We start from the raw sequence: 57,377 nt of genomic DNA on the forward strand, positions 1-57,377 counted from the left end.
GTGGTCGCCGATTCTGCCATCGACGGTGCCGCCCATCGGATAGACCATCAGGCCGCGCTTCATCGCTTCGCTCTTGATGTGCGCGTGCAGCTTGTGCTTCGGATCGAACGGCGTCTTGCTGGCGCGATCCTGCACGAGTTCGACGCCGGTGAAGAGGCCGCGCCCGCGCACATCGCCGATGAACGGATGATTCGCGTGACGCTCGCGCAATGCCGCGCGCAGTTGCTCGCCGCGCGCCTTCACATTGTCGAGCAGGTTGTCTTCGGCGATGACCTTTTGCACTTCGAGCGCCGCCGCGCACGCCGTCGCGTGACCGATATACGTATGACCGTGCTGGAAGAAGCCCGAGCCGCCGACGATCGTATCGAAGATCTCGTTGCTGACGAGCGTCGCGCCGATCGGCTGATAGCCCGCGCCGAGGCCCTTTGCGATCGCGAGAATGTCGGGCGACACGCCGTCCTCCTCGCACGCGAACAGATAGCCGGTGCGGCCCATGCCCGACATCACTTCGTCGAGGATCAGCAGCACGCCGTACTTGTTGCAGACCGCGCGGATCTTGCGGAAGTATTCGCGCACTGGCGGCACCGCGCCCGCCGTCGCGCCGACGACCGTTTCCGCGACGAACGCCGCCACCGATTCCGGCCCGAGTTCGAGAATCTTCGCTTCGAGTTCGTCGGCGAGGCGTTGCGCGAACGCTGCGTCGGTTTCGCCTGCCTGCTGCTCGCGATACGCGAAGCACGGCGTGACGTGATGCGCTTCGATCAGAATCGGCAGGAACGGCTCGCGCCGCCACGCGTTGCCGCCGATCGCGAGCGCGCCGAGCGTGTTGCCGTGATAGCTCTGTCGACGCGCGATGAAGTGCCGCCGCGCCGCTTGCCCTTTCTCGACGAAATATTGGCGCGCGAGCTTGAGCGCCGCTTCCATCGCTTCCGATCCGCCCGACACGAAATACACGTGACCGAGATTTTTGGGCGCGGTTTCGATGAGCCGGTCGGCGAGTTCCTCGGCCGGCTCGGTCGTGAAGAAGGACGTGTGCGCGTAGGGCAACTGCTGCACCTGGCGCTGAATGGCTTCGATCACGCGCGGATGGCTATGGCCGAGACACGAGACCGCCGCGCCGCCGCATGCGTCGATATAGCGTTTGCCGTTCGAATCGACGATCTCGATGCCGTCGCCGCGTACGGCGACGGGAAGCCTGGCGCGCGGCGCGCGATGAAATACCGTGGTCATGGTGCCTGCCTTCGAATGCGCGTACAACACGCGATGCGTAATTCTAACTCTAAAACAACATATGTTGTCAATGGCGAGCGTGCTATCCGCGGTGTTGCGAACGACGCGCCCGGCTAGTTTGCGGCGTAGGCGCCTTGCGAGTGGAGCGCGGCTTCGGCCTGTTCGAGATTGGCGATCGCGTCCTTTCCTTCGAGCGCGAGCAATTGCGCGACGAGCATCTCCGCGAGCGCCGATGCCGCGACGAGCGACGGAAAGAACGACGGCGATTCGTGCGCGAAGATCAGCGTGTGATCCGCGTTCAATGCAATGGGCGACACGGCGCTGTCGGTGAGCGCGATGAGCTTCGCGCCGCGCTCGATCGCCGCCTGCGCGACGCGCACCGCTTCGACCGAATACGGCGCGAAGCTGACAACGACCGCCGCATGCCGCTTCTCGATGCCGCGCAACTGCATTTCGAGCGTGCCGGCTTCACCGTTCACGAGGCTCACCGATGGGCGGAACAGGCGATAACCGTAGAGCAGACCGAACGCGACGGGATAGCACGACCGAAAGCCCGCGACGTGCACGTGCGACGCTTTCTTCAAGGTCTTCGCCGCGTCGATGACGCTGTCGGCGTTTTGCGCCAGCGTGAGTTCGAGATTGTGCGATTGCGCTTGTGCGAGATCGCGGCCCAGATGAGTGTCGGCGCCGCCTTTGACTAGCGAGCGGGCGCGTGTCGTCAGTGGTTCGGGGCGCGTGCGCACGCGGCTCACGAAGATTTCGCGCAACTCGTTCCAGCCGGGGAAGCCGAGCTGTTGCGAGAGACGGACCATCGCGGCGGGCTGGACCTTCGCGCGTTCGGCGACCTTGCGCATCGAGAGGACGGCGACTTCGTCGGGATAGTCGAGCAGGAAGGCGGCGCCGGCCTGGAATTGCGGGCTCAGGTCGGGGAAACGGTCGCGGATGGTCGCGGCGAGTTGGTCGAAGGTGGGCACGTTGATGTTTGATGAGGCGAACGTGCTATTTAAGCATGAGCGCGACGCGGGGCAGGCGGTCGCGTGAGCGCAAAGCAAAAAGCCGCTGTCCCTGTGGGACAGCGGCTTTTTCTTGAAACTGGTGGCGAATCAGGGATTCGAACCCCGGACCTGCGGATTATGATTCCGTCGCTCTAACCGACTGAGCTAATTCGCCGAAAGAAACGAGATTATGGCGAGGGGCGATCGCACTGTCAACCCCTCCTCTACGATTTCTTAAGAGCGGCCAGCATCAATCCTCGTGATACACGTTCGACTTGCGCGTGTCCTTCACGAACAGCATGCCGATCACGAACGTCGCCAGCGCGATCACGATCGGATACCACAGCCCCGAGTAGATATCGCCCTTGGCCGCGACGATCGCGAAGGCCGTCGCCGGCAGGAAGCCGCCGAACCAGCCATTGCCGATGTGATACGGCAGCGACATCGACGTATAGCGGATCCGCGCCGGGAACATCTCGACCAGCATCGCCGCGATCGGCCCATACACCATCGTCACGAAGATCACGAGGATCGTCAGGATCACGATCGCCATGGGCCAGTTGATCAGCGCCGGATCGGCCTTCGCCGGATAGCCCGCGCTCTTCAGCGTGCCGGCGAGCGTCTTGTCGAACGCCGCACCTTGCGCCTTCGCATCGCCGGCCTTGCCGTCGTAGGTGTTCACCACGGTCTCGCCGACCTTGATCTGCGCCTGCGTGCCCGCCGGCGCCGCCACGTTCTCATAGTTCAGACCCGCCTTCGACAGCGCGCTCTTCGCGATATCGCAGGAGCTCGTGAACTTCGCCGTGCCCACCGGATTGAACTGGAACGAGCACTCGTCCGGATTGGCGATCACGACGATCGGCGACTTCTGCGTCGCGGCTTCGAGCGTCGGGTTGGTGTAGTGCGCGAGCGCCTTGAAGAGCGGGAAGAAGGAGAGCGCGGCGATCAGGCAGCCCGCCATGATGATCGGCTTGCGCCCGATACGATCCGACAGCGACCCGAAGAACACGAAGAACGGCGTGCCGATCAAGAGCGCGACGGCCACCATGATGTTCGCGCTGGTGCCATCGACCTTCAGCGTCTGCGTGAGGAAGAAGAGGGAGTAGAACTGGCCCGTGTACCACACGACGGCCTGACCCGCCGTCAGGCCGAACAGCGCGAGCAGCACGATCTTCAGGTTCTTCCACTCGCCGAACGCTTCCGTGAGCGGCGCCTTCGAGGTCTTGCCCTCGGCCTTGATGCGCTCGAACACGGGCGACTCGTGCAGCTTCATGCGGATCCACACCGAGATCGCGAGCAGCAGGATCGATACGAGGAACGGGATGCGCCAGCCCCACGCGCCGAACTGCTCCTCGCCCATGATCGTGCGAACCGCGAGAATCACGATCAGCGAGATGAACAGGCCGAGCGTCGCCGTGGTCTGGATCCACGCCGTCCACGCGCCGCGCTTGTTCGAAGGCGCATGTTCCGCGACATACGTCGCCGCGCCGCCGTATTCGCCGCCGAGCGCGAGACCCTGCAACAGCCGCATCGCGATGAAGATCACTGGCGCCGCGATGCCGATCGTCGCGTATCCGGGCAGGAAGCCGATCAGGAACGTCGACAGACCCATGATGACGATCGTCACGAGGAACGTGTACTTGCGTCCGACCATGTCGCCGAGCCGCCCGAACACGATCGCGCCGAACGGCCGCACCGCGAAGCCCGCCGCGAAACCCAGCAAGGTGAAGATGAAGCCCGCTGTCGGATTGACGCCGGAGAAAAAGGTCTTGCTGATGTAGACGGCGAGCGAGCCCGCCAGATAGAAGTCATACCATTCGAACACCGTGCCGAGCGACGAGGCGAAGATGACTTTCTTCTCCTCCGCCGTCATCGGTGCGTGTGACACGCGCCCCTCAACCGTAGCCATATCGTCTCCTGATTTGATATTCGAATATGTCGGTCCGCGACTAGGCGGCTCCGGTGCAACGATTATTGGAACGAAAACTTACGGCGTTCTGACGCGGACTCGGAAGTCCGGGCGCTCGAAGAAATTCCTAATTGCGCGGATTTGTCGCGCATCCGTTTAGAACGATCGTTTAAATTCGCCTAATGTCGTTCTTCTCGCGTGTCTACAGCAATTTCTCGATCCTGACGCTCAGGGTTTGTCCCGGGCAGGAAAAACCCGCTGCAGGCTGACGCGCACGAGGGTTCCGGCGCGACGCGGGCTCTCCTGATAGACGTGATCCTCGATAGCAAGCGCGCCGCCGTGCATCGCCGCGATCTCCTTGACGATCGCAAGGCCGAGGCCGCTGCCGTCGCCTTCACGTCCGAGGATGCGGTAGAACCGCTCGACCACGCGTTCGCGCTCCGCCGCAGGAATCCCGAGTCCCGTGTCTTCCACTTCGAGATACACGAGATCGAGATCGCTGTCGTCGGTCCGCACGCGCACGGTGATGCGCCCGCCCGCCGGCGTGTATCGGATCGCGTTGTCGATCAGGTTCGACAGCATCTCGCGCAGCATCACGACATTGCCTTCCACCTCGACCGGGAACGGCGGCTCTTCATAACCGAGGTCCATGCGCTTGGCGAGCGCGGCTTGCACCCAGTCGCGCACGGCGAGCCGCGCGAGGTCGGTCAGCACGATGCGCGTGAAGATCTGCCCGGTCGCCCGATTCTCGGCTCGCGCGAGCGCGAGCAATTGCGTGACGAGGCGCGCCGCGTGCTCGGAGCTGGTCGCGATCTGTTCGAGCGAACGCTGCACTTCCGCCGATACATCCTGGCGCATCGCCAGTTCGGCCTGCATGCGCAGGCCCGCAAGCGGCGTCTTCATCTGATGCGCGGCATCGGCGATAAAGCGCTTCTGGAACTCCATGTTCTGTTCGAGGCGCGTCAGCAGATCGTTGAACGACGCGACGAGCGGCGCGATCTCCGGCGGCGCGCTGCCGGCCTGGAGCGGCGAGAGATCGTCGGGACGGCGCGCGCGGATGTTCGATTGCAGCGCATGCAGCGGCGCGAGCCCCCGCGAGAGCCCGAACCACACGAGGATGATCGCGAGCGGCAGGATCACGAACTGCGGAAGGATCACGCCCTTGATGATGTCGTTGGCGAGCTGGCTGCGCTTGTCGAGCGTTTCGGCCACCTGCACGAGCACCGGCTGCGTGCTGTCCGGATCGCGTCCGGGAGCGAGTTGCGGCAGATCGACGGTCGTATAGGCGACGCGGATGTCGTTGCCGCGCAGCACGTCGTCGCGAAACTCGACGATGCCGGGCTGCGGACGGTCGTCGTCGTGCGGCAAGGGCATGTCGCGGTCGCCGCCGACCAGCTCGCCGCGCGTGCCGAGGACCTGGAAGAACACGCTGTCGACGTTGTCGGCGCGCAGGAAATCGCGCGTCGCATCGGGAAGCCGCAATTCGGCGACGCCGTTGACGGGCTGGATCTGGCGCGCGAGCACATAGGCATCGGCTTCGAGCGCGCGGTCGAACGGGCCGTTCGCGATCGACTTCGCGACGAGATACGTCACCGCGATGCTCATCGGCCAGAGCAGCAGAAGCGGCGCGAGCATCCAGTCGAGAATCTCGCCGAACAGCGAGCGCGGATGCGTTTCGTCGTCGGGCTCGAGTTCGTCGGGCGGCGCGAACGGGTTGGCGTAGCGCGCGTCGCGCTCGGCGTCGGAATCGGCGGCGCCCGCTTCGGCGTGGATTTTCGACTCGTGCGATTCGGTGGAAGCGGGCGACGCCATGCGGCTTACTTATAGTGCTGGCTGGCGGTTTCGCCCGATGGCGGCGGGCTCGCGCCGTGTGCGCCGTTCGCCGTGACACCCGCCTTCTCCAGCGTGTAGCCGAGACCGCGCACGGTGATGATCTTCGCGCCGCTCGGCTCGATCTTCTTGCGCAGCCGATGCACGTAGACCTCGATCGCGTTGTTGCTGACTTCCTCGCCCCACTCGCACAGATGATTGACGAGCTGTTCTTTCGATACGAGCCGGCCGGTTCTTTGCAGCAGCACTTCGAGCACGCCGAGCTCGCGCGCGGAGAGATCGATCACCTGATCGCCGATCGTCGCGATGCGTCCCACCTGATCGAACGTGAGCGAACCGTGTTTCACGACCGTCGGGCCGCCGCCCGCGCCGCGCCGGGTCAACGCCCGCACGCGCGCTTCGAGTTCGTTGAGCGCGAAGGGTTTCGCCATATAGTCGTCCGCGCCGAGATCGAGGCCTTTCACGCGTTCGTCGACGCTGTCGGCGGCGGTGAGGATCAGCACGGGCATCTGTGAATTGCGCGCGCGCAGGCGTCGCAGCACTTCGAGACCGGGCATGAGCGGCAGGCCGAGATCGAGGATCAGCAGGTCGAAAGTCTGAAGGGAAAGCGCGGTGTCCGCCTCGACGCCATGCCTGACATGGTCTACGGCGTATCCCGATTGGCGGAGTGATCGGACGAGGCCGTCCGCGAGTATGCTGTCGTCTTCGGCAATGAGGATTCGCATCGTCGTGTGCGCCTTTGTACGCCATGCCTCGCGCGATGAAGCGCATCGGCATTGCCGGCACGGTTCGTCGCCCGGCGCGGCGGTCTCCAGTGTGTCGTGGTTTTTGCGCGGGTCGCGCGACGTGGAAAAAAAGCTGCGCCACGCGCATCCATGCTTGCAAAAACTACTGTTTTTTTATACAGTGTCTGCGTGAGTGAGAAAGGCGGTTTCGTATGCTTGTGTTAGCTGCGAAAAGAGCCCGTGAACACTGCCTCAGACGCCGTTCATCATAGCAAAGGACGATTCATGGAAGAAAGCAAGAAAGGCCCGGCTGGAATGACTGCGGACAAGAGCAAAGCCCTGGCCGCCGCGCTCTCGCAGATCGAAAAGCAATTCGGCAAAGGGTCGATCATGCGGCTCGGCGCAGGTGAGGCGGTCGAAGACATTCAGGTGGTGTCCACCGGTTCGCTCGGACTGGACATCGCGCTCGGCGTCGGCGGTCTGCCGCGCGGGCGTGTCGTGGAAATCTACGGTCCCGAGTCGTCGGGCAAGACCACGCTCACGCTGCAGGTGATCGCCGAGATGCAGAAGCTCGGCGGCACGGCGGCGTTCATCGACGCGGAACACGCGCTCGACGTGCAATACGCGGGCAAGCTCGGCGTGAACGTGCAGGAACTGCTGATCTCGCAGCCGGACACGGGCGAGCAGGCGCTGGAAATCACGGACGCGCTGGTGCGCTCCGGTTCCATCGACATGATCGTCATCGACTCGGTCGCGGCGCTCGTGCCGAAAGCGGAAATCGAAGGCGAAATGGGCGACTCGCTGCCGGGTCTGCAGGCGCGTCTGATGTCGCAGGCGCTGCGCAAGCTCACCGGCTCGATCAAGCGCACGAACTGCCTCGTCATCTTCATCAACCAGATCCGCATGAAGATCGGCGTGATGTTCGGCAACCCGGAAACCACCACGGGCGGCAACGCGCTCAAGTTCTATTCGTCGGTGCGTCTGGATATCCGCCGTATCGGTTCGATCAAGAAGAACGACGAAGTCATCGGCAACGAGACGCGCGTGAAGGTCGTGAAGAACAAGGTGTCGCCGCCGTTCCGCGAGGCCATCTTCGACATCCTTTATGGCGAAGGCATCTCGCGTCAGGGCGAAATCATCGATCTGGGCGTGCAGGCGAAGCTGGTCGACAAGGCGGGCGCCTGGTACAGCTACAACGGTGATCGCATCGGTCAGGGCAAGGACAACGCGCGCGAATTCCTGCGCGAGAATCCGGACATCGCACGCGAGATCGAGAACAAGATCCGCGAATCGCTGGGCGTGGCCGCGATGGGTGAAGCCGTCGTCGCGGGTGCGGACGCCGCCGACGCCGAGTAAGCATCGGGCCTGAAGGACGATGCGCAAGCGCCCGTTCGGATCGAAGACTGACGCGGCGGATGAAGCAACCGGCGACGGTTCCGAATCCGCCGGTCGCTACGAGCGGAGCAGTGAGCGGCGCCCTGCATCGACCAAGTCGAGCGGATTCACGCGCAAGACCAGAGAACGCGCCGCGCGTCTGGAGCAAGCGCGCACTTTGCTGAAGCAGGCGGCCGAGCAGCCGAAGGCACGTCCCGCTGATCGCGCACCGCATGCCGAGCCTGCGCGCAAACCCGCCGAGCCCGACTCCACTCCCTTCAGCGACCCATTCGAAGACGCAGATCCCTTCGAGCCCTTCGAACAATGCGCGCCCGTTGAACCGGCGCGCGCCGAATCGGGTGAATCGGTCTACAGCCGTTCCAGCCAACGCGTTCGCAAGACTTCGGCAAGCGAACTCAACGATCCCAAACGTCCGCAACGCTCGTTGAAGGCGCGCGCGCTCGGCTTTCTTTCGCGGCGCGAATACAGCCGCGCGGAGTTGTCGCGAAAGCTGCGTCCGTATGCGGAAGAAGCCGATCCGCTCGAAACATTGCTCGACAGTCTCGAACGTGATGGCTGGCTGTCGAACGAGCGCTTCGTCGAAAGCGTCGTGCATCGGCGGGCGCCGCGCATGGGTGGCAGCAGAATCATCAGCGAACTGAAGCGCCACGCCGTCGGCGACACGCTCATCAGCGAAACCGCGGACAAGCTCGCGCAATCCGAAACCGCACGCGCTCAGGCCGTGTGGGAGAAGAAGTACGGCGTGCTGCCCGAAACGCCCGCCGAGCGCGCGAGACAAGCGCGCTTTCTGGCCGCGCGCGGGTTTTCTGGCGGCACCATTGGGAAGATTCTCAAGGGCGGCGACGAAGACTGGACCGACGAGCCCGTCGACGACTGAGCGCCGCACCCGCCCAGCCCGATTCGCACGCACGTTCCAATCGTCAGGCGCATGCCCGGCCCGGAATACCCAATATGCTAAAATTGCACGGTTTTCCCCGTACCGGCTCACTCCAGCATGCCTCTCTCGCCTCCCGCTCCCCGACAATTGCGCCATCGTCGCGTGATTCGGCTGGAAGCGTTCGAGCGTGACGACGGCCTGTGGGACATCGAAGCCTGTCTAACCGATGAGAAGCCGCGCGACTTTCGCCTCGCGACGGGCGTCCGGTCACACGGCCTGCCGATCCATGAACTCTGGCTGCGCATTACCATCGACCGCAAGCTCACCATCGTCGACGTCGAAGCGTCGTCGGACTGGTCGCCTTATGGCGGTCTGTGCGCGGAGTCCAATCCGGTCTATCGCAAGCTCATCGGGCTCAATCTGTTGCAAAGTTTTCGCCGCGAAGCCAACAAGGTGCTGCGCGGCGCGGCCGGCTGCACGCATCTCACCGAGTTGTGCGGTGTCTTGCCGACGGCCGCCATTCAGGCATTCGCCGGCGACGTCTGGAAGATCGAAGACGGCAATCCGTTCAAGCAAGCCGATGCATCGGACCCCGCGACTGCAGCGCACGACGAGCCGCCGTTCCAGCTCGGCCGTTGCCACGCATTGCGTTTTGACGGGCCCGCGGTCAGGGAGTATTACCCGCGGTGGTTCGGCTACACGCCGGCCGACGCATCCGAATCCGCAACGACGGTACAGGACAAGGCGGAGACGAAATCCGCCTCGTAGGGCGCAGGCAGCGCTTGCGCGCACGCACGGAATTCAAAGAAGAATCGAAAAATCAGCGGTTCAAGCACATAGAAGTTCACTCCAACTCTCAGACTGAAGGAATCACGCATGAAGATTCACGAGTACCAGGGTAAGGAAATCCTGCGGAAATTCGGCGTCGCGGTCCCGCGCGGCACACCCGTGTTCTCGGTGGATGATGCGGTCAAGGCCGCGCAAGAGCTGGGCGGTCCGGTTTGGGTCGTCAAGGCGCAGATTCACGCTGGCGGCCGCGGCAAGGGCGGCGGCGTGAAGGTCGCGAAGTCGATCGAACAGGTCCGCGAGTACGCGAACCAGATCCTCGGCATGCAGCTCGTCACGCACCAGACCGGTCCCGAAGGCCAGAAGGTGAATCGCCTGCTGATCGAAGAAGGCGCGGACATCAAGAAGGAACTGTACGTCGGCCTCGTGCTCGATCGCGTTTCGCAGAAGATCGTCGTGATGGCGTCGAGCGAAGGCGGCATGGACATCGAAGAAGTCGCGGAAAAGACGCCCGAGCTGCTGCACAAGCTGCCCGTCGATCCCGCCACGGGCCTGAAGGATGCGGAAGCGGACGACCTGGCCCGCAAGATCGGCATCCCCGACGCATCGGTGCCGCAAGCGCGCGCGATCCTGCAAGGCCTGTACAAGGCTTTCTTCGACACCGACGCATCGCTCGCCGAAATCAACCCGCTGATCCTGACCGGCGACGGCAAGGTGATCGCGCTCGACGCCAAGTTCAACTTCGATGCGAACGCGCTGTTCCGTCATCCGGAAATCGTCGCGTACCGCGATCTGGACGAAGAAGATCCGGCTGAAGTCGAAGCATCGAAGTTCGACCTCGCCTACATCTCGCTCGATGGCAACATCGGCTGTCTGGTGAACGGCGCGGGCCTCGCGATGGCGACGATGGACACCATCAAGCTGTTCGGCGGCGAGCCGGCCAACTTCCTCGACGTCGGCGGCGGCGCGACCACCGAAAAGGTGACCGAAGCCTTCAAGCTGATGCTGAAGAACCCGAACCTGAAGGCGATCCTCGTCAACATCTTCGGCGGCATCATGCGCTGCGACGTGATCGCGGAAGGCGTGATCGTGGCGTCGAAGGCGGTGGATCTGAAGGTGCCGCTCGTCGTGCGCATGAAGGGCACGAACGAAGACCTCGGCAAGAAGATGCTGGCGGATTCGGGCTTGCCGATCATCTCGGCCGACAGCATGGAAGAAGCCGCGCAGAAGGTCGTCGCGGCTGCCGAAGGCAAGTAAGCGCGTCTGCTTACCGAGCCTAAGAGAGCGTTCCACCAGATACGAATGGCGGCGCGTGCGTGAGCATCGCGACGCCAAACGAACAGAGGTCACTACATGTCGATTCTGATCAACAAAGACACGAAGGTCATCACGCAGGGCATCACCGGCAAGACTGGCCAGTTCCACACGCGCGCCTGCCGCGAATACGCGAACGGCCGTGAAGCCTATGTCGCGGGCGTGAATCCGAAGAAGGCCGGCGAAGACTTCGAAGGCATTCCGATCTACGCGTCCGTGAAGGAAGCGAAGGCGGAAACCGGCGCGACCGTTTCGGTCATCTACGTGCCGCCCGCGGGCGCGGCCGCAGCGATCTGGGAAGCCGTCGAGGCCGATCTCGATCTCGCGATCTGCATCACGGAAGGCATTCCGGTTCGCGACATGCTGGAAATCAAGGACCGCATGCGCCGCGAAAACCGCAAGACGCTGCTGCTCGGACCGAACTGCCCCGGCACGATCACGCCGGACGAGCTGAAAATCGGCATCATGCCGGGTCACATCCACAAGAAGGGCCGCATCGGCGTGGTGTCGCGCTCGGGCACGCTGACGTACGAAGCGGTCGGCCAGCTGACGGCGCTGGGCCTCGGCCAGTCCTCGGCGGTCGGTATCGGCGGCGATCCGATCAACGGTCTGAAGCACATCGACGTGATGAAGATGTTCAACGACGATCCGGACACGGACGCCGTCATCATGATCGGCGAGATCGGCGGTCCGGACGAAGCGAACGCCGCTTACTGGATCAAGGACAACATGAAGAAGCCGGTCGTCGGCTTCATCGCGGGCGTGACGGCGCCTCCGGGCAAGCGCATGGGCCACGCAGGCGCGCTGATCTCGGGCGGCGCGGACACGGCGGACGCCAAGCTCGAAATCATGGACGCGTGCGGCATCAAGGTGACGAAGAACCCGTCGGAGATGGCTCGTCTGTTGAAGTCGGTGCTGTAACGAAGCGGGCAGAATGCGGCGGGGTTTGGTACTCTTACTGATTCCTTTCGCAAAACTCTGAAAACCGCCCGATGAAAAGCGAGGGAGCGTTGCTTCCTCGCTTTTTTATTTTGGCGACAGATTCTCAATCTGCTCCATGCTCGAATTCTTTTCTACGCTCCATTGGGGCGCGGTCGTTCAGATCATCGTGATCGACATCCTGCTCGGCGGCGACAACGCCGTCGTGATCGCGCTCGCCTGCCGCAATCTGCCCGATCGGCAGCGCACCCGCGGCATCGTGCTCGGCACGCTGGGCGCGATCCTCTTGCGCGTGGTGCTGATTGCGTTCGCGGTGATGCTGCTCGACATTCCGTTCCTCAAGTTCGTCGGCGGCGTGCTGCTGCTGTGGATCGGCGTGAAGCTGATGCAGCCGGATCACGACGAGCATCAGATCAACGCGTCGGACCGGCTGTGGGCGGCAGTGAAAACGATCGTCATCGCGGACGCGGTGATGAGTCTCGACAACGTGATCGCGATCGCGGGCGCGGCAGAGGCCGCCGATCCGCAGCATCGGCTTGCGCTGGTGATCTTCGGGCTCATCGTCAGCATTCCGCTCATCGTGTGGGGCAGCACGCTGGTGCTGAAACTGCTCGATCGCTTCCCGGCGGTCGTGCTGGTCGGCGCGGGCCTGCTCGGGTGGATCGCGGGCGGCCTCATCATCGACGATCCGTTCATCGACCGCTGGCCCGCGCTCAATACAGAACTCGTGGGCTATGCGGCGCGCGTCGGCGGCGCGCTGTTCGTCGTCGCCGTGGGATGGCTGCTCAAGCGCCGCGCGCTCGCCGACGTCAATCGCGCGGCGGGCTGATGCGCTAGCGTCGGCGCACATGCCTAGGCCGTTCGGCCGACTGTTGCACGTTGCATGCACTGAATACGATCGAAGCGTCCGTCCGCATTGCGCGGCGGGCGCTTTTCGTACTTCTGGGAGCAGCAATGACGACGATGGTTTGTGGTTTCAGCGCACCGCGCGGACGGCGCGTATTGAGCTGGATGTGTCGCGCCAAAGAGGCGGCGGCGCGAGGCTTCACCTTGATCGAATTGATGATCGTGCTCGCGATCGTCGGCGTGATCGCGGCCTACGCGATACCCGCATATCAGGACTATCTGGCGCGAAGCCGCGTAGGCGAGGGCATGGCGCTCGCGGCGCCGGCGCGGCTCGCGGTGGCGGAGAACGCGGCGAACGGCGTCGATTTCGCGGGTGGCTTCGTGGCGCCGCCGGGCACGCGCAACATCGAGTCCATTCGCGTCGACAGCGACAATGGCCAGATCACGATCGCCTACACGACGCGCGTCGCGCCCGATGGCTCGAACACGCTCGTGCTCGTGCCCTCGACGCCCGACAACGCCGAGACCCCGACCGCGCGCGTCGCGCTCAGCCGTGGGGCGGTGCAGGCAGGATCGTTGACGTGGGAGTGTTTCGCGGGCGCGAAGACGCAATCGTCGCTGCCCGCGCCGGGTGCGGGCCCGATGCCGGCGCAGGCGCCGACCTTGCCGGCCAACCTCGCACCGCCCGAGTGCCGCACGTAAGCGGTGCGAGAGAGCTGGGCGCGGCGGCAGCATTTACAGCGCCGCCGCGCATCCCCGGCGTCGTTTTTGCGCGAAAGGCAGCGATTTCGTAGCAAATCCAGCCGTTCGCCGGACAGCGCGGGCAAAGTTTTGTATAGTGCGCCGGTTGCCGACGTTCCCTGTCCCTCATGCCTTCCCAATACGCGCGCTTTCTCTGCTTTGCCGTCCTGTGTCTTGCGTTGACGATTCCTTTCGGGGTCGTCAACCACACGTATCCGATTCCGACTTTCTACGCCGAATACAGCGCGCTTGCGCTTTATCTGGCGCTCGGCGCGACGGTCGCGCTGCTCGTGCGGGTATCGGAGCCGAAGGTGCCGTTCGCGTCGCCGGTCGTCGCGCTGATGCCGCTCGCGTTCGGCGTGTTGCTGGTCGCGCAGACGGTGTTGCTGCCGGTCGCGCAACCATCGATGAACTGGCTCGGCGGCGCGTATCTGCTCGCATCGTTCGTCGCCGTGCATACGGGCTTCGGCTTCGTGCGCGCGGGACTTGCGGAGAAGACGCTGCGCATCGGCGCGGCGGCGCTGATGGTCGGCGGCCTGTTCGCCGTCTTCTGCCAGATCGTGCAGTTGCTGCATCTCGAAGTGAAGTTCACGCCCTTCGTGGTGGCGTACAACGTGATGGTCGAGCGGCGTCCGTTCGGCAACATGGCGCAGGCGAATCACCTGGCGACTGTCATCGCGTTCGCGCTGGCCGGTGCGCTGTATTTCGTGCAGACGCGGCGCTTGCCCATCGTGCTGTGGCTGATCCTGTCGGCGGTGTATTCGCTCGGGCTCGCGCTTACGGTATCGCGCGGGCCGTGGCTGCAGACGGCGGTGATCGTCGTCGCCGGTTTCTGGATGGCCTTCGTGCTGGGCCGGCCGGTCGCGTCGGAAGGCTTCGACGGTCCGGGCCGGCGCGACGCACGCGCGTGGCTCGTCCCGGTTCTGCTCGCGATCGTGTTTTTCGCGGTGAATGCGGCGGTGCGCTGGGCGAACCTGCGCTACGACTTCGGGCTTGCCCAATCGGCGGCGGAGCGCATGCAGGAAGCGAGTCAGATCGCGCCGCGTCTCGCGCTCTGGAAGTACGGCTGGACGATGTTCAAGACGCATCCGCTGCTGGGCGTCGGCTGGGGCGAGTTTCCGCGCTATCAGTTCGATCTCGTGCGCGATCTGGGCGGCGTCGAGATTGCGAACAATGCACACGATATTTTCATCGATCTGCTGGCGAAAACAGGCGCGCTCGGCGTGGCGATTCTGGTCGCGGGCGTCGTGTTCTGGCTGATTCGCGTATTGCGCGCGCCGCAGACGCCGGCGCGCATTTTCGGGCTCTCGCTGCTCGGCGTGCTGATGATGCACGCGCTCGTCGAATATCCGCAGCAGTACATGTTCTTCCTGATGCCCGCGATGCTCGTCATCGGTTTGCTGGAGACGCGTCCGTTGCGGCTCGTCGCGCGGCCGCTGTCGTATGGCGTCTATGTCGTGCTCGTGCTCGGCGGCCTCGCGGCGCTGTATCCGACGATGCGCGATTACAACCGCGCCGAAGTGCTGTACTACGGCTCGCGGCCGGCTGAGCAGTATCGCGACAATCCGTCGTTCCTGTTCACGGCGTGGGGCGAATACGGCGCGGCGACGCTGTTGCCGATCAACGCGCAGAACGTCGAAGAGAAGCTGGCCGCGCACCGCAAGGCGATTGCGCTGTTACCCGGCGAGACCGTGTTGCGGCGATATGCGGTGCTGCAGGCGCTCGCCGGGCAACGCGACGAGGCGCTCGACACGATGGCGCGTCTCAAGATCTTCGCGACGCAACTGCACGACTGGCCGAAGCAGCTGTTGGCCGTCTACGATCTGGCCGACGAAGCGGGCAAGCCGCTGGCGTCGTTCAAGGCGGATCTGGTGAAGCGCTATGGCGTGCCGTTGCCGGATCAGGCGCCGTCGGCGGACGATGATGAGGAGGAGTGAGGTCAGGGTGCCGGCGATGCGTGATCTTCCGCCACCCAATCCCCCGACTTTCCCCCATGCTTCTCCATCACCTTCACATTGGTGATGGTCATCCCCCGATCCACCGCCTTGCACATGTCATAGATCGTCAGCAATCCGACCTGCACCGCGGTCAGCGCTTCCATCTCCACACCCGTGCGCCCGACTGTCTCCACGCGCACTTCGCAATGCACGCCGGGCAGCGTTTCATCGATCGAAAAATCCACCGCGACGCGCGTGAGCGCCAGCGGATGACACAGCGGAATCAGATCGGCCGTGCGCTTCGCGCCCTGAATCGCGGCGATGCGCGCGACGCCGAGCACGTCGCCTTTTTTCGCGCGGCCTTCGCGGATCAGGGCGAGCGTGCCTTCGAGCATCGCGATCGAGCCGCGCGCCACGGCGACTCGCCGCGTTTCGTTCTTCGCGCCGACATCGACCATGTGCGCCTCGCCGGCGGCGTCGAAATGGGTGAGTCCGGACATAGCGTCTCCTTCGAATGGGCGCCTATCATACCAGCGTGAATTCGCGCGATTTTTCGCGAAACGTCGCGGGCCGGGGCAACGCACGGCCGGCACGCGACGTCCCACGCGCAACACTTGATACGATAAGCTCGTTCAAGTTTTCGAGCCGAACATCGTTCGCCGCGCCGGTTTCGCGCCATGCATTCGACACGTCCGAGCCGTGTGCTCGTCTTCCTGCTGAGCGTCACCCTCGCCATGCCGCCCGCGGCGCTGGCGCAATCGAGCTCGCCCTCCGCAAGCTCGACCGGCACGCTTGCCGCCTCGCAACTGCGCTCGTCGCAGGAAAAAGCGGGCGGCGAACTGCCCGCTAACGTCGCGGAAGGCGTGTTCGGCGTCTATGGCGGCGCCGAAAGCCGCTTCGCGAACCGCCCCGGCACGATGTCCGGCCTGCGCGCGCCGCTCGCGTCGATGCAGCTTCCGGAACTCGGCGACGGCTCCGGCGGCTCGCTCACGCCGCAAGCCGAACGCAAAATCGGCGAGCGGATGATGCGCGAAGTGCGCGCCGATCCCGACTATCTCGACGACTGGCTGCTGCGCGACTACCTCGACTCGATTTCGTCGAAGCTTTCGGCCGCAGCCGCCGTGCAGTATCTCGGCGGCTATCGGCCCGATTTCGACCTCTTCGCCGTGCGCGATCCGCAAATCAACGCGTTTTCGATGCCGGGCGGTTTCATCGGCGTGAACACCGGGTTGATCGCGGCGACGCAGACGGAATCGGAACTGGCGTCGGTCATCGGCCACGAAATGGGTCACGTGCTCCAGCGACACATCGCGCGGATGCTCGGCACGCAGGAAAAAAGCAGCTACGCCGCGCTCGCCGGCATGCTCGCCGGTCTGCTCGCGGGCCTGCTCGCGCACAGCGGCGACCTCGGCATGGGCCTCGCGATGGGCGGCCAGGCGTTCGCCGTCGACAACCAACTGCGTTTCTCGCGTGCGGCCGAGCACGAGGCCGACCGCGTCGGTTTTCAGATGCTCACGGCCGCCGGCTACGATCCCTACGCGATGGTCGCGTTCTTCGAACGCCTCGACCGTTCGACGATGGCCGATAACGGCGTGCCGCCCTACGTTCGCACGCATCCGCTCACGACCGATCGCATCGCCGATATGGAAGGCCGCGCGCGGCGCGTGCCGTACCGGCAGCCGCGTCAGTCGGCGGAGTATGCGTTCGTGCGCGCCCGCGCGCGCGTTCTGCAGGTGAATTACGCGAGCGATTATCGCGAGGTCGCGAGCCGGCTCAGATCGGAAATCGAGGACCAGACGGCGCTCAATCCGGCGTCGAACTGGTACGGCATCGCGCTCGCGCAATCGCTGACGGGCGACTTCGCCGCGGCCAACGATGCGCTCGCGAAGGCACGCAAGCTGTTCGAGGGCGAAGAGGCGAGCGCGGCGGCGGCATCGGCGCAGGTTCAGCAGGAAGATCGCGTGCGCGCGTCGAAGGAGACCGTCGCAAGCGCGCCGCCCGTGACGCCACGCAAGAGCGGCGAGCCATCGCTGCGCAACGCCGACGCTTCGATGACCGTCACGCCGCTCAACAATGCACGCGCGCCGCTGAGCCTCGGCCACGCGCCGCAGCCCGAGGCGACACCCGCGAAGCCGTCTCGCGCCGGCAGCGACATCGCGCTGCCGCCGGTTCACGTCGAGGGCCGAACGGCGGCGGCATCGGCGCCGGCGCCCAAACCGCAGCCCGTGCCGCCGGCGCTGCGCAGCACGCCGAGTCTCGACGTGCTCGCCGCCGACATCGCGCGCCGCGCGGGCCGCAACGACGACGCGATTCGCCTCGCGGACATCGCGCAGAAGCGCTGGCCGGAATCGCACGCGGCCATCGACGTGCATCTGCAGGCGCTGCTGAGCGCGCGCCGTTTCGCGGAAGCGCAGACGCTCGCACGCCACGAAACGCGTGCCGAACCGACGCGCGCCGATTGGTGGCTTTATCTCGCGCAGGCGAGCGCCGGCCTCAACGATCCGCTGCAACAGCATCAGGCAATGGCCGAGAAATTCGCGCTGGACGGCGCGTGGCCATCGGCGATCCGGCAACTGAAGGAAGCGCGCGACGTGAAGAGCGCGAGCTTCTACGAACTCTCGACGATCGCCGCGCGCCTGCGCGATTTCGAGACGCGCTACAAGGAAGAGCGCGAGCTGGAGAGGAACGGCTGAGTCAGCCGTGCGACGCGGCGCGCGCGGCAGGACTCGCGACGAAGCCGAAGCGCGTGGCGACGTCGGCGCGGGGGATCGGCTGCACGGGCAGATCGACGCCTTCGCGCCAATGGAACACGCCGCTCTTGCCGGCGTCGTCGAGCGACGCGTGATCCGCGAACAGTTCGAGATCGTGGTCGTGCAGCGCGGCCACGCGGGTAGTCGATGCATCGGCGAACAGGATGCCGCCTTCGTCGTCGATCCACGCCTGCGCGGGCTCGAACGCCGCGCCGGCCTGATCGGTCAGGCGCAACGCGCCGTCGAGCTCATGCAGGCGCACGATCCACGGCGTGTAGACCAGTTCCACGTACACGCGCTGCGGACCGTTCTGAAAGAACCACTGGCCGTCGGCGTCGCTTTCGTAATTGCGGTTGATGAAGCCGAGCAGCGCTTCATGCCGGATCGGCGCACCCAGTTCGCCGGCGGCTTGCGCCGCGTCGTCGCGCATGCGCCACTGGCCGCGCCGGTCGAGCAGCAGCCAGCCCGTGCAATGCGGAACGTTGGGCCATTTGGCGAGCGCCTGCTTGACGATTTCATCCATGATCGTTCACGAAACGAAGTTCTCCAGATAACCGAACACGCGCAGCGACAGCCAGTCGATCCGGCCCGGGAACGGTCCCGTCATGAAGCCGACGTGCCCGCCGTGGTTCGGCTGATCGAGCGTCACGCGCGTCGATACTTCGGCGAGCGAGGGCAGCGCGAACTCGGGCAGGAACGGGTCGTTGCGCGCGTTCAGCAAGAGCGCCGGCACTTCGATGTGCTTCAGATGCGCGCGCACGGTCGCCGTCGACCAGTAGTGATTGGTGTCGCGAAAGCCGTGCAGGGGCGCGGTGACGACATTGTCGAACTCGTACAGCGTGCGCGCGGCGAGCACGGCGTCGCGGTCATACAGACCGGGATACTGGCCGAGTTTCGCGAACGCTTTCTTCTTGAGCGATTTCAGGAAGCTGCGCGTATAGACCAGGCCGAAGCCCTGCGAGATCGCGAGGCCGCCCGCGTGGACGTCGAGCGGCGCGGAGATGGCGGCGGCCGCGCTGACGATCGATGCATCGCTGCCGCGCTCGCACAGCCAGTGCAAGAGCACATTGCCGCCGAGCGACACGCCCGCCGCAACGATCGGCCCGCGATGCGCTTTCGCGAGCCGCCGCAGAATCCAGTCGATTTCGGCGCTGTCCGCGAGATGGTAGAAGCGCGGCAACAGATTGAGCGGGCCGCTGCAACTGCGAAAATGCGGCACGACGCCGTGCCAGCCGCGCGCGCGGGCGGCGGCCATCATCGTGCGGGCGTAGTGGGAGTCGGAGTTGCCTTCGAGGCCGTGGAACAGCACGAAGAGCGGGGCGTTCGCGGCCGGTTGATGGTTGGGATCGGCGGGATCGTGTGCGAGAAAGTCGAGATCGATGAAATCGCCGTCCGGCGTGTTCCAGCGCTCGCGCCGGTAATTCACGACAGGCTTGCGGCCGAACAACGCCGGAACGATGGTCTGCGCGTGGCTCGTCGGCAGCCAGCGCGGCGCGTTGTAGAGCCATTCCGAACCCGGCACCGCGAGCTCGCGCACGGTTGCCTTCAGTGCCACGGCGGGCGCTTTGTCCACGAACGACGAATCGTGTTTCATCAACGGATCGCGCTTCATGGCCCCTCCCCGACAGACGTCTTCTTCAGATCTGCTTCAGTGCAGCGGTCCCTGACCGTGACGCAGCTTGGCTGCGAACTGGCCTGCCGTTTCCATCGGCATCTCGCTCGCGTGAATATGCGCGATGCGCCACTCGCCGCGCTCATGGACCATCACGTAGGTCGTGTAGATCATGCGCGGCGTGCTCGCCGGTTTGGCCGGCTGATGCGCCTCGGCGATCGCATACACGACCGTGCCCAGGCTGTCGTACACGCGGATATCGAGCGGCTCGATGGTCACGGGCTGCGTTTCGAATTGCTTGCCGAGACCGGCGCGGATGCTGTCCAGCCCGTGCAGATGCGTGCCGTCCGCGCAGACGCAGGTAGCGAACTCCTCGTCGATCCACAGCGACATCACACTGTCGATGCTGCTGTCCGCGACTGCCTGATAGTAAGCGTTGAGAGTATCGGCGGCGGCTTCGAAGAGGCGGGCGAAACGTGGCATGGCTCGTGGGTCTCTGGCATTCGGTGCTCGGCGCCGCGCCAGGCCGCTTCCAGGCGGGGCGATGGTACGGCGCGCTGCATCGGTCATTGGTCAAAGCATGCCCCCGTTCGGAGACATTCGCGTGTCCGCACCCGCACACACGGCTCGAAACCGTCGATATGCTCACGCGTTTTCGACGCGTGAGCGCAACATCAGCGATGCGCGAGCAGCATCCCGCGCAAATCGCCGAAGACCTGTTCGGCCGAGAGTTCGCGAAGGCAGTTCAGATGACCGAGCGGACACTCGCGGGCAAAGCACGGACTGCATTCAAGATGCAGCCATTGTACCTTTGCGAGATCGGACAAGGGCGGCGTGTGGCGCGGATCGGTCGAGCCGTAGACCGCGACGAGCGGCCGGCGCGACGCCGCCGCGACGTGCATCAGGCCGGAATCGTTGGTGACCACCGCGCTCGCCCGCGAAATCAGCGCGCACGCCTCGCCGAGCGAGGTCTGGCCGCACAGGTTGCGCACCATCGGCGCGCGCTCCGCGATGGCCTGCGCGATCGGCGCATCCTTCTTCGAACCGAGCGCGATGATGCGCGCATACGGAAACGACTGCGCGATGAACTGCGCCAGCGACGCGAAATGCTCCGGCGGCCAGCGCTTGGCCGGGCCGTACTCCGCGCCGGGACAGAACACGACGAGCGGCGTGCGCGTATCCAGATTGAAGCGCGTCGAGACGCGCGCGGCTTCGTTCGGATCGGCTTCGAGGCGCGGCACCGGCAGCGTCTGCGCGTCGGGCTGCGCGGCGGCATCGGGCTGGGCGAACCTGTCGACGAACGGCAGCTTCGCGCCCGGCGCGTAGGCGAGGGCGGCGTAGTGCGCGGTCATCGGCGGGCGCTCGGACTTCGGCGGATTCGCGTGCCGCACGTTGAGCAGCCCGTAACGGCTCTCGCCCTTGTAACCGATGCGCAGGTTGATGCCCGCCATCCACGGGATCAGCGCGGATTTGACGGAGTTGGGCAGCACGTAGGCGGCGTCGTAGCCGACATCGCGCAAGTCGCTCGCGAGCTGCCAGCGGCGCAGCAGTTGCAGCTTGCCGTGGGCGAGGTCCGTCGCGTAGACGTCGCGGATCTCGGGCATGCGCTCGAGCACGGGCGCGACCCAGCCCGGCGCGACCGCATCGATCGCGATACGCGGATGGAGCTTGCGCAAGAGCGTGAAGAGCGGTTGCGCCATCAATGCGTCACCGATCCAGTTCGGTGCTATAACCAGCGCACGGCGCATCTGTCGTATCCGATCTCAAAATGAACGCGGCCCGCCGCCTTGGGGCGGGCCGTCGATTGTGGTGGGTCTGCTGTGCGCCGTTTGTCACGGCGCGGACGGGCAGGGCGGTGACGCCCCGGGTTCAGTGACCGCCCTTTACCACTTCGCCGTCTTTCAGCTTGTAGCGCGTGCCGCAATACGGGCAGCGCGCTTCGCCGTGCGTGACGTCGATGAACACGCGCGGATGCGTGCTCCAGCGCTGCATCTTCGGGTTCGGGCAGAACGCGGGCAGATCCTTCGCGGACAATTCCACCAGCGGCATTTCCTTCAGGTCGCTCATTGCTATCTCTTTTCTGATGTCCAGCGGGCGGCGAGCGTTCGGCTCGCCGCGTTGCAGGAGGTCGATTAAACCTTCGCGAGCCAGCTCGCGTACTTCTCGTTCTTGCCGCCGACGGCGTCGAAGAACGCGCTTTGCAGCTTTTCCGTGATCGGGCCGCGCGCGCCGGAGCCGATCGTGCGGTTGTCGAGCTCGCGGATCGGCGTGACTTCGGCGGCGGTGCCGGTGAAGAACGCTTCGTCGCAGGTGTAGACCTCGTCGCGGGTGATGCGCTTTTCGATGACCGGAATGCCGAAGTCGCGCGCCAGCGTGATGACCGTGTCGCGCGTGATGCCGTCGAGGCACGAGGCGAGATCCGGCGTGTAGATCTTGCCGTTGTTCACGAGGAAGAAGTTCTCGCCGGAGCCTTCGGACACGTAGCCATCGACATCGAGCAGCAGGGCTTCGTCGTAACCGTCGGCGACGGCTTCCTGATTCGCGAGAATCGAATTCACGTACCAGCCGGACGCCTTCGCGCGGACCATCGACACATTCACGTGATGGCGCGTGAACGACGACGTCTTCACGCGGATGCCCTTGGCGAGGCCGTCTTCACCGAGATACGCGCCCCACGGCCACGCGGCGATGGCCACGTGGATCGTGTTGCCCTTGGCCGAGACACCGAGCTTTTCTGAACCGACCCAGATGATCGGGCGGATGTAGCAGCTTTCGAGATTGTTCGCCTTGACGACTTCCAGTTGCGCGGCTTCGAGCGTGGCGGCGTCGAACGGGACGTCCATCTGGAAAATCTTCGCCGAATTGAGCAGGCGCTTGGTGTGTTCCTTCAGGCGGAAAATGGCCGTGCCCTGCGCGGTCTTGTACGCGCGCACGCCTTCGAATACGCCCATGCCGTAGTGCAACGTGTGCGTCAGAACGTGGATCTTGGCATCACGCCAGTCGATCAGCTTGCCATCCATCCAGATCTTGCCGTCGCGGTCGGCCATTGACATACGGTTCTCCTAGCTGTCTCGTTCAAGTGGGTTTCGGCAGGCCGCCCGCGTTCTGAAGGGCGGCGGCGCCCGGCGCGCTTTCTTGGGCGGAATTCCTGGGGGAAGACGCGCGGCGAGGGCGCAAAGGCGGCGAAAGACCGTCATTTTAGCGTCTTTTCGCGACGAAACCGATCTTGGCGCGTCTTTCACGACGCTATAATTTCCCTTTCGCCGTCCGCTGAAAAGAGCGGAGTGAAACGGCGAAGCCCATCGTTCCCGATTTTCCCGGTTTTTCCCGATCCATCGCGCAATCGATCGAGGCCGCGCGATGGCGTCACGGGTTGTCCCGTTCGCCTCGCATTCGCTCATGCTCGACCGGCTGTCCGACACGAATCGCCGCGCATTTCTCGAGGGCGTGCGCACCTTCTCTCCCGCCGTCCTGGCGACGTTCTCCTGGGGCCTCGTCACCGGCATCGCGATGACGAAGTCCGTGCTGACCGTGCCGCAGGCGCTCGGCATGTCGTTCGCGGTGTACGCGGGCTCGTCGCAGCTCGCGGTGCTGCCGCTCTTCGCCGCGAAGCTGCCGCTCTGGACCGTGCTGCTGACCGCCGCGATGGTCAACCTGCGCTTCGTGATCTTCAGCGCGGGGCTCGCGCCGCACTTTTCCTATTTGTCCCTGAGGCGGCGTCTGCTGCTCGGCTATTTCAACGGCGACATCATCTATCTGATGTTCTCGAAACGAAATTTCCCGGTCGGCTGGCAGCCCGGCAAGGAGGCCTTCTTCTGGGGGCTGGCGGTGTCGAGCTGGTGTTCGTGGCAGCTTTCGTCGGTGCTCGGGATTCTGCTCGCGAGCCTGATTCCAGATAACTGGGGGCTCGAACTCGCCGGCACGCTCGCGCTGATTCCGCTCATCGTCTCCGCGATCGCGACGCGCTCGACGCTCGCGGCGGTCGCCGTCGCGAGCGTCGTTGCGCTGCTCGCGTTCGATCTGCCGTATCGCTTCGGCTTGCCGCTGGCGGTGTTCGCGGCGCTGTTCGCGGGTACGCTCGCCGATATGATCGCCGAGCGCGTCGCGCCGAAGCCTGCCGCCCAAGCCAAAGGCGACAAGCCCGCCGCCACGAGGCCCCTGCGATGAGCACGCTGCAGATCTGGCTCGCGATCCTAGGCATGGGCGTCGTCACGGCGGTGACGCGCGCGCTCTTTCTGGCGGGCGGCGAGCGCACGGTGCTGCCGCCGCGCGTGCAGCGCGTGCTGCGCTATGCGCCGGCCGCGGCGCTCGCGGGCGTCGTGGTGCCGGATCTACTCGTGACGCCCGCGGGCATTTCGATTGCGCTGTCGAATCACGCGCTGTGGGCGTCGGCGGCCGGGCTCGCCTATTACTTGTGGCGGCGCGGCATGATGGGCACGATCGTCATCGGCATGCTGGTGTTCACGCTGCTGCGGCTTGCCGCATGAGCGCGGGAGCGGACGAAGCGCGCGCCGAACCAAATACGCGTCATCAACGATTGCCCGCTAAAAGCGGGCGGGGTGATCGGTTAAAATGACGGTCTTTCCCCGAGTGAGCGAGGTCGAAAGTGTCTCCGGCAGTCACCGCGCTACAGTTGCCCAATCTTCCGCTCCCGGCTGCATCGACGCGCCCGAGCGCGGTTGGCGCGCATCTCCGGATTCATCTGTCCGATCCCTTTCTCCCGCTTCCCGCACGCGCGTTCGGCTTCACCGCGCGGCCATCACCCCCAGCCTGATCCGCGCGCGAGCCGTCCTGCCCGGCGGCCCGCGCGCGGCGACTCCACGAACCGGCCGGCCCCGACGGCCATCCCCGCCCGAACCGCTTCATTCTCTACGTTGACTCCCATGACGAAAGTACTGCGTTTCACCGATCTGATCGCCGAAGGCAAAGTCGCCGGCAAGCGTGTGTTCATCCGCGCGGATCTCAACGTGCCGCAAGACGATAACGGCAACATCACCGAAGACACGCGCGTGCGGGCCTCGGTCCCGGCGATCAAGGCCGCTCTCGACGCGGGCGCGGCCGTGATGGTCACGTCCCATCTGGGCCGCCCGACCGAAGGGCAGTTCAAGCCGGAAGACTCGCTCGCGCCGGTCGCGGCGCGCCTGTCGGAGTTGCTCGGCCGCGATGTGCCGCTCGTCGCCGACTGGGTCGACGGCGTTCAGGTCCAGCCGGGCAATGTCGTGCTGCTGGAAAACTGCCGCTGCAACAAGGGCGAGAAGAAGAACGATGACGGCCTCGCGCAGAAGCTCGCGAAGCTTTGCGACATCTACGTCAACGACGCATTCGGCACCGCGCACCGCGCCGAAGCCACGACGCACGGCATCGCGAAGTACGCGCCTGTCGCGTGCGCCGGCCCGCTGCTGGCCGCCGAACTCGACGCGCTCGGCAAGGCGCTCGGCAACCCGAAGCGTCCGCTCGTCGCGATCGTCGCGGGCTCGAAGGTATCGACCAAGCTCACCATCCTGAAGTCGCTCGCCGAGAAGGTCGATCAATTGATCGTCGGCGGCGGCATTGCGAATACGTTCATGCTGGCGTCGGGCCTCAAGATCGGCAAGTCGCTCGCGGAGGCCGATCTCGTCAACGAAGCGAAGGAAATCATCGAGCAGGCGCGCACGCGCGGCGCATCGGTGCCGATTCCGAGCGATGTCGTCACCGCGAAGGAATTCGCCCCGACCGCGAAGGCGGAAACCAAGCCCGTCGCGGATGTCGCCGACGACGACCTGATTCTCGACATCGGCCCGGACACGGCCAAGGCGCTCGCCGCTCAACTCGAAACGGCCGGTACGATCGTGTGGAACGGCCCGGTCGGCGTGTTCGAGTTCGACCAGTTCGGTAACGGCACGAAGACGCTCGCGCAGGCGATCGCCGATTCGTCGGCGTTCTCGATCGCGGGCGGCGGCGACACGCTCGCGGCCATCGCGAAGTACGGCATTCACGACAAGGTGAGCTACATCTCGACCGGCGGCGGCGCGTTCCTGGAGTTCCTGGAAGGCAAGAAGCTGCCTGCGGTCGAAGTGCTCGAGTCGAGGGCTTAAGGCCTTGGCGGCCCGAGGCAATCCGGCGAAAGAAGGAAAGAAAGGCGCGCCAGCAGCCGGCGGCGCGCAGGACGATGTGACGCAAGACGCGATCGATGCCGCCGCCGAGGCCGCATTGGCCATCGCGGAAGCGGCGCAACCCGATCCGGCAGTACCCGAAGGCGAAACCGCAATACCGCAGACGCCTCCGGTCATCATCGGCGGCATGCCCGCCCATGCCCTGAAAGATATCGACAAAGCGACGCCGGCACGAACCGGCGCGCGCGCGCAACCGGTGAGCAATACCTCATCGCAAGCGCAACGTGCTCGCAGCGTTGTTACGGGCGATCCTACTGAGACGAGGAATTCCATGCATCGCGCTACAAAGATTGTTGCCACCATCGGCCCGGCTTCCACGAGCCCTGACATCCTGCTGCAAATGTTGCAGGCGGGCCTCGACGTCGTACGCTTCAACTTCTCGCACGGCACCGCCGACGACCACCGCCAGCGCGCCGAAATCGTTCGTGACGCGGCGCGCCAGGTCGGCCGCGAAGTCGCGATCATGGCGGACCTGCAAGGCCCGAAGATCCGCGTCGGCAAGTTCGAGAACAACAAGACCATGCTCGTCGCGGGCAATCCGTTCATCCTCGACGCCAACTGCACGCTCGGCAGCAACGAGCGCGTCGGTCTGGACTACAAGGATCTGCCGCGCGACCTGCGCGCGGGCGACGTGCTGCTGCTCAACGACGGCCTCATCGTGCTGGATGTGACGCGCGTGATCGGCGAGGAAATCCACACCATCGTGAAGGTCGGCGGCGAGCTGTCCAATAACAAGGGCATCAACCGCCAGGGCGGCGGGCTGACTGCGCCCGCGCTGACCGAGAAGGACATGGAGGACATCAAGACGGCGATGTCCCTCGGCGCGGACTTTGTCGCGGTGTCGTTCCCGAAGAACGCGACCGACATGGAAATGGCGCGGCAACTGGCGAACATCGCGGGCGCACCGTACGGCATCAAGCCGAAGATGATCGCGAAGATCGAGCGCGCCGAGGCCATCCCGGCGCTGCAGGGCATTCTCGACGCATCCGACGGCATCATGGTCGCGCGCGGCGATCTCGCGGTGGAAGTGGGCAACGCGGCGGTGCCGGCTCTGCAAAAGCGCATGATCCGCATGGCGCGCGAGTCGAACAAGCTCGTGATCACCGCCACGCAGATGATGGAATCGATGATCCACGCGCCCGTGCCGACGCGCGCGGAAGTGTCGGACGTGGCGAACGCCGTGCTCGACGGCACCGACGCCGTGATGCTGTCCGCCGAGACCGCAGCGGGCAAGTATCCGGTGACGACCATCGAAACGATGGCCGCCATCTGCGTCGAAGCGGAGAAGTCGGAAGAGTCGCAGCTCGATCGCGATTTCCTCGACCGCACGTTCACGCGCATCGACCAGTCCATCGCGATGGGCGCGCTCTTCACCGCGTTCCATCTCGGCGCGAAGGCGGTGGTCGCGTTGACGGAATCCGGCTCGACGGCGCTGTGGATGTCGCGTCACTGGACCCACGTGCCGATCTTCGCGCTGACGCCGCGCGTGTCGAGCGAGCGCACGATGTCGCTGTACCGCAACGTGACGCCGCTGCACGTCGATACCAACATGGACCGCGACGCCGCGCTGAATCAGGCGCTCGAAGTGGTCGTGTCGAAGGGTTATGCGGCGCGCGGCGACATGGTCGTGCTGACCGTCGGCGAGCCGATGGGTCAGGCGGGCGGCACCAACACGCTGAAGATCGTGCGTGTCGGCGACCATATCTGACCGTCGTCAGTAATAACGAGAAAGATGCGCGGTCAAGGGCCGCGCGGTTTGTCGCAGTTCCGTGAGCGCTCGCCGTGCCGGCAACGGCGAGCGCCACAACGAGCGCGCAGGACGACGCAGCTTGCCGGCGTCAGTCCAAGCAACGATTAAGCCGAAAACCGCCCGAGAGCGGAATCGAGCGCGCTGCAGAATTCGTTTCACATCATGGAGTTTCACCACAATGCCTCTCGTATCAATGCGTCAACTGCTGGATCACGCAGCCGAACACAGCTACGGCCTCCCGGCATTCAACGTCAACAATCTGGAACAGGTGCAGGCGATCATGGCGGCCGCGCACGAAGTGAACGCGCCCGTCATCATGCAGGCGTCGGCAGGCGCGCGTAAGTACGCGGGCGAAGCGTTCCTGCGCCATCTGATCGAAGCGGCGGTCGAGTCGTATCCGCATATTCCGGTCGTGATGCATCAGGATCACGGCCAGTCGCCGGCGGTGTGCATGGCCGCGATCCGCTCCGGCTTCACCAGCGTGATGATGGACGGCTCGCTCGAAGCCGACGGCAAGACGGTGGCGTCCTACGAGTACAACGTCGCCGTGTCGAAGCAGGTCGTCGAGTTTTCGCATTCGATCGGCGTCACGGTCGAAGCGGAACTGGGCGTGCTCGGCTCGCTCGAAACCATGAAGGGCGACAAGGAAGACGGCCACGGCGCCGAAGGCACGATGACGCGCGAGCAGCTTCTGACCGACGTCGAGCAGGCCGCCGACTTCGTCAAGCAGACGCAGTGCGATGCCCTGGCGATCGCCATCGGCACGTCGCACGGCGCGTACAAGTTCTCGAAGAAGCCCACGGGCGACATTCTCGCGATCGACCGCATCCGCGAAATCCACCAGCGCATTCCGAACACGCACCTCGTGATGCACGGTTCGTCGTCGGTGCCGCAGGAACTGCTCGCGGAAATCCGCGAATTCGGCGGCGACATGAAGGAAACCTACGGCGTGCCGGTCGAAGAGATTCAGGAAGGCATCAAGCACGGCGTGCGCAAGGTGAACATCGACACCGATCTGCGCCTCGCGATCACCGGCGCGATCCGCCGCTATCTGTTCGAAAATCCGTCGAAGTTCGACCCGCGCGATTACCTGAAGCCCGCGCGCGAGGCGGCGAAGGAAATCTGCCGTCAGCGCTACATGCAGTTCGGCTGCGAAGGCATGGCCGGCAAGATCAAGCCGGTTTCGCTCGACAAGATCGCCGAGAAGTACAAGTCCGGCGCACTCGCGCAGATCGTGAAATAAAGCGCGGTCGATTTGTAAAGTAAAATCAACGGGTTCCGGGTTCGGAGCCCGTTCGCATTTCTTTTCCCCGCGCCGGAGGTCCGAGCGCGGGTTTCACCATTTCAGTCCTTCTCGGTACATGACGATGTCCACGCTATACGAATCCACGATCAAATCGCTGCCGCTGCTCGGCCGCGGCAAGGTCCGCGACAATTACGCAGTCGGTCAGGACAAGCTCCTGATCGTGACGACCGACCGCCTTTCCGCATTCGATGTCGTCATGGGCGAGCCGATTCCGAACAAGGGCCGCGTGCTCAACACGATGGCCGATTTCTGGTTCGAGAAGCTCGGCCACATCGTGCCGAACCACAACACGGGCGTCGATCCTTCGACCGTCGTAGCCGCCGACGAAGTCGAACAGGTGAAGGGCCGCGCGGTCGTCGTGAAGCGTCTGGAACCGATTCTCGTCGAAGCCGTGGTGCGCGGCTATCTCGCGGGCAGCGGCTGGAAGGACTATCAGGCGACCGGTTCCGTGTGCGGCGTCGAATTGCCGCCGGGCCTGCAGAACGCGCAGAAACTGCCCGAGCCGATTTTCACGCCGGCGGCGAAGGCCGAAATGGGCCATCACGACGAAAACATCACCTACGATGAGATGGAGCGCCGCATCGGCACCGAGCTGTCGGCGACCATCAAGCGCATCTCCATCCAGTTGTACAAGGAAGCGGCCGAGTACGCGGCGACGCGCGGCATCATCATCGCGGATACGAAGTTCGAATTCGGTCTCGACAACAAGGGCGAGCTGTATCTGATGGACGAAGTGCTGACCGCCGATTCGTCGCGCTTCTGGCCCGCGGACGGCTATCAGGTCGGCACGAATCCGCCGTCGTTCGACAAGCAGTTCGTGCGCGACTGGCTCGAAACGCAGACGTGGAAGAAGGAGCCGCCCGCGCCGAAGCTGCCGGACGACGTGATCGCGAAGACGTCGGAGAAGTATCAGGAAGCGCTTCAGCGTTTGACCGGCAAGACGCTCGACTAAGCAGAGGAAAGCAGTTCGATGACCAAGGCAGCGCACACGCATGAAACGCCGCTCGTCGGCGTGTTGATGGGTTCCAGCTCCGACTGGGACGTGATGAAGAACGCGGTCGCGATTCTTCAGGAATTCGGCGTGCCGTACGAGGCGAAAGTCGTCTCGGCGCATCGCATGCCGGACGAAATGTTCGCGTACGCCGAAAGCGCGCGTGAGCGGGGCGTGCGCGCGATCATCGCGGGCGCGGGCGGCGCGGCGCATCTGCCGGGCATGCTCGCCGCGAAGACCACGGTGCCGGTGCTCGGCGTGCCGGTGGCGAGCAAGTATCTGAAGGGCGTCGATTCGCTGCATTCGATCGTGCAGATGCCCAAGGGCGTGCCGGTCGCGACCTTCGCCATCGGCGAGGCGGGCGCGGCGAACGCGGCGCTGTTCGCGGTGTCGCTGCTGAGCGTGACGGACGCCCGTTACGCGGAGGCGCTCGCCGCGTTTCGCGTGAAGCAGAATCAGGCGGCGCGGGACATGGCGCTGCCGCCGCTCTGATGGCCCGGCGCGCGGACCGCGCGTCGCTCCATCGCCGATGCCCACAGCCAGCCACCCAAGCCCCACGATGAACCCACACAACTCCCCGATTTCTCCCATCCTGCCGGGCGCGTGGCTCGGCATGGTCGGCGGCGGCCAGCTTGGCCGCATGTTCTGCTTCGCCGCGCAATCGATGGGCTATCGCGTCGCCGTCCTCGATCCGGACGAGACGAGCCCCGCGGGCGCGGTCGCGGATCGCCATATCCGCGCCGCCTACGACGATAAAAACGCGCTCACCGAACTCGGCCGCTTGTGCGCGGCGATATCGACTGAGTTCGAGAACGTGCCGGCCGCGAGTCTCGAATTTCTCGCGTCGTGCACGTTCGTCAGTCCGGCTGCGGGCTGCGTGGCGATCGCGCAGGACCGCGTCGCGGAAAAGCGCTTCATCGCGGCATCGGGCGTGCCGGTCGCGCCGCATGTCGTGATCGAATCGGCGCAGGCGCTCGCCGCGCTCCCCGATGAGAAGATCGCGGCCGTGCTGCCGGGCATTCTCAAGACCGCGCGCCTCGGCTACGACGGCAAGGGGCAGTTGAGCGTGCGCAATGTCGCGGACGTGCGCAACGCGTATGCGTCGCTCGCGGGTGTGCCGTGCGTGCTGGAAAAGCGCATGCCGCTCAAGTACGAAGTCTCCGTGCTGATCGCGCGCGGCGGCGACGGCAAGTCCGCCGTGTTCCCGCTCGCGCAGAACGTGCACGTGAACGGCATTCTCGCGAAGACGGTCGTGCCCGCGCCGGACGCATCGGATGCGCTGGTCGCGCAGGCGCAGGACGCCGCGCTCACCATCGCGGCGAAGCTCGGTTATGTCGGCGTGCTGTGCGTCGAATTCTTCGTGCTGGAAGACGGCACGCTCATCGCCAATGAAATGGCGCCGCGTCCGCACAATTCCGGCCACTACACGGTGGATGCCTGCGCGACGAGCCAGTTCGAGCAACAGGTTCGCGCGATGACCGGCATGCCGCTCGGCGACACGCGCCAGCATTCGCCCGCCGCGATGCTGAACCTGCTCGGCGATATCTGGTTCGATGGCAACAAGGCGCGCGCGCCCGCCTGGACGGAAGTCGCCGCGATGCCATCGGCGCGGCTGCACCTGTACGGCAAGGAAGAGGCGCGCCGGGGCCGCAAGATGGGCCACATCAACTTCACGGCGGCGACGCTCGAAGAAGCGCGCACGGCGGCGCGCGACTGCGCGCGCATGCTGCATATCCCGCTCGACTGAGTTTTTTGCCGTAGAAGCAATGACCATCATCTATCCGAGCGTCGCGCAGATCGACGAAGCCGCCGCCTTGCTCGATGCCGGCGAACTCGTCGCGTTTCCGACCGAAACGGTCTACGGACTCGGCGGCGACGCCGAGAATCCGGACGCCATCGCGCGCATCTATGCGGCGAAGGGCCGGCCGGCGAATCATCCGGTGATCGTGCATCTCGCGCCCGAGGCCGACCCGGGCTACTGGGTGCGCGAGCTGCCCGCCGATGCGCACAAGCTCATCGATGCGTTCTGGCCCGGGCCTTTGACGCTGATCCTCAAGCGCGCGGCACATATTCCGGCGGCGGTGAGCGGCGGACAGGATTCGGTGGGCGTGCGGTGCCCGTCGCATCCGGTCGCGCAGCAGTTGCTGTCGGCGTTTCATGCGCTTCGTCTGGGTAGCGGCAAGCAGGGCGGCGTGGCGGGGCCTTCGGCCAACCGGTTCGGCCATGTCAGCCCGACGACCGCGCAGCACGTGCGCGATGAGTTCGGCAGCGCGGTGCATGTGCTCGATGGCGGGGCGGCGGATGTCGGCATCGAATCGACGATTCTGGATCTGTCGCGCGGTTTTCCCGCGTTGTTGCGGCCGGGGCATGTGAGTCCGCAGCAGATCGCGGACGTGATCGGGATTGCGCCGCGTTTGCCGGATGGATCGGACGCGACGGCGCCGCGCGCGTCAGGGACGTTGAAGGCGCATTACGCGCCGCGCACGCCGCTCGCGCTGCTGCCGTTCGAAACGATCGAGCCCCTCATCGCCGCGCAGGATCGCGCGAGCGGGAAGAAGATCGCGCTGGTCGCGCGGGCGTCGCGGGCGGGCGAGTGGGCGCACGCGGCGAACGTGCATTTCGTGGCCGCGCCGGAAGATCCGCAGAGTTATGCGCGTGATTTGTATGGTTTGTTGCGCGCGCTGGATCGGGCGAATGTCGAGCGGATTCTGATCGAGCGGTTGCCGGAGACGGTGGAGTGGATCGCGGTGAATGATCGGCTGGGGAGGGCTGCGGCGGCGTTTGAGGCGGAGGAGTGAGGATGTGTAGGGTTGCAAAAGGTTGCTTTTGGTCGCACAATGAACCACTTATGCAACCGGGAGACCCGACATGGCCGTAGCACTCAAACTCTCCGACGAACTCGTCGAAATCGCGAAACCGCACGCGGCGGCAATGCATCGCTCTGTGCCGAAGCAGATCGAACACTGGGCACGGCTTGGAAAGGCCGTCGAAGAAAACCCGGAACTTCCCGTTCAGTTCATCAAGGACACGCTTCTCGCAGTCGAGGAGGCCAAAGCAGGTCAAGTTTCGGACTATCAGTTTGCTTCGTGACGTCGATGAAAGTCGTCGCTACGCCGACCTTCGAGAGGGCGGCCAAGAAACTGCATGCACGCGACAGAAAGGTTCTCGACGAAGCAGTGCGTGAGATTCTCGCAGCGCCTGATGTGGGCGTCGCGAAGAAGGGCGATCTCGCGGGTGTCTTTGTTCACAAGTTCAAGCTGAACAAGCGGGAAACCTTGCTCTCCTACGAGTTCTCGGCGTCGACCATTGTGCTTCTGAGCATCGGCTCGCACGAGAACTTCTACCGCGACCTGAAGCGTTGATGATTGCCGCCCGGCTGATCCGCAGCCGGGCGGCTTCTCTCGTCAAACCGCCAGTCGCCCCTTACTTCCCCAACCCCGATTTCGCAATCGTCTGCTCCGCCGTTTGCGCATAGAGCGCATGCAGATGCGTCGTCGGGTGCACGGTATCGGCGTACATGTACGTCTGATCCGCGCCTGCAACCGTCAACGTCTGCGGCGAGCAGAACAGCGAGGTCGCGAAAGCCTGCGGATTCGGTTCGCCGAACTTCTGCGCCGCCGCGGCCATCGCCTGCAGATTGCATCCCGTGCCCGTATTCGACACCGTGAAGCCGAACTGCGCGAAATTCGCCGTGATATTGGCGAGCGTCGGAACGATGTCGAGGTAAATGACCTTCGACATCAGCCCGCTTTTCGTCAGCGCAGCCGCAAGCGCCTGGTTGAACCCGAGCGACGCTTGCGAGAGCAGCGCGCGCGTCTGGGCGTTGCTCATCATGCCCTGCGGCGTCGTGCCGATATCGGGCACGTTCGACACCAGCACATGCGTCGCGCCGCTCTGAACGACCTTGCCGATCACGCCCGCCAGATCGATCGCCGCCTGGCCGATCGCGGCAGTGGCCGTGGCAGGCGTCATCTGGCCGCTCTGGACCGCGGTGAGGTTGAACAGGATATCGTTCGCGCCGCCGTTGATGATGACGAGCTGATTCGCATTGAAACTGCCGTGCGCGGACAGATAATTCGACACCTGCGTGACGACCGGAACCGTCAGCGCCTGCGTGTAGTTGGCGGGATCGGTGGTCGCATGGCCGATGCCGATCGGATTGGTCACGCGCGAGCCGCCCTGCGCGTAGCCGAGACCGCCTTGCGGAGTGGGCGGCACGCCGAAGCCGCCGGTCATCGCGGGCGCCAGCGTATCGCCGTAATACTGCGCGACGTTCTGCACCCAGACCTGACCCGGATTCGTCGTGAAGCGGCCGCCGCCGAAGTTCGCCGCCGCGACCGGCGCATACGTGCCGACATCGGACAGGCTGTCGCCGAAGGACACCACCTGCAGCTTGACGCCGCCCGGCGGCGTGGAATTGTTGTTGTCGTCACCGCCGCCGCCGCACGCGGCGAGCAGGGCAAAGGCCGCGCTGGCGGTCGCGACTTGAGCAAAGCGCACCAGTGCGGCGCGCGTCGAGCGTTGCTTGTTCATGGACCTCGTCTCCCTCTTGGGTGTTTTCTAGTTCGATTGCGGCGCTGACCGTCTTGCGGTCTCACGCCGCGTACCTGCGAGTTTAAGCGATGCGGCGTGCCCGTCCCGACACGCGATGCTTCCGGCCGAACGCCGTGCCCGACAGCGTACACGCCGCGCGCGGCTTCCCGGGCGTCACTTCGTAGAAGAAATCTTCGGTCGCGACCGCGCCGTGTGCCTGCGAGCGCGTCTTCATACGTCGGTCAGTCGGCCATGCCCGGCTTGCGCGCGCCTTCGTAGACCCATTCGAGCAGCGCATCGTGCGCGCCGCGCGCGGCCTCGGCGCGCGGATCGTTGATGAAGCTCACGACCACGTAGCTCTCGCCGTTGGCCGCGCCGACATAGCCCGCGATCGCGCGCACGTCGCGCAGCGTGCCGGTCTTGATGTGCGCGTTGCCGAGCGCGCCCGCGTTGGTGAGACGGTTGCGCATCGTGCCGTCGACGCCCGCGATCGGCAGCGATTCGACGAACACCTGCGCGACCGGACTCGCGTTCGCCGCCATCAGCAGATCGGCGAGCGAGGTCGCGCTGATGTGCTCGTCGCGCGAAAGGCCGGAACCGTTGTCGAGCGTGAGGCCGTTCATCGGCAGGGCGCTGCGCTTCAGGAACGCCTGGATCGCGGCGGAGGATTTCGCCGTGGTCGCGGGCGGCTTCGATTGCGCCGCGCCGATCGTGAGGAACAGGTTGCGGGCCATCACGTTGTTGCTGAACTTGTTGATGTCGCGCACGACGTCCGACAGCACCGGGCTGCGATGCGTGCCGACGAGCCGCGCATTCGACGGCGTCGGGCCTTCGCGCGTGGCGCCCTGGAACGCGCCGCCCGCCTGTTTCCATAGCGCAAGAAAGCCGCCGGCGAAGAAAGTCGAATGATCGAGCGCGGCGACATTGACCGTGCGCGAGCCGCAGCGCAGCGGATAGTCGCCGACGAACGACGCCTGCACGAAACCGCCCTGCGTCTGCGCCACGCTCGGCGACGCCGCCTGCAGCGAGCCGGTGCATGCGCCGCGCGTGACGCGCAATTCGTTGTCGATCTGCAGTTGCGCGAGTTGCGGCAATACGTCGATGGAGACTTGTCCGTCCGGACTCGGCGTCAACGTGAAGGACAGCGACTTGAACGCGTAGAGCAGCGGGTCCGGGCCGACGTTGTAGGGCGCGGTGTCGTCGTTGTCGAAGGCGGGCAGATCGCGCGTGGAGGCGTCGAAGTAGCGCTTGTCGAGCACGAGCGCGCCGTCGATGCCGGTGATGCCGTTCTTGCGGATTTGCTCGACGAGATCGATCAGTTCTTCCGGCACGAGCTTCGGATCGCCCGTGCCCTGAATGTACAGATTGCCGTGCAGGATGCCTTGCGCGTCCACCTCGCCGTCGGCATACGCGGTCGTCTTCCAGCGATAGTCCGGCCCGAGCATCGAGAGGCCCGCGTAGGTCGTGACGAGTTTCATCGTCGAGGCGGGCAGCATCGGCTCGTTCGCGTTGACCGAGACGAGCGGCAGCGGCCCGCCGACGCGCTGCACGACCACGCTCATCGACGCGAGCGGGACGTGCGCGCGCGCGAGCGCCGCCATCACCGAAGGGGGCAGCGGGCCCGCGGGGACGCTCGCTTTCGCGACGTGCTCGGCCTTTGCGCCTTTGGCCGCGCGCTTCGATTTCGCACCGCCCTTTGCCGCGCGCTCCGGCGACTGCGCCTGCGATTCGGCTTTCGTGCCGCCGCGGGCGTCGGCGTCGGGGATATGGCCGAGCGCGGCGCACGCGAGGGCTGCGGCGAGCGCGATCGAAGAAAGACGGCGGGACACGGGGCGGGAAGCGAGCGGCATGGACGAGCGTTGTTCTTGGACTGGATGCGGGCGGCGCCGCGCGGGAAGCGGCTATTGTAGACAAGCTGGCTTGCGGAAATCGTACGGGCCAAAAATTGCCTCGAAGCGACCCGACCGGAAATGCCCGCGACCCGTCGTTGTCCTCTGAAAATGGACGCGCCTCGCGGTTAAGTCCCGTTTAAGCCTGTGGCAGGCCCGCGCGGCTACAATGAGCCGCAACCCGTCGCGGCCCGAAGGCCGCTCCACGTAACCACGAACAGACATGTGCCATGCGAATCCTGCTTGTCGAAGATGACCGGATGATCGCCGAAGGCGTGCGCAAGGCGCTGCGCGCGGACGGCTTCGCAGTCGACTGGGTGCAGGACGGCGAGGCCGCGCTCACTGCGGTCGGCGGCGAGCCTTACGATCTGATGCTGCTGGATCTCGGCCTGCCCAAGCGCGACGGGCTCGACGTGCTGAAGACGCTGCGCGCGCGCGCCAACTCGCTGCCGGTGCTGATCGTCACGGCGCGCGACGCCATCGCGGATCGCGTGAAAGGGCTCGATGCCGGCGCGGACGATTATCTCGTCAAGCCCTTCGATCTCGACGAACTCGGCGCGCGCATGCGTGCGCTGATCCGCCGTCACGTGGGGCGCGGCGAGTCGCTCGTGCGGCACGGCGAACTGACGCTCGATCCGGTCGGCCACCAGGTGACGCTCGCGGGTGCGCCCGTGTCGCTGTCGGCGCGCGAGTTCGCGTTGCTCGAAGCGCTGATGGCGCGGCCCGGCGCGGTATTGTCGAAAAGCCAGCTCGAAGAAAAGATCTACGGCTGGGGCGAGGAAATCGGCAGCAATACGGTCGAGGTGTACATCCATTCGCTGCGCAAGAAGCTCGGCGCCGATCTCATCCGCAACGTGCGTGGCCTCGGCTATATGGTCGCGAAGGACGCCTGATGCGGTCGATTCGCCGGCAATTAGTGATCTGGCTGCTCGCGCTGGTAATCGTAGGCGTGGGGTTTGCCGGGTGGCTGATCTATCGGCAGGCGCTCGCCGAAGCCAACGAACTCTTCGATTACCAGCTTCAGCAGATCGCGGCGGCGTTGCCGTCGGAGCCGTTTTCTTCGGTGCTCAGCTCGCGCAGCGAGAGCGACGAGGGCGTCGTCATCCAGATCTGGAATCGCAACGGCGTGCTGATGTACTACTCGCATCCGCGCGTGCCGCTCGCGCCGCATGCGGAGCTCGGCTTCTCCACCGAAATGACGCCGCGCGGTGAATGGCGCGTGTATAGCGCGATCGTCGGCGATAACGTCGTGCAGCTCGCGCAGCCGCTGTCGATCCGCAATCGCGTCGCGGCGGGCGTCGCGTGGCGCACGCTGTGGCCGCTCGTGCTGCTCCTGCCGCTGCTCGGGCTGGCGATCTGGGTGATCGTCGGACGCGGGCTCGCGCCCTTGCAGCGCGTGACGCGCGCACTCGACACGCGTCATCCCGAAGCGCTCGATCCCCTCTCCGATCAACGTCTGCCGCAGGAAGTGCGGCCGGTCGTGCGCGCGTTGAATGCGCTGCTGTCGCGGCTGTCTACCGCGCTCGATACGCAAAAGGCCTTCGTCGCCGATGCCGCGCACGAACTGCGCACGCCGCTCGCCGCCGTGCAGATTCAGGCGCAACTCGTCGCGCGCGCGCAGGACGACGACACGCGCCGCGAAGCGCTCAAGGACTTGCACGAAGGCATCGCGCGCGCGACGCGCCTCGCGGAACAATTGCTCGCGCTCGCGCGATCGGAGCCGGACGGCAAGAAGGTCGAGACGCAGGTCGATCTCAATGCGCTGCTCGAAAGCTGTGTGCGCGGCTATGTGCTCGTCGCGCAGGAACGCGGCGTCGATCTCGGCATCGAGACGAGCGAGCCCGCGACCGTCAAGGGCGATCCGGATTCGCTGCGCGTGATGTTCAACAATCTCATCGACAACGCGACGAAGTACACGCCGCGCGGCGGCCGCGTCGACGTCGGCGTGAAAGCGAAAGACGGGCGAGCGCTCGTCGAGATCTCCGATACCGGTCCGGGCATACCTCAAGAAGAACGAGAAAGAGTGTTCGACCGGTTCTATCGCGTGGGAGAGAGCGCGGATCGTGCGCGCAGCGATATCGCGGGCACCGGCCTCGGGCTCGCGATCGTTCGGCGTATCGCGGACCAGCATGGCGCGGCGGTGACGCTCGGCGAATCGCAGGCCGGTGGCCTGAGAGTCAAGGTTCGATTTTGACAGCGTCTGCAAGACTGGTCGCATCAGCAAAGCCGATGTCGTCCCGTGCGGACTCGTCTGCGTAATCGCTGCCAACACGATCGTCATTCACACCCTTAGGATGGCAGATCAACGACTGCGCGTTGCATTGACGTCGTAGTCGAAATTTTCGATGGGCCATCAGAAAATATCCGCTCGCCAGTCGTTGCAAAAAACTGCGCACCACGTCTCAATTCGGAGTATTCCGATTAGCTATTTCAATTGTTTGATAGAAATTCTCTTTTGTCGCTTGAAGCCAAAGAGGCAGAAGGCGATAGGTTAGTAGCGCAAGAAAAAGCCCTCAAAAAAGTATTGGCTCTTCGCATCCGCCGATCTTTATAAAAAAGTTAGGACTATTAAAATGAATGAGACTTTATGCAGTAACTGGAATGAAGCCGCGGGATCATGGTTTGCGGCAACCAGAAAATCGAGCGGGAAATCGATTTCGAAATCCGAGTGGTCCCGTACCTTTCTGGCAAGTGGAACACTCACCGGCGTGGCCTCTGGCATGCTTCTCATGGCTTCGGCGCCGGCTTCCGCGAGCATAGTGTGTCTAAGTGATGCAGGCGGTACGCATAACTTATCATCGGCTGGTTCGATCGTCGTCGGCTGCTCGAGCTGGGTGACTGGTCTGAGCGGCCCCTATGCCGTTCTGGATAGTGGAAGCCCCGCCGGCCGTGCCGCCTTGGCGCTTACTTCCGGCCAGGCGACGTTTTACCTCGACAATGCGGGGTCGTTGACGAGTAACCTTCTCACCTTGACTGCCTCGGGTTCCAATGTAGCCATGACCGGTCTCGCGCCAGGAAGCCTTTCTTCAACGAGCCTGGACGGAATCAACGGATCTCAGCTATACACGACTGGCACTTCCGCTGCCGCAGCGCTTGGCACCACCTTCAATGGCTCGACCGGTAACGTTGCAGCGCCTTCTTACGCGCTCACGAAGGCGAATCAGATCGCTAATACGAGCGGTGCGGCGACGGATGTCGGCGCGGGCTTCAGCAAGGTCGATGCCGCTCTGGGCGCCCTCAGCATGTCGGTGGCAGGCAACACCACGCTGATCGACGACATCACAAACCAGATCAACAACGGCACGACCGGTCTGGTTCAGCAAGATCAGACGACGAAGAACATCACCGTGGCGAAGAACACCGATGGCGCGACGGTGGACTTCACAGGCACGGCTGGCGCACGCGTGCTGGACGGCGTCGCCAACGGCGTGGTGAAGCCGGCGAGCAAGCAGGCAGTGAATGGCTCGCAGCTGTACGCGCTGGCTGACGCTACGGCATTTGCGATGGGAGGTGGCTCGGCAGTGAACCCGGACGGCTCGATCACGGCGCCGACGTACGTCATTCACAACGCGGACGGCTCGACCTCGGCGGTGAACAACGTCGGCGACGCGATTTCGAACATCGACGGCCGCACGACGCGGAATTCGAGCGACATCACCAATCTGAGGCAGCAGGTCAATATCGGCGGAATCGGTCTGGTGCAGCAAGATTCGGTTTCGCACAGTATCAACGTGGGAGCAAACACTGACGGCAGCTTCGTCAACTTTGCCGGTCTCGCGGGTGCGCGCGTCCTGGACGGCGTGGCCAACGGTGCGGTGACGAGCACGAGTCAGCAAGCGGTCAACGGCTCACAACTGCATGCGCTTTCCAGTTCGACGGCTTCCGCGCTCGGCGGCGGCTCGACGGTGAACAGCGATGGGTCCATCACCGAGCCCACCTATCGCGTGAATGGTCAGATCGTGAACAACGTTGGTGACGCGGTTTCCAGCCTCGATACCCGTGTGACGCAAAACACGAATGAAATCTCGGATCTCAACTCGAATGTCGCGCAGAACACGGCCGATATCACGAACCTGACGACTGACATCGCCAATCACTCGACGCAGATTCAGAAGAACGCATCGGATATTGCTGACATCAACAATCAGATCAACGGTGGCTCGATCGGTCTGGTGCAGCAGGATCAGACGACGCGCACGGTCGCCGTCGCGAAGAACGCAGACGGAACGGTGGTCGACATGACCGGCACGCAAGGGGCGCGTAAGGTGACGGGCGTGGCGGCCGGTACGTTGAGCGCGGACAGTACGGATGCTGTGAACGGCTCGCAGCTGTATGCGACAGATCTCGAAGTCTCGTCGCTCAAGCAGCGGGTCGTAAACATTCAGAGCACCGGCAACGAACTGATGGCGTCGCAAGCTCACGACGCGCCGGCCATCGCGTCCGGCGATCGTTCGACCGCAATCGGGAATGGCGCGGCTGCATCGGGTGCCAACTCGGTTGCGCTTGGCGACAGTTCAGTGGCTGAGGAAAACCATACCGTTTCGATCGGCTCCGCTGGCAACGAGCGCCGCCTGACGAACGTGGCGCCTGGCATCAACGGCACCGACGCCGCCAACATGAACCAGTTGAACGCGGTTCAGAGCGGCGTGAATTCGGTGGCGCGCGGCGCGTTCGCGGGTGTCGCCGCCGCCATGTCCATGCCGAACATGACGCCGAGCCAGCCGGGCAACACCGTGGTTGCAGCAGGCGTGGGCAACTACAAGGGTTACACGGCAGTCGGCCTCGGCGCGACATATCGCTCGCGTGACAGTCGTTGGCTCGTGAACGGCGCGGCGTCGATCACCCCGAGCGGTGACACCGGCGCGCGTGCTCAGGTCGGCTACGAGTTCTAGGTACGTGGCTCTGTGAGCGAGACGAATCTGGCGGTGCGGTCAGGCCGCCAGAAAAAATGCAAGCAGGGCGACTCTCCATCATGGATAGCCGCTCCCTCTCACGGGTGCGGCCATTTAAGTGAGCTTTAAGCGGCGCCCCGTAAAGTCCTTTCATCGATAAAGCGCGCTCCTCGCGAGCGCATCCCCTCGTCAGGAGCACACGATGAAAGCGAAGATCCTCACCCGCAGCGCCGTCGCAGTGGCTGTTGCAGTTGCCTTGTCGGCGGGCTACGTGGCCGGGCACAACAACGTCCCGGCGCCGCAGGTCATCGCGCCCGCGGCCGCAGCGGCGCTGATGCCCGCCGAAGCCGCGGCAAAAACCGGCATTCCCGATTTCTCCGGTCTCGTCGAAACCTACGGTCCGGCCGTGGTGAACATCAGCGCGAAGCACGTCGTCAAGGAGACGTCGAATCGCCGCGGCGCGACCCAGGTGCCGATGGACCCCGACGATCCCCTCTATCAGTTCTTCAAGCGCTTCGGCGGCATGCCCGGCTTCGGCGGCGGCAATGGCGGCCCGGGCGCCGACCGGCCGAGCGAAGGCCTCGGTTCGGGCTTCATCGTAAGCAGCGATGGTTACGTGCTCACGAACGCGCACGTCGTGGACAACGCCAATGTCGTCACCGTGAAGCTCACGGACAAGCGTGAATATCGCGCCAAGGTCATCGGCGCGGACAAGCAGTCGGACGTCGCCGTGCTCAAGATCGACGCGAAGAACCTGCCGACCGTGAAGATCGGCGACCCGAACGGCAGCAAGGTCGGCCAATGGGTCGTCGCGATCGGCTCGCCGTACGGTTTCGACAATACCGTGACCTCGGGCATCATCAGCGCGAAGTCGCGCGCGCTGCCGAACGAAAACTACACGCCGTTCATCCAGACCGACGTGCCGGTGAATCCGGGCAACTCGGGCGGCCCGCTCTTCAATCTGCAAGGCGAAGTGATCGGCATCAACTCGATGATCTATTCGCAGACCGGCGGCTTCCAGGGCCTTTCGTTCGCTATCCCGATCAATGAGGCGATCAAGGTCAAGGACGCCATCATCAAGACGGGTCACGTGGATCGCGGCCGTCTCGGCGTGGCGGTGCAGGGCATGAACCAGACGCTCGCCAACTCGTTCGGCATGAAGTCGCCGCAGGGCGCGCTCGTGAGTTCGGTCGAGCCGGGCGGTCCCGCCGCGAAAGCGGGCCTGCAGCCGGGCGACGTCATCACGGCGCTGAACGGCGCGCCGGTGACGGATTCGACCTCGCTGCCGTCGCAGGTCGCGGGTCTGTCGCCGGGCAGTTCGGCGAAGGTGACGGTGTGGCGCGACAAGAGTTCGAAGGATCTCAGCGTGACCATCGGCGCGCTCAAGGACGCGAAGACCGCGAGCGCGAATCCGAACGGCGACGACAACGCATCGGCGCAGGACGCGCGCCTCGGCGTCGCGGTGCGTCCGCTCTCGCCGGAAGAGAAGCAGAACGATTCGCTCTCGCGCGGCCTGCTCGTACAGCAGTCGAACGGCGCGGCGGCGAGCGCGGGCATCCAGCCGGGCGACGTGATTCTCGCGGTGAACGGCCAGCCGGTGACGTCGGTGCAACAGTTGAAGTCGATGGTCCAGCGCGCCGGCGACAGCATCGCGTTGCTGATCCAGCGCGACGACGCCCAGATCTTCGTGCCGGTCGATCTCGGCTGACGCGCTTACACCGGCCTTGCGCGATGCGGGCACGAACCATGCTCCACGGTTCCCCGGTGCCCCATCGCGTGAAGCCGACGCATCGGGCGTGACGCCGCCGGCGCTTTCCGGCCGGGCGGCATCGGACAAAGGAGCGGAAACATGACGAGCAGAACCACGGGCAAGCTGGCGAGCGCACTCCTCGTTGCGGTGCTCGGCGCGGGCATGGCGGGCGGCGCCTGGGCGCAGGCCTCGGGCGCCACGACCGGCGATATGTCGAGCGCCGGCAACACCAACGGCGGCGGCCTGCCGCAGATCCAGCAGCAGGGCGACGTCTCCTGGACCTCGGGCGGCGTCGGCCTCGACGAATCACGCGCGCTGTTGCGCGAACAGGCGCACTGGCCGCTGTCGCTGCGCTTCACGGGGCCGACCGCCGACTACCTCTCGGGCGTGCACGTGCGTATCGTCGACGGCAAGGGCGCCGAGGCGCTTTCCGCCGAGTCGATGGGACCTTACATGCTCGTCAAGCTGCCGCCGGGCAGCTACACGGTCTACGCGAAGTACAAGGATCAGGAAAAGAAACAGGCGGTGAGCGTCGCGGGTCCGGGCAAGGCCAAGGCGGCTTTCCACTGGAACATTCAGTAAGCGCGCGCGTCCAAGGGAGAAGCGTCCGAGGCATCGAAAGCACTCACCCAGCATCCCAAGTTTGTCTCATAATCAAGCCACGGGTATCTCGATGCCTCGTGGCTTTTTCTTTCGATGTCGGTTCGCACGCGGGAGGCGCATCAGGATGGGCACGGAACTCAAAGACGGGCACGAAGCGGCGCATCGCATCGAGATCACGCCGAACGGACGGCGCTGCCGCGTGATCCATCAGGGCGTTACTTATGCGGATACGCACGCGTCCGTCACGGTCGTCGAAGCGGGCGCCGAAAAAGTGCACTACTTCCCGCGCGCCGACGTGAACATGGCCCGTCTGGAACGCTCCATCCACACCACGCAGTGCCCGCACAAGGGCCTGGCCACGCACTATCATCTGCTGACCGAGGACGGCCCGGTCGAAAACGCCGCGTGGAGCTACGAGACGCCGCTCGACGCCGCCGCGCGGCTCAAGGGCTATCTCGCGTTTCACCGCTCGCGCGTCGATCGTATTGACGAAACGTCATAGGCGCGCGTCCGAACAGACAGCGCCACGCCCGCTGAGCCATAACGAACGCATGCGATCCTGGTCCCGGAGGCTCGAATGGAAGTCACCGATGCACTGTGCGTTCCGCTCGACCCGGCGCATGTCCGGGAGGCATTGGGCGACCTCGCGCTGCTGCGCGCGAGCCTCGACAACTGCGAATCGTTCAGCCGCACGCCGGGCGGCGAATATGTCCTCACGCTGATCGTGCCGCTCGGCGCGCTGCGGGCGCGCTACGAAATCCGCGCGCACGCCGCCGGGCGCACGCGTCAGGCGGCGCATGCGGAAGGCGAGACCACCGAGTCCACCGAATCCGACGATGCCGCGTACGCCCGCACGCTGAGCTTCAAGGCGCGCGGCGAGGGTGTCGGCTCGCTGCGCGGGCAGATCGCGGTTGCGCTGAATCCGGACGAAGACGCCGATGCGACCTGGATCGAATACACCGTCTGGGCGACGGTCTCGGGCCCGCTCGCCGGCTTGCCGTCGCGGCAGATCGAGAACGCGCTGCGCGAAGGCGCCGACGATTTCTTCGCCGAGTTCTGCGAAGTGGTGCGCGCGAAGCACGGCCTGCCGTCGATGCGCGCGGTCGGCGACAACGCCGCGCGACGTCATGTGTTCCTGCGGCCGGGTTCGGTGTCGGCGGCGTTCTCGCGCCGCTCGGGCGCGCTGCGCGGTCCATCCGCCGATGCTCACGCGAGCGGCGTGCTGCGGCATCGTCTGCCGGGGCATGGCTTCGCGCATCGCGAGCACGACCATTCCCACGATCCGCATCCGCTCGGCCTGCCCGTCTGGGCGTGGGCCGCGATGCTCGTGTGCATCGCGCTCTTTGCGTACTTCGCGCAGCACATCGGCCTGCAATGAGGCGTCACACGCCGCGAAACGCGCGCCGATAAGCCGACGGCGAAGTCTTGAGCGTCAGCGCGAAGTGCTGGCGCAGCGTCGCGCCGGTGCGAAAGCCGCTGTCTTCCGCGATGCGATCGATCGGCAGATCCGTGTCTTCGAGCAGGCGTTGCGCGAACGCGACGCGCTGTCCGGTCAGCCACGCGCCGACCGTCGTGCCCGTCGTTTCCCGAAAGCGCCGCGTAAAGTTGCGGCGACTCATCGCCATGCGCGCGGCGAGTTCATCGAGCGAATGATCCGTTTGCAGATGCGCACGCATCCAGTCGAGCAGTCCGGCGAGCTTTTCGCCGTTCGCGCGCTCCGGCAGCGGTTCGTCGATGAACTGCGCCTGCGAGCCCTGCCGATGCGGCGGCACCACGAGCCGCCGCGCGACCTGACTGGCCGCGTGCGAGCCGGCCAGCTTGCGCAGCACGTGCAGGCAGCAGTCGAGGCCCGCCGCGGTGCCGGCGGAGGTCGTGAGGTTGCCATCGTCGATATAGAGCACGTTCGGATCGAGCCGCACGCGCGGATAGCGGCGCGCGAAATCGTCGGCCCAGGCCCAGTGTGTGGTGGCCGCGCGGCCGTCGAGCAAGCCCGCCGCCGCGAGCACGTACGAGCCGAGACACAGCCCGACGATGTGCGCGCCGCGTGCGTGCGCCGCGCGCAGGGCGTCGAGCAGCGGGGCGGGCGGCGTCTCGTCGGGATCGCGCCAAGAGGGAACGATGATCACGTCGGCGCTGGCGAGCGGGTCGAGCGAATGCAGCGCGGCGATGGTGAACCCCGCCGATGTCGCGAGCGCGTCCGCTTCGAGCGCGCAGACGCGAAAGTCGAACGACGGCACGCCGATCCCGCCGCGCTCCTCGCCGAACACGATGCACGGCACCGCGAGATGAAACGGGCTGATGCGGTCGAACGCGACGACGGCGATCGAATGGCGATGCATGGCAACGACTCCCGCGAAAAGCTGACTGCGGGTATTTTGGCCCGATTCCGCCGAAAGTTGGCAATCGGGCCACTTCTGATCAGCGCACATGCGCGGCGACAATGCTTCGACCATCCACGAAGGAGTTGAACATGCCGCGCCGTGCCCTGATCGTCATCGACGTGCAGAACGAATATGTCACCGGCAACCTGCCGATCGAATATCCCGACGTGAACGTGTCGCTCGCCAATATCGGCCGCGCGATGGACGCCGCCGAAGCGCACGGCGTTCCCGTCGTCGTCGTGCAGAATTTCGCGCCCGCCAGCGCGCCGATCTTCGCGCGCGGTTCGGCGATGGCGGAACTGCACGAAACCGTGGCGTCGCGGCCGCGCGTGCATTACGTCGAGAAATCGCTGCCGAGCGCCTTTGCGGGCACCGATCTGGCGGACTGGCTGACGCAGCACGACATCGACACGCTCGTGATCGCGGGCTACATGACCCACAATTGCGACGATTCCACCGTCAAACACGCGGTGCATGCCGGTCTCGCGGTCGAGTTTCTCGTGGATGCGACGGGCGCCGTGCCCTATGAAAACAGCGCGGGCCGGGCGAGTGCGGAGGAAATCCACCGCGTGTTCACGGTCGTGATGCAGTCGCGCTTCGCCGCCGTGCTCGGCACCGATGAGTGGATCGCCGCGCTGCAAACCGGCGCGCCGCCCGCGCGCGACAACATTTACGCGTCGAACCAGCGGGCGCGCGCCGCGAAGTCAGCCGGCAGCCGGTGACAGCAGGGCGGGGCTGAAGCGCACGGCGTCGAAGCACGCATCGATGAGCGCTTCGGCGTCGCGCTCGGGATGGACGAGATCGGGCAGCATCAGCGAGTCGCGCAGGATGCCGGTGAAGAGGCAGTGCAGCATGGTGGTGGCGCGGCGCGTGTCGAGCGTCGCGGGCAACTGCTTTTTTTCGACGGCATTGCGCAGCGCGCGCTCGATGCGCTCCATGCCGTCGCGCATGTTGTTCTGATGACGCTCGCGAACCGGCCCCATCTCCTCGACGAACTCGCATTTCATGAACAGGATGTCGAACACGCGGCGCCGCTGCGCGTCGGTCGTGATGTTGCGCATGCACCAGATGAACAGCTCGCGCAGGCGCGCGAGCGGGTCTTCTTCCTTGCCGTCCAGGGTCGTTTCGATGAGCTCGTCGAGCGGCAGCAGGCTGCGGTCGAACATCGCGTTGAACAGATCGCCCTTGTTGGCGAAGTGCCAGTAAATCGCGCCGCGCGTCACGCCCGCAGCGTGGGCGATGTCCGCGAGCGTCGTGCGTGACACGCCTTTCTCGTAGAAGACGCGTTCGGCTGCGTCGAGCACCCGGTTGCGCGTCGCCTGCGCTTCTTCCTTGGTTCGTCTGACCATATCCTGCGGCCGCTGGCCGTCTGCTCCCGCTACTGCAATTGAAGGACCGCGCGATGGCGGTCTTGTCGAAGATTCGTCGAACGTAATCGATTCCCATGAGCGGTTTCTTTCTCGCTTCCAATGGGGATAAACACGTACGGTTTTTTACATTCATCCACGAATGTATATACAATACCACCCGTTCACCAATATTTACAATTCAGCCAGCGAGCAGATTCCGATTTAAGCTTGCACTTCGATTGCCCGTTCTGGCCGTCCTCAGGCCTTGGGGCGGCGCTTCATAAGCGCTGCGCACGGGCATGACGACCCGGCCGCTGGCCGGCGGTTGCGCTCACTGGTCTCACTGTCTTGTTTATTGGTCGGCGTCTTATGACGCTCGTGCGCGGCATTGCCCGGGGAAGGCCGCCGCGCACCCACTTCACTCTCAGTCTTAGACAGAGGTCGCTCCATGCGCGTCGAACGGGTTCCACTCCGCTTAATCACCGCCGCGACGGCTGCCGTGTTCCTGGCAGCGTGCGGACAAAAACAATCAGCACCTCCGCCACAAACGCCCGAAGTCGGCATCGTCACCGTGCAGCCGACGAGCGTGCCGGTCGTCGTCGACCTGCCGGGCCGCACCAACGCCTACCTCGTCGCGCAAGTGCGCGCACGGGTGGATGGCATCGTGCTGCGCCGTGAATTCACCGAAGGCGCCGAGGTCAAGGCCGGTCAGCGGCTCTACAAGATCGATCCGGCGCCATACCTCGCCGCGCTGAACAACGCGAAGGCGACGCTGGCGAAGGCCCAGGCGAACGTCGCGTCGCAGAACTCGCTCGTGTCGCGCTACAAGGTTCTGGTCGCGGCCAACGCGGTGTCGAAGCAGGATTACGACAACGCCGTCGCCTCGCAGGGCCAGGCCGTGGCGGACGTCGCGGCCGGCAAGGCATCGGTGGATACCGCGCAGATCAACCTCGGCTACACCGATGTCGTCTCGCCGATCACCGGCCGCACCGGTCTGTCGCAGGTCACGCCGGGCGCGTACGTGCAGGCGAGCGCCGCGACGCTGCTCACCACCGTGCAGCAGCTCGATCCGATCTACGTCGACCTGACGCAATCGAGCGTCGACGGACTGAAGCTGCGCCGCCAGATTCAGGAAGGGCGGCTGCAGACAGAAGGCCTTCACGCCGCGAAAGTGACGCTCGTGCTCGAAGACGGCCGCACCTACACCGAGCAGGGCAAGCTGCAGTTCTCGGACGTGAGCGTCGATCAGAGCACCGGTTCGGTGACGGTGCGCGCGATCTTCCAGAACAAGGACCGCGTGCTGCTGCCGGGCATGTTCGTGCGCGCCCGAATTCAGGAAGGCGTGAACGACCACGCGCTCGTCGTGCCGCAGATCGGCGTCACGCACGACCAGAAGGGCACGCCGACCGCGCTCGTCGTCAACAAGGACGACAAGGTCGAACTGCGCCAGCTCGTCACGAGCGCCACCTACGGCAACAACTGGGTGGTCGACAGCGGCCTGAACCCGGGCGATCGCGTGATCGTGAACGGCGTGGAGAAGGCGAAGCCCGGCATGCAGGTGAAGCCGGTCGACGCGAAATTCCCGTATCCCGCATCGGACGCGCAGGCGGCATCCGCGCCGGGCGCTGCCGCTCCGGCCAACGCCAGCGGGGCGAGCGGTGCGCAAGCCGCATCGGCCGCTTCGGGCGCGTAACGAAAGGGAGCCTGTTACATGGCAAAGTTTTTTATCGATCGGCCGATCTTCGCGTGGGTGATCGCGATCATCCTGATGCTGGCGGGGATGGCGTCGATCTTCACGCTGCCGGTCGCTCAGTATCCGACGATCGCGCCGCCTGCGATCCAGATCAGCGCGACGTATCCGGGCGCATCGGCGAGCACCGTGGAAAACACGGTCACGCAGGTGATCGAGCAGCAGATGACCGGTCTCGACCACTTGCTGTATCTGTCGTCGACCTCCGATGACTCCGGCACGGCCACCGTCACGCTGACGTTCGCGGCGGGCACCAATCCGGACATCGCGCAGGTGCAGGTGCAGAACAAGCTGCAGCTCGCCACGCCGCTTCTGCCGCAGGTCGTGCAGCAGCTCGGCACCAAGGTCACGAAATCGAGTTCGAGCTTCCTGCTCGTGCTCGCGTTCGTGTCCGAAGACGGCAGCATGAGCAAGTACGACCTCGCGAACTACGTGGCGTCGAACGTGGCCGATCCGCTCTCGCGTATCGACGGCGTCGGCACCACGACGCTGTTCGGCTCGCAGTACGCGATGCGCGTCTGGCTCGATGCGACCAAGCTGACGAACTATTCGCTCACGCCGGTCGACGTGAAGAACGCCATCACCAATCAGAACGTGCAGGTGGCGGCGGGCGGTCTCGGCGGCACGCCGGCGGTCCCGGGGCAGATGCTCCAGGCGACCATCACGGAAGCGACGCTGCTGCGCACGCCCGAGCAGTTCGGCGACATCCTGCTGAAGGTGAATCAGGACGGCTCGCGCGTGCGTTTGAAGGATGTCGCGCGAATCGAGCTCGGCGGCGAAAACTACAACTTCGACACCAAGTACAACGGCCAGCCGACGGCCGGCTTCGGTATCCAGCTCGCGACGGGCGCCAACGCGCTCTCCACGGCAAAGGCGGTCCGGGCAAAGATCGACGATCTGTCGAAGTACTTCCCGCACGGACTGGTGGTGAAGTATCCGTACGACACGACGCCGTTCGTGCGCCTGTCGATCGAGGAAGTGGTCAAGACGCTGATCGAAGGTATCGTGCTCGTGTTCCTCGTGATGTATCTGTTCCTGCAGAACCTGCGGGCGACGATCATCCCGACGATCGCGGTGCCGGTCGTTCTGCTCGGCACGTTCGCGATCATGTCGGCGGTGGGCTTCTCGATCAACGTGCTGTCGATGTTCGGTCTCGTGCTCGCGATCGGCCTGCTGGTCGACGATGCGATCGTGGTGGTGGAGAACGTCGAGCGGGTGATGACCGAGGAGCATCTGTCGCCCCGCGACGCCACCCGCAAGGCGATGGACCAGATCACGGGCGCGCTGATCGGCGTGGCGCTGGTGCTGTCGGCGGTGTTCGTGCCGGTGGCGTTCTCGGGCGGCTCGGTCGGCGCGATCTACCGGCAGTTCTCGCTGACGATCGTGGCCGCGATGGTGCTGTCCGTGATGGTCGCGCTGGTTCTCACGCCGGCGCTGTGCGCGACGCTCCTGAAGCCGCATCCGGAAGGGCACGAGCCGGAGAAGAAGGGTTTCTTCGGCTGGTTCAACCGCACCTTCAACAAGAGTCAGGAGAAGTACCACGGCGGCGTGCAGCACGTGATTCGCCGCTCGGGGCGCTGGCTCATCATCTATATCGTCGTGATCGTCGCGGTGGGGATGCTGTTCCTGCGTCTGCCGAAGTCGTTCCTGCCGGATGAGGATCAGGGCACGATGTTCGTGCTCGTGCAGGCGCCCGCCGGCTCCACGCAGGAATACACGGCGCACGTGCTGAAGGACGTGCAGGACTATCTGCTGAAGGACGAAAAGTCGATCGTCGAATCCGTGTTCACGGTGAACGGCTTCTCGTTCGCGGGCCGCGGCCAGAACTCCGGCCTCGTGTTCGTGCGGATGAAGGACTACGCGGAACGCCAGCACAGCAACGAGAAGGTGCAGGCGCTGGTCGGGCGCATGTTCATGCACTTCGCGCCCTACAAGGACGCGCTGATCTTCCCGGTCAATCCGCCTTCGATTCCTGAACTCGGCACGGCGGCGGGCTTCGACTTCGAGCTGCAGGATCGCGGCGGCCTCGGCCACGCGAAGCTGATGGAAGCGCGCAACATGCTGCTCGGCATGGCGGCGAAGGACCCGACGCTCGCGCAGGTGCGTCCGAACGGCCTGAACGACACGCCGCAGTTCAAGGTGAACATCGACCGCGAGAAGGCCAACGCGCTCGGCGTCGTGATTTCGGACATCGACCAGACGTTCTCGATCGCCTGGGCGTCGCAGTACGTGAACAACTTCCTCGACGTCGATAACCGGATCAAGAAGGTCTACGTGCAGGGCGACGGTCCGTTCCGCATGAATCCGGACGACCTGAGCAAGTGGTACGTGCGCAATGGCGCGGGAACGATGGTGCCGTTCGGCGCGTTCGCGACCGGCAACTGGACCTACGGTTCGCCGAAGCTCGAGCGTTACAACGGTATCTCGGCGGTGGAAATCCAGGGCGCAGCGGCTCCCGGCAAGTCGACCGGCCAGGCGATGACGGCGATCGAAGCCATCGCGGCGAAGCTGCCGGCGGGCATCGGCTACGAGTGGACAGGGCTGTCGTATCAGGAACGGCAGTCTGGTTCGCAGGCGCCGATCCTGTACGGCATCTCGATCCTCGTCGTGTTCCTGTGTCTCGCGGCGCTGTATGAAAGCTGGTCGATTCCGTTCTCGGTGATCATGGTCGTGCCGCTCGGCGTGCTGGGCGCGCTCTTGGCCGCGACGTTGCGCGGTCTGGAGAACGACGTGTTCTTCCAGGTCGGCCTGTTGACGACGGTGGGTCTGTCGGCGAAGAACGCGATTCTGATCGTGGAGTTCGCGCGTGAGCTGCGCATGCAGGGCATGTCGACGGTGGAAGCGGCGATGGAAGCGGCGCGCCTGCGGTTGCGCCCGATTCTGATGACTTCGCTCGCGTTCATTCTCGGCGTGCTGCCGCTCGCGATCAGCAACGGCGCGGGCTCGGCGAGCCAGCACGCGATCGGCACCGGCGTGATCGGCGGCATGTTGACCGCGACGTTCCTCGCCATCTTCATGATTCCGATGTTCTTCGTCGTTATCAGCAAGTTCAGCAAGAGCAAGGACATGCCGGCACCGGGTTCGTCGGGCGACATCGAAGGCACGAACGGTAAGGAAGGACACTGAGATGCTTAAACATTCCTTGATCGCGGCCGCCGTGGCGGTATTCGCCGCGGGCTGCACGCTCCAGCCGAAGTACGAGCGGCCGCCCGAGCCCGTCACGCAGACGTTTCCCGAAGGCGGCGTGTACGCGCACCAGCCGGACGCGTCGTCATCGGCGAGCAATGGCCGCACCGCGAACGGACAAAGCGCGCCGGAAATCGGCTGGCGTGATTTCTTCGCCGATGCGCGCCTGCAGAAGATCGTCGAGCTCGCGCTGAAGAACAATCGCGACCTGCGCGTCTCGGTCCTCAACGTCGAGGCGGCGCAGGCGCAGTATCAGATCACGCGCGCCGGGCTCTTTCCGACGCTCGAAGGCGCCGCGTCGCAAAGCAAGCAGCGCACGCCGAAGAATCTGTCGTTCTTCAACCAGACGATCTCGAACACGTATTCGGTCGGCCTGAACGCGTCGTGGGAAATCGACTTCTTCGGGCGCATCCGCAGCCTGAAGGATCAGGCGCTCGCGCAGTATCTGTCGACGGCAGAATCGCGCAAGGCGGCGGAGATCGCGCTGGTGTCGTCGGTGGCGGACCAGTATCTGACGATGCTCGCCTACGATGACGCGCTCGCCGTCACGCAGAACACGCTGAAGACTGCGCAGGAGTCGTTCCGCATCACCAAGCTGCAGTACGACAACGGCACGGGCACGGAACTGGACTTGCGCCAGTCCGAAGGCGTGGTCGAAGAGGCGCAGGCGAATCTGCAAACGCAGGCGCGTCTGCGCGCGCAGGCGGAAAACGGGCTCGTGCTGCTGGTCGGCGAGCCGTTGCCGGCGGATCTTCCCGCTGGCATGCCGCTCGACACGCAGAACATCTTGTCCGATATCCCGGCGGGCCTGCCGTCCGATCTGCTGACGCGCCGTCCGGACATCGCGGCGGCGGAACAGTCGCTGCTCGCGGCCAACGCGAACATCGGCGCGGCGCGTGCGGCGTTCTTCCCGCGCGTCTCGCTGACGGGCAGCTTCGGCACGCTGTCGCCGACGCTCGGCGGTCTCTTCAAGCCGGGTTCGGCGGCGTGGTCGTTCGCGCCGCAGATCACGGTGCCGATCTTCGAGGGCGGCCAGAACAAGGCCAATCTCGATCTCGCGAACGTGCAGAAGCGCATCGAGATCGCCAACTACGAGAAGGCGATTCAGACCGCGTTCCGCGAAGTCGCGGACGGCCTCGCCGCGCGCGGCACCTTCGACGAGCAGATCAAGTCGCTCGAGCGTTTCGTGAACTCGCAGAGCCGTCGTCTGGAGCTGTCGGACCTGCGCTATCGCAACGGCGTCGACAGCTATCTCGCGGTGCTGACCGCGCAGACGGCGCTCTACGAAGCGCAGCAACTGCTGATCACGGCGCGGCTGAATCGCCTGACCAACCTGGTCGATCTGTATCAGTTCATGGGCGGCGGCTGGATCGAGCGTTCGGGCGATATGCCGCGCCCGGCGGATGCGCCCGTCGACTACGGCTCGGATCGCGCGCCGCAGCCGGCCTCGGCGCCGGCGGCGGGTTGATAACCTGAATCGACTCGATTTGTTGCAAGTGAAGCCCGGCCTCGCGCCGGGCTTTTTTTGGGGGTTTCCGCAGTCAGTTCCCGCGTCCGGAAGCGTCCGATTGCGACAAAATTTTGCCCTTACAGACGCTTCGCCATCTTTGTTTTAATCGCAATCAAATTTTCACAGACTTGCCGGTAGTTTAGGCATCCTCATCTCGAACGATATCTATAATCGGCGGCTTGTCATGCAAGCAGCGCGAATCGTTCACCGCATTCGGCCCGAAAATTCGCGCTCGGGCTCAGCCTAAATTCAGTTATCCGAAAAATATCGTCGCCTTCTCCAGGAGATGACGGCGCCGTCTCCACGCGCCGGCGGCGCTTTGCCAAGCGACGCGACGATCAGCCACCCCGACGCGCCGTCGAGCCGAAACACCGGTTCGCGCGCCTTTCATCTTCAGCAACTTCAGAGGTTTGCGTCCCATGCTTCTCAAACGGATTCCATACCGCCTCATCGGTGTCACGACGGCCGCGCTGCTGGCAGCCGGCTGCGGGGAGAAGCCTCCCGCGATGGCATCGCATACGCCGGAAGTCGGCGTCGTTACGCTCGAATCGGTCGCGGTGCCGGTCACGGCGGAGCTGACGGGCCGCACGAGCGCTTTCGTCGATGCCCAGGTGCGCGCGCGCGTCGACGGCATCGTGCTGCGCCGCGAATTCACCGAAGGCAGTGTCGTCAAGGCTGGGCAGCGGCTCTACAAGATCGATCCTGCGCCGTACATCGCGCAACTGAACAACGCGAAGGCGTCGTACGCGAAGGCGCAGGCGAACCTCGTCTCGACGACCGCGCAGGCGGAGCGCTACAAGGTGCTCGTCGCGGCGAACGCGGTCAGCAAGCAGGATTACGACAACGCGGTGGCGTCGCAAGGTCAGGCTGAGGCCGATGTCGCGTCCGCGAAGGCCGCGATCGATACCGCGCAGATCAACCTCGGCTACACGGACGTGACGTCACCCGTGACCGGCCAAGCCGGCATCTCGCAGGTCACGCCTGGCGCCTACGTGCAGGCGGCGCAGGCAACGCTGATGGTCACCGTCCAGCAGCTCGATCCGATGTATGTGGATCTCACGCAATCGAGCCTCGACGGCCTCAAGCTGCGCCGTCAGATCCAGGAAGGGCGTCTATCGACGAACGGCCCGAACGCCGCCAAGGTCACGCTGATCCTGGAAGACGGCCGCGTCTATTCGGAGCAGGGCAAGCTGCAATTCAGCGATGTGACCGTGGACCAGTCGACCGGCTCGGTCACCGTGCGCGCGGTTTTCCTGAACAAGGACCGCGTGCTGCTGCCGGGCATGTTCGTGCGCGCGCGCATCGAGGAAGGCGTGAATCCGGCCGCGCTCGTCGTGCCGGTGCAGGGTGTGTCGCACGACCAGAAGGGCACGCCGATCGCGATGGTCGTCGACAAGGACAACAAGGTGGCGTTGCGTCCGCTCGTGACGTCGGGCACGCACGGCCAGAACTGGGTGGTCGACGGCGGCCTGAACGCGGGCGATCGCGTGCTCGTCGAGGGCATCGACAAGGTGCGTCCGGGCATGGAAGTGAAGGCGGTGCCCGCGCATCTGCCCGAAGCGTCGGCGGATGCGGCGACGCCCGCTTCCGGCGCATAAGGGAGGCACGCCCCATGGCCAAGTTCTTTATCGATCGCCCGATTTTCGCGTGGGTGATCGCCATCATTCTGATGCTGGCGGGTCTCGCGTCGGTCACGACGCTGCCGGTCGCGCAGTATCCGACCATCGCGCCGCCCGCGATCCAGATTTCCGCCAACTATCCCGGCGCGTCGGCGCAGACCGTGGAGAACACCGTCACGCAGGTGATCGAGCAGCAGATGAGCGGGCTGGATCACCTGCTGTATCTGTCATCCACATCCGATGACAGCGGCACTGCGACCGTCACGCTGACCTTCGCCGCCGGCACCAACGCCGACATCGCGCAGGTGCAGGTGCAGAACAAGCTGCAGCTCGCCACGCCCAATCTGCCGGCGGTCGTGCAGCAGCTGGGCATCAGCGTGACCAAGTCGAGCAGCAGCTTCCTGCTCGTGCTGGCGTTCGTGTCCGAAGACGGCAGCATGACGCGCGACGACCTCGCGAACTACGTGGCGTCGAACGTGCAGGATTCGGTGAGTCGTCTGAACGGCGTCGGCACCGTGACGCTGTTCGGCTCGCAGTACGCCATGCGGATCTGGCTCGATCCGAACAAGCTGACCAAGTACAACCTCACGCCGGTGGACGTGCAGAACGCGCTGCAATCGCAGAACGTGCAGGTCGCGGGCGGGCAGCTGGGCGGCGTACCCGCCGTGCCCGGCCAGTCGATGCAGGCGACCATCACCGAAGCGACGCTTTTGCGCACGCCCGAGCAATTCGGCAACGTGCTGCTGAAAGTGAGCCAGGACGGCTCGCAGGTGCGCCTGCGCGATGTCGCGCGCGTCGGTCTGGGCGGCGAGAACTACAACTTCGAGACGCAGTACAACGGCCGTCCGGCGGCGGGCTTCGGCATTCAGCTCGCGACCGGCGCGAACGCGCTCGCCACCGCCAACGCGGTGCGCGCGAAGATCGATCAGCTTTCGAAGTTCTTTCCGCACGGTGTCGTCGTGAAGTACCCGTACGACACGACGCCGTTCGTGAAGCAGTCGATCGCCGACGTGATCAAGACGCTCTTCGAGGCCATCGTGCTGGTGTTCCTCGTGATGTATCTGTTCCTGCAGAACCTGCGCGCGACGCTGATTCCGACCATCGCCGTGCCGGTGGTGCTGCTCGGCACCTTCGCGATCATGGGGGCGGCTGGTTTCTCGATCAACACGCTGTCGATGTTCGGCCTCGTGCTCGCGATCGGCCTGCTGGTGGACGACGCCATCGTGGTGGTGGAGAACGTCGAGCGCGTGATGACGGAAGAAGGGCTTTCGCCGAAGGAAGCCACGAAAAAGGCGATGAGCCAGATCACCGGCGCGCTCGTCGGCGTGGCGCTGGTGCTCGCGGCGGTGTTCGTGCCGGTGGCGTTCACGGGCGGCTCGGTCGGCGCGATCTACCGTCAGTTCTCGCTGACGATCGTCTCGGCGATGGGCCTTTCCGTCCTCACCGCGATGGTCCTCACTCCGGCGCTGTGCGCGACCATGCTGAAGCCGCATCCGAAGGGGCACGAGGAGAAGAAGACGGGCTTCTTCGGCTGGTTCAACCGCACCTTCGCGAAGAGCCAGGCGAAGTACCACGGCGGCGTGGCGCACGTCATCAAACGCTCGGGGCGCTGGCTCATCATTTATCTGGTGATCATCGTCGCGGTCGGCATGTTGTTCACGCGCCTGCCGAAGGCGTTCCTGCCGGATGAAGACCAGGGCACGATGTTCGTGCTGGTGGCCACACCCGCCGGGGCCACGCAGGAAATGACGCAGCGCGCGCTGGACGATGTCGCGGGTTATCTGCTGAAGAAGGAAAGCGCCGTCGTCGAGTCGGTATTCACGGTGAACG

Annotated in this window: 50 protein-coding genes and 1 tRNA gene (2 of these 51 cut by a window edge); 33 read left to right on the forward strand and 18 right to left on the reverse strand. The window is 65.0% G+C overall.

Translation table 11 applies throughout. The features are described from left to right. The 6 genes from BTHE68_RS02180 to BTHE68_RS02205 all read right to left on the reverse strand — a co-directional run. On the reverse strand, positions 1-1,230 hold the 5' portion of the coding sequence (locus tag BTHE68_RS02180) for an aspartate aminotransferase family protein (RefSeq protein WP_162064947.1). 114 nt of this gene lie to the left of the window's left edge; 1,230 of the gene's 1,344 nt are visible here — the first part of the coding sequence; it begins with the start codon at positions 1,228-1,230; its stop codon lies off the left edge, out of view. A 113-nt stretch (positions 1,231-1,343) separates the two neighbouring features. Beyond that, a complete protein-coding gene (locus tag BTHE68_RS02185) occupies positions 1,344-2,204 on the reverse strand; it encodes a MurR/RpiR family transcriptional regulator (protein WP_162064948.1) in 861 nt (286 codons plus the stop codon). A 119-nt stretch (positions 2,205-2,323) separates the two neighbouring features. After that, positions 2,324-2,400, reverse strand: a tRNA-Met gene (locus BTHE68_RS02190). A 75-nt stretch (positions 2,401-2,475) separates the two neighbouring features. Then, positions 2,476-4,134, reverse strand: coding sequence for an MFS transporter (locus BTHE68_RS02195; protein WP_061172887.1), 1,659 nt, complete (start codon positions 4,132-4,134; stop codon positions 2,476-2,478). Positions 4,135-4,362: 228 nt separating this feature from the next. Continuing rightward, positions 4,363-5,946, reverse strand: coding sequence for a sensor histidine kinase (locus BTHE68_RS02200; RefSeq protein ID WP_162064949.1), 1,584 nt, complete (start codon positions 5,944-5,946; stop codon positions 4,363-4,365). 5 nt (positions 5,947-5,951) lie between these two features. Beyond that, positions 5,952-6,689: a response regulator transcription factor gene (locus tag BTHE68_RS02205; RefSeq protein WP_162064950.1), complete on the reverse strand. Its 738-nt coding sequence runs from the start codon at positions 6,687-6,689 to the stop codon at positions 5,952-5,954. A 285-nt stretch (positions 6,690-6,974) separates the two neighbouring features. On the opposite strand from BTHE68_RS02205, the gene recA reads away from it, so the two are divergent. From recA to BTHE68_RS02245, 8 genes are all read left to right on the forward strand, one after another. Continuing rightward, on the forward strand, positions 6,975-8,045 hold the full coding sequence (recA, locus tag BTHE68_RS02210) for a recombinase RecA (protein WP_162064951.1): 1,071 nt from the start codon (positions 6,975-6,977) through the stop codon (positions 8,043-8,045). Positions 8,046-8,064: 19 nt separating this feature from the next. Next, a complete protein-coding gene (gene recX / locus BTHE68_RS02215) occupies positions 8,065-8,961 on the forward strand; it encodes a recombination regulator RecX (RefSeq protein WP_162064952.1) in 897 nt (298 codons plus the stop codon). Positions 8,962-9,078: 117 nt separating this feature from the next. Continuing rightward, positions 9,079-9,729 carry a DUF2889 domain-containing protein gene (locus tag BTHE68_RS02220; protein WP_162064953.1) on the forward strand — a complete coding sequence of 217 codons (651 nt, stop codon included), beginning with the start codon at positions 9,079-9,081 and terminating at the stop codon, positions 9,727-9,729. A 93-nt stretch (positions 9,730-9,822) separates the two neighbouring features. Then, positions 9,823-11,004, forward strand: a complete 1,182-nt coding sequence (gene sucC / locus BTHE68_RS02225) for an ADP-forming succinate--CoA ligase subunit beta (protein ID WP_353622644.1) — start codon at positions 9,823-9,825, stop codon at positions 11,002-11,004. A gap of 96 nt (positions 11,005-11,100) precedes the next feature. Further along, positions 11,101-11,982, forward strand: a complete 882-nt coding sequence (gene sucD, locus BTHE68_RS02230; protein ID WP_035497975.1) for a succinate--CoA ligase subunit alpha — start codon at positions 11,101-11,103, stop codon at positions 11,980-11,982. Positions 11,983-12,118: 136 nt separating this feature from the next. Next, a complete protein-coding gene (locus BTHE68_RS02235; protein ID WP_162064955.1) occupies positions 12,119-12,829 on the forward strand; it encodes a TerC family protein in 711 nt (236 codons plus the stop codon). 134 nt (positions 12,830-12,963) lie between these two features. Next, positions 12,964-13,548, forward strand: a complete 585-nt coding sequence (locus BTHE68_RS02240) for a pilin (RefSeq protein WP_502710576.1) — start codon at positions 12,964-12,966, stop codon at positions 13,546-13,548. A 167-nt stretch (positions 13,549-13,715) separates the two neighbouring features. Then, a complete protein-coding gene (locus tag BTHE68_RS02245) occupies positions 13,716-15,524 on the forward strand; it encodes a PglL family O-oligosaccharyltransferase (protein ID WP_162064957.1) in 1,809 nt (602 codons plus the stop codon). A 2-nt stretch (positions 15,525-15,526) separates the two neighbouring features. On the opposite strand, the gene moaC is transcribed toward BTHE68_RS02245, so the two are convergent. Then, positions 15,527-16,024: a cyclic pyranopterin monophosphate synthase MoaC gene (moaC, locus tag BTHE68_RS02250; protein WP_162064958.1), complete on the reverse strand. Its 498-nt coding sequence runs from the start codon at positions 16,022-16,024 to the stop codon at positions 15,527-15,529. Between the two features lie 177 nt (positions 16,025-16,201). Between moaC and BTHE68_RS02255 the strand changes: the two genes are divergently transcribed. Further along, on the forward strand, positions 16,202-18,217 hold the full coding sequence (locus BTHE68_RS02255; RefSeq protein WP_162064959.1) for a M48 family metalloprotease: 2,016 nt from the start codon (positions 16,202-16,204) through the stop codon (positions 18,215-18,217). A gap of 1 nt (position 18,218) precedes the next feature. Here BTHE68_RS02255 and BTHE68_RS02260 read toward each other — a convergent pair whose 3' ends face one another. The 6 genes from BTHE68_RS02260 to BTHE68_RS02285 form a co-directional block, all read right to left on the reverse strand. Continuing rightward, the gene (locus BTHE68_RS02260; protein ID WP_162064960.1) at positions 18,219-18,797 is read right to left on the reverse strand and encodes a DUF2946 family protein; all 579 of its coding nucleotides are present in this window, start codon (positions 18,795-18,797) and stop codon (positions 18,219-18,221) included. A gap of 6 nt (positions 18,798-18,803) precedes the next feature. Further along, positions 18,804-19,886, reverse strand: a complete 1,083-nt coding sequence (locus BTHE68_RS02265; RefSeq protein WP_162064961.1) for a YheT family hydrolase — start codon at positions 19,884-19,886, stop codon at positions 18,804-18,806. Between the two features lie 36 nt (positions 19,887-19,922). Further along, complete coding sequence (locus BTHE68_RS02270; RefSeq protein WP_162064962.1) at positions 19,923-20,369, reverse strand: nuclear transport factor 2 family protein; 447 nt, start codon at positions 20,367-20,369, stop codon at positions 19,923-19,925. A gap of 191 nt (positions 20,370-20,560) precedes the next feature. Then, complete coding sequence (waaF, locus tag BTHE68_RS02275; RefSeq protein WP_061172902.1) at positions 20,561-21,634, reverse strand: lipopolysaccharide heptosyltransferase II; 1,074 nt, start codon at positions 21,632-21,634, stop codon at positions 20,561-20,563. A 121-nt stretch (positions 21,635-21,755) separates the two neighbouring features. Then, positions 21,756-21,953, reverse strand: a complete 198-nt coding sequence (locus BTHE68_RS02280) for a zinc-finger domain-containing protein (RefSeq protein WP_162064963.1) — start codon at positions 21,951-21,953, stop codon at positions 21,756-21,758. A gap of 65 nt (positions 21,954-22,018) precedes the next feature. Further along, positions 22,019-22,939, reverse strand: a complete 921-nt coding sequence (locus BTHE68_RS02285) for a branched-chain amino acid transaminase (RefSeq protein ID WP_087130887.1) — start codon at positions 22,937-22,939, stop codon at positions 22,019-22,021. A gap of 346 nt (positions 22,940-23,285) precedes the next feature. Here BTHE68_RS02285 and BTHE68_RS02290 point away from each other — a divergent pair, with 346 nt between their 5' ends. From BTHE68_RS02290 to BTHE68_RS02340, 11 genes are all read left to right on the forward strand, one after another. After that, positions 23,286-24,053 carry an AzlC family ABC transporter permease gene (locus BTHE68_RS02290; RefSeq protein ID WP_162066750.1) on the forward strand — a complete coding sequence of 256 codons (768 nt, stop codon included), beginning with the start codon at positions 23,286-23,288 and terminating at the stop codon, positions 24,051-24,053. Next, on the forward strand, positions 24,050-24,373 hold the full coding sequence (locus BTHE68_RS02295; RefSeq protein ID WP_162064964.1) for an AzlD domain-containing protein: 324 nt from the start codon (positions 24,050-24,052) through the stop codon (positions 24,371-24,373). The genes BTHE68_RS02290 and BTHE68_RS02295 overlap by 4 nt, the downstream gene beginning before the upstream one ends. A gap of 396 nt (positions 24,374-24,769) precedes the next feature. Next, positions 24,770-25,960: a phosphoglycerate kinase gene (locus tag BTHE68_RS02300; RefSeq protein WP_162064965.1), complete on the forward strand. Its 1,191-nt coding sequence runs from the start codon at positions 24,770-24,772 to the stop codon at positions 25,958-25,960. A 349-nt stretch (positions 25,961-26,309) separates the two neighbouring features. Continuing rightward, positions 26,310-27,746: a pyruvate kinase gene (gene pyk / locus BTHE68_RS02305; RefSeq protein WP_162066751.1), complete on the forward strand. Its 1,437-nt coding sequence runs from the start codon at positions 26,310-26,312 to the stop codon at positions 27,744-27,746. Between the two features lie 220 nt (positions 27,747-27,966). Further along, a complete protein-coding gene (gene fba / locus BTHE68_RS02310) occupies positions 27,967-29,031 on the forward strand; it encodes a class II fructose-bisphosphate aldolase (RefSeq protein ID WP_162064966.1) in 1,065 nt (354 codons plus the stop codon). A gap of 124 nt (positions 29,032-29,155) precedes the next feature. Then, positions 29,156-30,046, forward strand: a complete 891-nt coding sequence (locus BTHE68_RS02315) for a phosphoribosylaminoimidazolesuccinocarboxamide synthase (protein ID WP_162064967.1) — start codon at positions 29,156-29,158, stop codon at positions 30,044-30,046. Between the two features lie 18 nt (positions 30,047-30,064). Next, a complete protein-coding gene (gene purE, locus BTHE68_RS02320; protein WP_162064968.1) occupies positions 30,065-30,577 on the forward strand; it encodes a 5-(carboxyamino)imidazole ribonucleotide mutase in 513 nt (170 codons plus the stop codon). A gap of 67 nt (positions 30,578-30,644) precedes the next feature. Further along, positions 30,645-31,832 carry a 5-(carboxyamino)imidazole ribonucleotide synthase gene (locus tag BTHE68_RS02325; protein ID WP_162064969.1) on the forward strand — a complete coding sequence of 396 codons (1,188 nt, stop codon included), beginning with the start codon at positions 30,645-30,647 and terminating at the stop codon, positions 31,830-31,832. A gap of 19 nt (positions 31,833-31,851) precedes the next feature. Beyond that, positions 31,852-32,883 (forward strand): L-threonylcarbamoyladenylate synthase, encoded by a 1,032-nt coding sequence (locus tag BTHE68_RS02330; protein ID WP_162064970.1) that lies wholly within the window; start codon positions 31,852-31,854, stop codon positions 32,881-32,883. A 70-nt stretch (positions 32,884-32,953) separates the two neighbouring features. Further along, positions 32,954-33,175: a TA system antitoxin ParD family protein gene (locus BTHE68_RS02335; protein WP_061172910.1), complete on the forward strand. Its 222-nt coding sequence runs from the start codon at positions 32,954-32,956 to the stop codon at positions 33,173-33,175. Between the two features lie 5 nt (positions 33,176-33,180). Beyond that, positions 33,181-33,447, forward strand: a complete 267-nt coding sequence (locus BTHE68_RS02340) for a type II toxin-antitoxin system RelE/ParE family toxin (RefSeq protein ID WP_162064971.1) — start codon at positions 33,181-33,183, stop codon at positions 33,445-33,447. A gap of 61 nt (positions 33,448-33,508) precedes the next feature. Here BTHE68_RS02340 and BTHE68_RS02345 read toward each other — a convergent pair whose 3' ends face one another. From BTHE68_RS02345 to dacB, 3 genes are all read right to left on the reverse strand, one after another. Beyond that, the gene (locus tag BTHE68_RS02345; RefSeq protein ID WP_162064972.1) at positions 33,509-34,618 is read right to left on the reverse strand and encodes an SGNH/GDSL hydrolase family protein; all 1,110 of its coding nucleotides are present in this window, start codon (positions 34,616-34,618) and stop codon (positions 33,509-33,511) included. 82 nt (positions 34,619-34,700) lie between these two features. Beyond that, positions 34,701-34,853, reverse strand: a complete 153-nt coding sequence (locus BTHE68_RS02350) for a hypothetical protein (RefSeq protein WP_162064973.1) — start codon at positions 34,851-34,853, stop codon at positions 34,701-34,703. 7 nt (positions 34,854-34,860) lie between these two features. Next, on the reverse strand, positions 34,861-36,468 hold the full coding sequence (gene dacB / locus BTHE68_RS02355) for a D-alanyl-D-alanine carboxypeptidase/D-alanyl-D-alanine endopeptidase (protein ID WP_162064974.1): 1,608 nt from the start codon (positions 36,466-36,468) through the stop codon (positions 34,861-34,863). Positions 36,469-36,737: 269 nt separating this feature from the next. Here dacB and BTHE68_RS02360 point away from each other — a divergent pair, with 269 nt between their 5' ends. From BTHE68_RS02360 to BTHE68_RS02390, 7 genes are all read left to right on the forward strand, one after another. After that, positions 36,738-37,400 carry a response regulator gene (locus tag BTHE68_RS02360; RefSeq protein ID WP_061172913.1) on the forward strand — a complete coding sequence of 221 codons (663 nt, stop codon included), beginning with the start codon at positions 36,738-36,740 and terminating at the stop codon, positions 37,398-37,400. Next, on the forward strand, positions 37,400-38,701 hold the full coding sequence (locus tag BTHE68_RS02365) for an ATP-binding protein (protein WP_162064975.1): 1,302 nt from the start codon (positions 37,400-37,402) through the stop codon (positions 38,699-38,701). Before BTHE68_RS02360 ends, BTHE68_RS02365 begins: the two co-directional genes overlap by 1 nt. Before the next feature lie 379 nt (positions 38,702-39,080). Continuing rightward, the gene (locus BTHE68_RS02370; RefSeq protein ID WP_162064976.1) at positions 39,081-41,399 is read left to right on the forward strand and encodes a YadA family autotransporter adhesin; all 2,319 of its coding nucleotides are present in this window, start codon (positions 39,081-39,083) and stop codon (positions 41,397-41,399) included. A 202-nt stretch (positions 41,400-41,601) separates the two neighbouring features. Next, a complete protein-coding gene (locus tag BTHE68_RS02375) occupies positions 41,602-43,107 on the forward strand; it encodes a DegQ family serine endoprotease (protein ID WP_162064977.1) in 1,506 nt (501 codons plus the stop codon). Between the two features lie 141 nt (positions 43,108-43,248). Then, a complete protein-coding gene (locus BTHE68_RS02380) occupies positions 43,249-43,731 on the forward strand; it encodes a carboxypeptidase regulatory-like domain-containing protein (protein ID WP_162064978.1) in 483 nt (160 codons plus the stop codon). A gap of 145 nt (positions 43,732-43,876) precedes the next feature. After that, positions 43,877-44,254 carry a DUF427 domain-containing protein gene (locus tag BTHE68_RS02385; protein WP_162064979.1) on the forward strand — a complete coding sequence of 126 codons (378 nt, stop codon included), beginning with the start codon at positions 43,877-43,879 and terminating at the stop codon, positions 44,252-44,254. Positions 44,255-44,329: 75 nt separating this feature from the next. Then, complete coding sequence (locus BTHE68_RS02390) at positions 44,330-45,130, forward strand: SRPBCC family protein (protein ID WP_162064980.1); 801 nt, start codon at positions 44,330-44,332, stop codon at positions 45,128-45,130. A gap of 4 nt (positions 45,131-45,134) precedes the next feature. Here BTHE68_RS02390 and BTHE68_RS02395 read toward each other — a convergent pair whose 3' ends face one another. After that, positions 45,135-46,091, reverse strand: a complete 957-nt coding sequence (locus BTHE68_RS02395) for a helix-turn-helix domain-containing protein (protein WP_162064981.1) — start codon at positions 46,089-46,091, stop codon at positions 45,135-45,137. A 131-nt stretch (positions 46,092-46,222) separates the two neighbouring features. Here BTHE68_RS02395 and BTHE68_RS02400 point away from each other — a divergent pair, with 131 nt between their 5' ends. Beyond that, positions 46,223-46,855, forward strand: coding sequence for a cysteine hydrolase family protein (locus tag BTHE68_RS02400; RefSeq protein ID WP_162064982.1), 633 nt, complete (start codon positions 46,223-46,225; stop codon positions 46,853-46,855). Here BTHE68_RS02400 and BTHE68_RS02405 read toward each other — a convergent pair. Then, on the reverse strand, positions 46,838-47,482 hold the full coding sequence (locus BTHE68_RS02405; protein ID WP_162064983.1) for a TetR family transcriptional regulator: 645 nt from the start codon (positions 47,480-47,482) through the stop codon (positions 46,838-46,840). The genes BTHE68_RS02400 and BTHE68_RS02405 overlap by 18 nt on opposite strands. Positions 47,483-47,930: 448 nt before the next feature. Here BTHE68_RS02405 and BTHE68_RS02410 point away from each other — a divergent pair, with 448 nt between their 5' ends. The 5 genes from BTHE68_RS02410 to BTHE68_RS02430 all read left to right on the forward strand — a co-directional run. Continuing rightward, complete coding sequence (locus tag BTHE68_RS02410; protein ID WP_162064984.1) at positions 47,931-49,175, forward strand: efflux RND transporter periplasmic adaptor subunit; 1,245 nt, start codon at positions 47,931-47,933, stop codon at positions 49,173-49,175. A gap of 18 nt (positions 49,176-49,193) precedes the next feature. Next, positions 49,194-52,358 carry an efflux RND transporter permease subunit gene (locus BTHE68_RS02415; RefSeq protein WP_162064985.1) on the forward strand — a complete coding sequence of 1,055 codons (3,165 nt, stop codon included), beginning with the start codon at positions 49,194-49,196 and terminating at the stop codon, positions 52,356-52,358. A 1-nt stretch (position 52,359) separates the two neighbouring features. Then, the gene (locus BTHE68_RS02420; RefSeq protein WP_162064986.1) at positions 52,360-53,886 is read left to right on the forward strand and encodes an efflux transporter outer membrane subunit; all 1,527 of its coding nucleotides are present in this window, start codon (positions 52,360-52,362) and stop codon (positions 53,884-53,886) included. A 461-nt stretch (positions 53,887-54,347) separates the two neighbouring features. Next, positions 54,348-55,526 (forward strand): efflux RND transporter periplasmic adaptor subunit, encoded by a 1,179-nt coding sequence (locus BTHE68_RS02425; protein ID WP_162064987.1) that lies wholly within the window; start codon positions 54,348-54,350, stop codon positions 55,524-55,526. A gap of 14 nt (positions 55,527-55,540) precedes the next feature. Next, positions 55,541-57,377, forward strand: the 5' portion of a protein-coding gene (locus BTHE68_RS02430) for an efflux RND transporter permease subunit (RefSeq protein ID WP_162064988.1). Its footprint extends 1,343 nt past the window's final position; 1,837 of the gene's 3,180 nt are visible here — the first part of the coding sequence; the start codon lies at positions 55,541-55,543; its stop codon lies beyond the right edge, outside the window.

Source organism: Burkholderia sp. THE68 (assembly GCF_009938265.1).
Classification (GTDB): domain Bacteria; phylum Pseudomonadota; class Gammaproteobacteria; order Burkholderiales; family Burkholderiaceae; genus Caballeronia.

Excerpts from the sequence above, each read along its gene's own strand:
- BTHE68_RS02395 (WP_162064981.1), bottom strand. The coding sequence starts at position 46,091 with ATGCATCGCCATTCGATCGCCGTCGTCGCGTTCGACCGCATCAGCCCG.
- BTHE68_RS02340 (WP_162064971.1), top strand. The coding sequence starts at position 33,181 with ATGAAAGTCGTCGCTACGCCGACCTTCGAGAGGGCGGCCAAGAAACTG.
- recX (WP_162064952.1), top strand. The coding sequence starts at position 8,065 with ATGCGCAAGCGCCCGTTCGGATCGAAGACTGACGCGGCGGATGAAGCA.
- BTHE68_RS02370 (WP_162064976.1), top strand. The coding sequence starts at position 39,081 with ATGAATGAGACTTTATGCAGTAACTGGAATGAAGCCGCGGGATCATGG.
- BTHE68_RS02245 (WP_162064957.1), top strand. The coding sequence starts at position 13,716 with ATGCCTTCCCAATACGCGCGCTTTCTCTGCTTTGCCGTCCTGTGTCTT.
- fba (WP_162064966.1), top strand. The coding sequence starts at position 27,967 with ATGCCTCTCGTATCAATGCGTCAACTGCTGGATCACGCAGCCGAACAC.
- BTHE68_RS02360 (WP_061172913.1), top strand. The coding sequence starts at position 36,738 with ATGCGAATCCTGCTTGTCGAAGATGACCGGATGATCGCCGAAGGCGTG.
- BTHE68_RS02415 (WP_162064985.1), top strand. The coding sequence starts at position 49,194 with ATGGCAAAGTTTTTTATCGATCGGCCGATCTTCGCGTGGGTGATCGCG.
- BTHE68_RS02330 (WP_162064970.1), top strand. The coding sequence starts at position 31,852 with ATGACCATCATCTATCCGAGCGTCGCGCAGATCGACGAAGCCGCCGCC.
- dacB (WP_162064974.1), bottom strand. The coding sequence starts at position 36,468 with ATGCCGCTCGCTTCCCGCCCCGTGTCCCGCCGTCTTTCTTCGATCGCG.
- BTHE68_RS02265 (WP_162064961.1), bottom strand. The coding sequence starts at position 19,886 with ATGAAGCGCGATCCGTTGATGAAACACGATTCGTCGTTCGTGGACAAA.
- BTHE68_RS02295 (WP_162064964.1), top strand. The coding sequence starts at position 24,050 with ATGAGCACGCTGCAGATCTGGCTCGCGATCCTAGGCATGGGCGTCGTC.
- BTHE68_RS02270 (WP_162064962.1), bottom strand. The coding sequence starts at position 20,369 with ATGCCACGTTTCGCCCGCCTCTTCGAAGCCGCCGCCGATACTCTCAAC.
- BTHE68_RS02290 (WP_162066750.1), top strand. The coding sequence starts at position 23,286 with ATGCTCGACCGGCTGTCCGACACGAATCGCCGCGCATTTCTCGAGGGC.
- BTHE68_RS02220 (WP_162064953.1), top strand. The coding sequence starts at position 9,079 with ATGCCTCTCTCGCCTCCCGCTCCCCGACAATTGCGCCATCGTCGCGTG.
- BTHE68_RS02300 (WP_162064965.1), top strand. The coding sequence starts at position 24,770 with ATGACGAAAGTACTGCGTTTCACCGATCTGATCGCCGAAGGCAAAGTC.
- BTHE68_RS02425 (WP_162064987.1), top strand. The coding sequence starts at position 54,348 with ATGCTTCTCAAACGGATTCCATACCGCCTCATCGGTGTCACGACGGCC.
- purE (WP_162064968.1), top strand. The coding sequence starts at position 30,065 with ATGACCAAGGCAGCGCACACGCATGAAACGCCGCTCGTCGGCGTGTTG.
- BTHE68_RS02260 (WP_162064960.1), bottom strand. The coding sequence starts at position 18,797 with ATGGATGAAATCGTCAAGCAGGCGCTCGCCAAATGGCCCAACGTTCCG.
- BTHE68_RS02380 (WP_162064978.1), top strand. The coding sequence starts at position 43,249 with ATGACGAGCAGAACCACGGGCAAGCTGGCGAGCGCACTCCTCGTTGCG.
- BTHE68_RS02390 (WP_162064980.1), top strand. The coding sequence starts at position 44,330 with ATGGAAGTCACCGATGCACTGTGCGTTCCGCTCGACCCGGCGCATGTC.
- BTHE68_RS02345 (WP_162064972.1), bottom strand. The coding sequence starts at position 34,618 with ATGAACAAGCAACGCTCGACGCGCGCCGCACTGGTGCGCTTTGCTCAA.
- BTHE68_RS02315 (WP_162064967.1), top strand. The coding sequence starts at position 29,156 with ATGTCCACGCTATACGAATCCACGATCAAATCGCTGCCGCTGCTCGGC.
- pyk (WP_162066751.1), top strand. The coding sequence starts at position 26,310 with ATGCATCGCGCTACAAAGATTGTTGCCACCATCGGCCCGGCTTCCACG.
- BTHE68_RS02375 (WP_162064977.1), top strand. The coding sequence starts at position 41,602 with ATGAAAGCGAAGATCCTCACCCGCAGCGCCGTCGCAGTGGCTGTTGCA.
- BTHE68_RS02285 (WP_087130887.1), bottom strand. The coding sequence starts at position 22,939 with ATGTCAATGGCCGACCGCGACGGCAAGATCTGGATGGATGGCAAGCTG.
- BTHE68_RS02350 (WP_162064973.1), bottom strand. The coding sequence starts at position 34,853 with ATGAAGACGCGCTCGCAGGCACACGGCGCGGTCGCGACCGAAGATTTC.
- BTHE68_RS02400 (WP_162064982.1), top strand. The coding sequence starts at position 46,223 with ATGCCGCGCCGTGCCCTGATCGTCATCGACGTGCAGAACGAATATGTC.
- BTHE68_RS02240 (WP_502710576.1), top strand. The coding sequence starts at position 12,964 with ATGGTTTGTGGTTTCAGCGCACCGCGCGGACGGCGCGTATTGAGCTGG.
- BTHE68_RS02205 (WP_162064950.1), bottom strand. The coding sequence starts at position 6,689 with ATGCGAATCCTCATTGCCGAAGACGACAGCATACTCGCGGACGGCCTC.
- BTHE68_RS02255 (WP_162064959.1), top strand. The coding sequence starts at position 16,202 with ATGCATTCGACACGTCCGAGCCGTGTGCTCGTCTTCCTGCTGAGCGTC.
- BTHE68_RS02405 (WP_162064983.1), bottom strand. The coding sequence starts at position 47,482 with ATGGTCAGACGAACCAAGGAAGAAGCGCAGGCGACGCGCAACCGGGTG.
- BTHE68_RS02385 (WP_162064979.1), top strand. The coding sequence starts at position 43,877 with ATGGGCACGGAACTCAAAGACGGGCACGAAGCGGCGCATCGCATCGAG.
- BTHE68_RS02200 (WP_162064949.1), bottom strand. The coding sequence starts at position 5,946 with ATGGCGTCGCCCGCTTCCACCGAATCGCACGAGTCGAAAATCCACGCC.
- recA (WP_162064951.1), top strand. The coding sequence starts at position 6,975 with ATGGAAGAAAGCAAGAAAGGCCCGGCTGGAATGACTGCGGACAAGAGC.
- BTHE68_RS02410 (WP_162064984.1), top strand. The coding sequence starts at position 47,931 with ATGCGCGTCGAACGGGTTCCACTCCGCTTAATCACCGCCGCGACGGCT.
- BTHE68_RS02195 (WP_061172887.1), bottom strand. The coding sequence starts at position 4,134 with ATGGCTACGGTTGAGGGGCGCGTGTCACACGCACCGATGACGGCGGAG.
- BTHE68_RS02365 (WP_162064975.1), top strand. The coding sequence starts at position 37,400 with ATGCGGTCGATTCGCCGGCAATTAGTGATCTGGCTGCTCGCGCTGGTA.
- sucD (WP_035497975.1), top strand. The coding sequence starts at position 11,101 with ATGTCGATTCTGATCAACAAAGACACGAAGGTCATCACGCAGGGCATC.
- BTHE68_RS02420 (WP_162064986.1), top strand. The coding sequence starts at position 52,360 with ATGCTTAAACATTCCTTGATCGCGGCCGCCGTGGCGGTATTCGCCGCG.
- BTHE68_RS02280 (WP_162064963.1), bottom strand. The coding sequence starts at position 21,953 with ATGAGCGACCTGAAGGAAATGCCGCTGGTGGAATTGTCCGCGAAGGAT.
- moaC (WP_162064958.1), bottom strand. The coding sequence starts at position 16,024 with ATGTCCGGACTCACCCATTTCGACGCCGCCGGCGAGGCGCACATGGTC.
- BTHE68_RS02325 (WP_162064969.1), top strand. The coding sequence starts at position 30,645 with ATGAACCCACACAACTCCCCGATTTCTCCCATCCTGCCGGGCGCGTGG.
- BTHE68_RS02335 (WP_061172910.1), top strand. The coding sequence starts at position 32,954 with ATGGCCGTAGCACTCAAACTCTCCGACGAACTCGTCGAAATCGCGAAA.
- BTHE68_RS02235 (WP_162064955.1), top strand. The coding sequence starts at position 12,119 with ATGCTCGAATTCTTTTCTACGCTCCATTGGGGCGCGGTCGTTCAGATC.
- waaF (WP_061172902.1), bottom strand. The coding sequence starts at position 21,634 with ATGCGCCGTGCGCTGGTTATAGCACCGAACTGGATCGGTGACGCATTG.